Annotated in this window: 52 protein-coding genes and 1 tRNA gene; 30 read left to right on the top strand and 23 right to left on the bottom strand. The window is 70.5% G+C overall.

What is annotated here, in order from left to right:
• Nucleotides 1-121 precede the first annotated feature (121 nt).
• Nucleotides 122-1177, top strand: a complete 1056-nt coding sequence (gene fni, locus V5F61_RS18320) for a type 2 isopentenyl-diphosphate Delta-isomerase (RefSeq protein WP_393989204.1) — start codon at nucleotides 122-124, stop codon at nucleotides 1175-1177.
• Between the two features lie 210 nt (nucleotides 1178-1387).
• Here fni and V5F61_RS18315 read toward each other — a convergent pair whose 3' ends face one another.
• Together V5F61_RS18315 and ribB are read right to left on the bottom strand one after the other, a co-directional pair.
• A complete protein-coding gene (locus V5F61_RS18315; protein ID WP_393989203.1) occupies nucleotides 1388-2209 on the bottom strand; it encodes a DUF1194 domain-containing protein in 822 nt (273 codons plus the stop codon).
• A 223-nt stretch (nucleotides 2210-2432) separates the two neighbouring features.
• On the bottom strand, nucleotides 2433-3527 hold the full coding sequence (ribB, locus tag V5F61_RS18310; protein ID WP_393989202.1) for a 3,4-dihydroxy-2-butanone-4-phosphate synthase: 1095 nt from the start codon (nucleotides 3525-3527) through the stop codon (nucleotides 2433-2435).
• A 43-nt stretch (nucleotides 3528-3570) separates the two neighbouring features.
• On the opposite strand from ribB, the gene V5F61_RS18305 reads away from it, so the two are divergent.
• Together V5F61_RS18305 and V5F61_RS18300 are read left to right on the top strand one after the other, a co-directional pair.
• On the top strand, nucleotides 3571-3756 hold the full coding sequence (locus V5F61_RS18305) for a hypothetical protein (protein WP_393989201.1): 186 nt from the start codon (nucleotides 3571-3573) through the stop codon (nucleotides 3754-3756).
• A 127-nt stretch (nucleotides 3757-3883) separates the two neighbouring features.
• Nucleotides 3884-4453 carry an HXXEE domain-containing protein gene (locus V5F61_RS18300; RefSeq protein ID WP_393989200.1) on the top strand — a complete coding sequence of 190 codons (570 nt, stop codon included), beginning with the start codon at nucleotides 3884-3886 and terminating at the stop codon, nucleotides 4451-4453.
• Here V5F61_RS18300 and aroC read toward each other — a convergent pair.
• The gene (gene aroC, locus V5F61_RS18295; protein ID WP_393989199.1) at nucleotides 4443-5555 is read right to left on the bottom strand and encodes a chorismate synthase; all 1113 of its coding nucleotides are present in this window, start codon (nucleotides 5553-5555) and stop codon (nucleotides 4443-4445) included. The genes V5F61_RS18300 and aroC overlap by 11 nt on opposite strands.
• A 158-nt stretch (nucleotides 5556-5713) precedes the next feature.
• Between aroC and V5F61_RS18290 the strand changes: the two genes are divergently transcribed.
• Both V5F61_RS18290 and V5F61_RS18285 read left to right on the top strand, forming a co-directional pair.
• The gene (locus V5F61_RS18290) at nucleotides 5714-7027 is read left to right on the top strand and encodes a hemolysin family protein (RefSeq protein WP_393989198.1); all 1314 of its coding nucleotides are present in this window, start codon (nucleotides 5714-5716) and stop codon (nucleotides 7025-7027) included.
• A 201-nt stretch (nucleotides 7028-7228) separates the two neighbouring features.
• Complete coding sequence (locus V5F61_RS18285) at nucleotides 7229-7750, top strand: hypothetical protein (protein WP_393989197.1); 522 nt, start codon at nucleotides 7229-7231, stop codon at nucleotides 7748-7750.
• A 1196-nt stretch (nucleotides 7751-8946) separates the two neighbouring features.
• Here V5F61_RS18285 and V5F61_RS18280 read toward each other — a convergent pair.
• Genes V5F61_RS18280 through crtY form a run of 4 tightly spaced genes read right to left on the bottom strand, consistent with a single transcriptional unit; the run spans nucleotide 8947 to nucleotide 13848 of the window.
• The gene (locus tag V5F61_RS18280; protein ID WP_393990244.1) at nucleotides 8947-10191 is read right to left on the bottom strand and encodes a glycosyltransferase; all 1245 of its coding nucleotides are present in this window, start codon (nucleotides 10189-10191) and stop codon (nucleotides 8947-8949) included.
• The gene (locus tag V5F61_RS18275; protein WP_393990245.1) at nucleotides 10188-11168 is read right to left on the bottom strand and encodes a phytoene/squalene synthase family protein; all 981 of its coding nucleotides are present in this window, start codon (nucleotides 11166-11168) and stop codon (nucleotides 10188-10190) included. Before V5F61_RS18275 ends, V5F61_RS18280 begins: the two co-directional genes overlap by 4 nt.
• The gene (locus V5F61_RS18270) at nucleotides 11165-12691 is read right to left on the bottom strand and encodes a phytoene desaturase (protein ID WP_393990246.1); all 1527 of its coding nucleotides are present in this window, start codon (nucleotides 12689-12691) and stop codon (nucleotides 11165-11167) included. The genes V5F61_RS18275 and V5F61_RS18270 overlap by 4 nt, the downstream gene beginning before the upstream one ends.
• Complete coding sequence (crtY, locus tag V5F61_RS18265; protein WP_393990247.1) at nucleotides 12691-13848, bottom strand: lycopene beta-cyclase CrtY; 1158 nt, start codon at nucleotides 13846-13848, stop codon at nucleotides 12691-12693. The genes V5F61_RS18270 and crtY overlap by 1 nt, the downstream gene beginning before the upstream one ends.
• Before the next feature lie 237 nt (nucleotides 13849-14085).
• Here crtY and V5F61_RS18260 point away from each other — a divergent pair, with 237 nt between their 5' ends.
• Nucleotides 14086-15261 carry a GGDEF domain-containing protein gene (locus tag V5F61_RS18260; protein ID WP_393990248.1) on the top strand — a complete coding sequence of 392 codons (1176 nt, stop codon included), beginning with the start codon at nucleotides 14086-14088 and terminating at the stop codon, nucleotides 15259-15261.
• A gap of 130 nt (nucleotides 15262-15391) precedes the next feature.
• Here V5F61_RS18260 and V5F61_RS18255 read toward each other — a convergent pair whose 3' ends face one another.
• The 4 genes from V5F61_RS18255 to fabI form a co-directional block, all read right to left on the bottom strand.
• Nucleotides 15392-16144, bottom strand: coding sequence for a hypothetical protein (locus tag V5F61_RS18255; protein ID WP_393990249.1), 753 nt, complete (start codon nucleotides 16142-16144; stop codon nucleotides 15392-15394).
• A 163-nt stretch (nucleotides 16145-16307) separates the two neighbouring features.
• Nucleotides 16308-16931, bottom strand: a complete 624-nt coding sequence (locus V5F61_RS18250; protein ID WP_393990250.1) for a histidine phosphatase family protein — start codon at nucleotides 16929-16931, stop codon at nucleotides 16308-16310.
• 94 nt (nucleotides 16932-17025) lie between these two features.
• Nucleotides 17026-17526, bottom strand: coding sequence for a hypothetical protein (locus tag V5F61_RS18245; protein ID WP_393990251.1), 501 nt, complete (start codon nucleotides 17524-17526; stop codon nucleotides 17026-17028).
• Between the two features lie 40 nt (nucleotides 17527-17566).
• On the bottom strand, nucleotides 17567-18394 hold the full coding sequence (fabI, locus tag V5F61_RS18240; RefSeq protein WP_393990252.1) for an enoyl-ACP reductase FabI: 828 nt from the start codon (nucleotides 18392-18394) through the stop codon (nucleotides 17567-17569).
• A 176-nt stretch (nucleotides 18395-18570) separates the two neighbouring features.
• On the opposite strand from fabI, the gene V5F61_RS18235 reads away from it, so the two are divergent.
• Nucleotides 18571-18647: transfer RNA gene (locus tag V5F61_RS18235), tRNA-Pro, on the top strand.
• A gap of 301 nt (nucleotides 18648-18948) precedes the next feature.
• Here V5F61_RS18235 and V5F61_RS18230 read toward each other — a convergent pair.
• The 6 genes from V5F61_RS18230 to V5F61_RS18205 all read right to left on the bottom strand — a co-directional run bounded on the left by V5F61_RS18230 (nucleotide 18949) and on the right by V5F61_RS18205 (nucleotide 24573).
• A complete protein-coding gene (locus V5F61_RS18230) occupies nucleotides 18949-19116 on the bottom strand; it encodes a hypothetical protein (protein ID WP_393990253.1) in 168 nt (55 codons plus the stop codon).
• Between the two features lie 196 nt (nucleotides 19117-19312).
• On the bottom strand, nucleotides 19313-19783 hold the full coding sequence (locus V5F61_RS18225) for a hypothetical protein (protein WP_393990254.1): 471 nt from the start codon (nucleotides 19781-19783) through the stop codon (nucleotides 19313-19315).
• Nucleotides 19784-19805: 22 nt separating this feature from the next.
• Complete coding sequence (locus V5F61_RS18220; RefSeq protein ID WP_393990255.1) at nucleotides 19806-20987, bottom strand: MFS transporter; 1182 nt, start codon at nucleotides 20985-20987, stop codon at nucleotides 19806-19808.
• Nucleotides 20984-22333: an HdeD family acid-resistance protein gene (locus V5F61_RS18215; protein ID WP_393990256.1), complete on the bottom strand. Its 1350-nt coding sequence runs from the start codon at nucleotides 22331-22333 to the stop codon at nucleotides 20984-20986. Before V5F61_RS18215 ends, V5F61_RS18220 begins: the two co-directional genes overlap by 4 nt.
• 97 nt (nucleotides 22334-22430) lie before the next feature.
• Nucleotides 22431-23810 (bottom strand): magnesium transporter, encoded by a 1380-nt coding sequence (mgtE, locus tag V5F61_RS18210; protein WP_393990257.1) that lies wholly within the window; start codon nucleotides 23808-23810, stop codon nucleotides 22431-22433.
• Nucleotides 23811-23961: 151 nt separating this feature from the next.
• Nucleotides 23962-24573: a carbonic anhydrase gene (locus tag V5F61_RS18205; protein WP_393990258.1), complete on the bottom strand. Its 612-nt coding sequence runs from the start codon at nucleotides 24571-24573 to the stop codon at nucleotides 23962-23964.
• Between the two features lie 383 nt (nucleotides 24574-24956).
• Between V5F61_RS18205 and urtA the strand changes: the two genes are divergently transcribed.
• The 13 genes from urtA (at nucleotide 24957) to V5F61_RS18140 (ending at nucleotide 39138) form a co-directional block, all read left to right on the top strand.
• The gene (gene urtA, locus V5F61_RS18200; RefSeq protein WP_393990259.1) at nucleotides 24957-26282 is read left to right on the top strand and encodes an urea ABC transporter substrate-binding protein; all 1326 of its coding nucleotides are present in this window, start codon (nucleotides 24957-24959) and stop codon (nucleotides 26280-26282) included.
• Nucleotides 26283-26686: 404 nt separating this feature from the next.
• The gene (gene urtB / locus V5F61_RS18195; RefSeq protein ID WP_393990260.1) at nucleotides 26687-28279 is read left to right on the top strand and encodes an urea ABC transporter permease subunit UrtB; all 1593 of its coding nucleotides are present in this window, start codon (nucleotides 26687-26689) and stop codon (nucleotides 28277-28279) included.
• Nucleotides 28276-29394 (top strand): urea ABC transporter permease subunit UrtC, encoded by a 1119-nt coding sequence (gene urtC, locus V5F61_RS18190; protein WP_393990261.1) that lies wholly within the window; start codon nucleotides 28276-28278, stop codon nucleotides 29392-29394. Before urtB ends, urtC begins: the two co-directional genes overlap by 4 nt.
• Nucleotides 29395-29399: 5 nt before the next feature.
• Complete coding sequence (urtD, locus tag V5F61_RS18185) at nucleotides 29400-30317, top strand: urea ABC transporter ATP-binding protein UrtD (RefSeq protein ID WP_393990262.1); 918 nt, start codon at nucleotides 29400-29402, stop codon at nucleotides 30315-30317.
• 6 nt (nucleotides 30318-30323) lie between these two features.
• Nucleotides 30324-31019, top strand: a complete 696-nt coding sequence (urtE, locus tag V5F61_RS18180) for an urea ABC transporter ATP-binding subunit UrtE (RefSeq protein ID WP_393990263.1) — start codon at nucleotides 30324-30326, stop codon at nucleotides 31017-31019.
• Between the two features lie 67 nt (nucleotides 31020-31086).
• Complete coding sequence (locus V5F61_RS18175; protein WP_393990264.1) at nucleotides 31087-31875, top strand: urease accessory protein UreD; 789 nt, start codon at nucleotides 31087-31089, stop codon at nucleotides 31873-31875.
• A gap of 143 nt (nucleotides 31876-32018) precedes the next feature.
• A complete protein-coding gene (locus V5F61_RS18170) occupies nucleotides 32019-32639 on the top strand; it encodes an urease subunit gamma (protein WP_393990265.1) in 621 nt (206 codons plus the stop codon).
• 1 nt (nucleotide 32640) lies between these two features.
• Nucleotides 32641-32997: a GFA family protein gene (locus V5F61_RS18165; protein ID WP_393990266.1), complete on the top strand. Its 357-nt coding sequence runs from the start codon at nucleotides 32641-32643 to the stop codon at nucleotides 32995-32997.
• Between the two features lie 10 nt (nucleotides 32998-33007).
• Nucleotides 33008-34717 carry an urease subunit alpha gene (gene ureC, locus V5F61_RS18160; protein ID WP_393990267.1) on the top strand — a complete coding sequence of 570 codons (1710 nt, stop codon included), beginning with the start codon at nucleotides 33008-33010 and terminating at the stop codon, nucleotides 34715-34717.
• Nucleotides 34718-34824: 107 nt separating this feature from the next.
• Nucleotides 34825-35646, top strand: a complete 822-nt coding sequence (ureE, locus tag V5F61_RS18155; RefSeq protein ID WP_393990268.1) for an urease accessory protein UreE — start codon at nucleotides 34825-34827, stop codon at nucleotides 35644-35646.
• On the top strand, nucleotides 35639-36370 hold the full coding sequence (locus V5F61_RS18150; protein WP_393990269.1) for an urease accessory protein UreF: 732 nt from the start codon (nucleotides 35639-35641) through the stop codon (nucleotides 36368-36370). Before ureE ends, V5F61_RS18150 begins: the two co-directional genes overlap by 8 nt.
• A complete protein-coding gene (ureG, locus tag V5F61_RS18145) occupies nucleotides 36367-36987 on the top strand; it encodes an urease accessory protein UreG (RefSeq protein ID WP_393990270.1) in 621 nt (206 codons plus the stop codon). The genes V5F61_RS18150 and ureG overlap by 4 nt, the downstream gene beginning before the upstream one ends.
• A gap of 81 nt (nucleotides 36988-37068) precedes the next feature.
• Nucleotides 37069-39138, top strand: coding sequence for a methyl-accepting chemotaxis protein (locus V5F61_RS18140; protein WP_393990271.1), 2070 nt, complete (start codon nucleotides 37069-37071; stop codon nucleotides 39136-39138).
• A gap of 654 nt (nucleotides 39139-39792) precedes the next feature.
• Here the strand turns inward: V5F61_RS18140 and V5F61_RS18135 are convergent.
• On the bottom strand, nucleotides 39793-40260 hold the full coding sequence (locus V5F61_RS18135; RefSeq protein WP_393990272.1) for a hypothetical protein: 468 nt from the start codon (nucleotides 40258-40260) through the stop codon (nucleotides 39793-39795).
• Between the two features lie 104 nt (nucleotides 40261-40364).
• A complete protein-coding gene (locus tag V5F61_RS18130; RefSeq protein ID WP_393990273.1) occupies nucleotides 40365-40922 on the bottom strand; it encodes a hypothetical protein in 558 nt (185 codons plus the stop codon).
• Between the two features lie 316 nt (nucleotides 40923-41238).
• On the opposite strand from V5F61_RS18130, the gene V5F61_RS18125 reads away from it, so the two are divergent.
• The 5 genes from V5F61_RS18125 (at nucleotide 41239) to V5F61_RS18105 (ending at nucleotide 47096) form a co-directional block, all read left to right on the top strand.
• On the top strand, nucleotides 41239-41958 hold the full coding sequence (locus V5F61_RS18125) for a TlyA family RNA methyltransferase (RefSeq protein ID WP_393990274.1): 720 nt from the start codon (nucleotides 41239-41241) through the stop codon (nucleotides 41956-41958).
• An 8-nt stretch (nucleotides 41959-41966) separates the two neighbouring features.
• Nucleotides 41967-43187 (top strand): class I SAM-dependent RNA methyltransferase, encoded by a 1221-nt coding sequence (locus tag V5F61_RS18120; protein WP_393990286.1) that lies wholly within the window; start codon nucleotides 41967-41969, stop codon nucleotides 43185-43187.
• A 148-nt stretch (nucleotides 43188-43335) separates the two neighbouring features.
• Nucleotides 43336-44244: a sulfate adenylyltransferase subunit CysD gene (gene cysD / locus V5F61_RS18115; RefSeq protein WP_393990275.1), complete on the top strand. Its 909-nt coding sequence runs from the start codon at nucleotides 43336-43338 to the stop codon at nucleotides 44242-44244.
• Complete coding sequence (gene cysN, locus V5F61_RS18110; RefSeq protein WP_393990276.1) at nucleotides 44244-46139, top strand: sulfate adenylyltransferase subunit CysN; 1896 nt, start codon at nucleotides 44244-44246, stop codon at nucleotides 46137-46139. The genes cysD and cysN overlap by 1 nt, the downstream gene beginning before the upstream one ends.
• 411 nt (nucleotides 46140-46550) lie before the next feature.
• Nucleotides 46551-47096 carry a YcgN family cysteine cluster protein gene (locus tag V5F61_RS18105; protein WP_393990287.1) on the top strand — a complete coding sequence of 182 codons (546 nt, stop codon included), beginning with the start codon at nucleotides 46551-46553 and terminating at the stop codon, nucleotides 47094-47096.
• Here V5F61_RS18105 and V5F61_RS18100 read toward each other — a convergent pair.
• Nucleotides 47054-47623 (bottom strand): TMEM175 family protein, encoded by a 570-nt coding sequence (locus V5F61_RS18100; protein WP_393990277.1) that lies wholly within the window; start codon nucleotides 47621-47623, stop codon nucleotides 47054-47056. The genes V5F61_RS18105 and V5F61_RS18100 overlap by 43 nt on opposite strands.
• A 430-nt stretch (nucleotides 47624-48053) precedes the next feature.
• Between V5F61_RS18100 and V5F61_RS18095 the strand changes: the two genes are divergently transcribed.
• Nucleotides 48054-48275 carry a ubiquitin family protein gene (locus V5F61_RS18095; RefSeq protein WP_393990278.1) on the top strand — a complete coding sequence of 74 codons (222 nt, stop codon included), beginning with the start codon at nucleotides 48054-48056 and terminating at the stop codon, nucleotides 48273-48275.
• Nucleotides 48276-48511: 236 nt separating this feature from the next.
• On the opposite strand, the gene V5F61_RS18090 is transcribed toward V5F61_RS18095, so the two are convergent.
• Nucleotides 48512-49762, bottom strand: coding sequence for an Hsp70 family protein (locus tag V5F61_RS18090; protein ID WP_393990279.1), 1251 nt, complete (start codon nucleotides 49760-49762; stop codon nucleotides 48512-48514).
• A 177-nt stretch (nucleotides 49763-49939) separates the two neighbouring features.
• On the opposite strand from V5F61_RS18090, the gene V5F61_RS18085 reads away from it, so the two are divergent.
• The 3 genes from V5F61_RS18085 to V5F61_RS18075 all read left to right on the top strand — a co-directional run bounded on the left by V5F61_RS18085 (nucleotide 49940) and on the right by V5F61_RS18075 (nucleotide 52880).
• Nucleotides 49940-50920 carry a GGDEF domain-containing protein gene (locus V5F61_RS18085; protein ID WP_393990280.1) on the top strand — a complete coding sequence of 327 codons (981 nt, stop codon included), beginning with the start codon at nucleotides 49940-49942 and terminating at the stop codon, nucleotides 50918-50920.
• A gap of 141 nt (nucleotides 50921-51061) precedes the next feature.
• Nucleotides 51062-51622, top strand: coding sequence for a hypothetical protein (locus tag V5F61_RS18080; RefSeq protein ID WP_393990281.1), 561 nt, complete (start codon nucleotides 51062-51064; stop codon nucleotides 51620-51622).
• On the top strand, nucleotides 51582-52880 hold the full coding sequence (locus V5F61_RS18075; protein ID WP_393990282.1) for a DNA-packaging protein: 1299 nt from the start codon (nucleotides 51582-51584) through the stop codon (nucleotides 52878-52880). The genes V5F61_RS18080 and V5F61_RS18075 overlap by 41 nt, the downstream gene beginning before the upstream one ends.
• 251 nt (nucleotides 52881-53131) lie before the next feature.
• Here the strand turns inward: V5F61_RS18075 and V5F61_RS18070 are convergent, their stop codons facing one another.
• Complete coding sequence (locus tag V5F61_RS18070) at nucleotides 53132-53395, bottom strand: hypothetical protein (protein ID WP_393990283.1); 264 nt, start codon at nucleotides 53393-53395, stop codon at nucleotides 53132-53134.
• Between the two features lie 111 nt (nucleotides 53396-53506).
• Between V5F61_RS18070 and V5F61_RS18065 the strand changes: the two genes are divergently transcribed.
• Nucleotides 53507-54673, top strand: coding sequence for a phage portal protein (locus V5F61_RS18065; protein WP_393990284.1), 1167 nt, complete (start codon nucleotides 53507-53509; stop codon nucleotides 54671-54673).
• A gap of 198 nt (nucleotides 54674-54871) precedes the next feature.
• On the opposite strand, the gene V5F61_RS18060 is transcribed toward V5F61_RS18065, so the two are convergent.
• A partial coding sequence (locus tag V5F61_RS18060; protein ID WP_393990285.1) for a hypothetical protein occupies nucleotides 54872-55353 on the bottom strand: 482 nt, incomplete at its 5' end.

The raw sequence follows: 55353 nt of genomic DNA, 5'->3' as shown, positions 1-55353 counted from the left end.
GCGCGGCGGCTGGATCACGCTGTGAACTCGCGCGCCACGCGTCCGCTGCGAATCGCCGTTCCGGCCGGAACGCGCGCGGCCGTTCGTGTCAGGCGCCGCAACATCGAGCCCCAAGGTCCGCATGACCTTTCCCACCGACCGCGCCGCGCCCCCGGCCGAGGACGCCGGGCGGCGCAAGAGCGACCATATCGAGGTGGTGCTCTCCGGCCGCGCCGCGAGCGGGCGCCACCCCGGCTTCGATGCCGTGCGGCTGGAGCATTGCGCCCTGCCGGAGCTGGCCCTCCACGAGGTGGACCTCGCCACCGTCTTCCTCCGCCGGCGCCTCGCCGCCCCCCTGCTGATCTCGGCGATGACGGGCGGCCCGGCGCGGGCGGAGCGCATCAACATCCATCTGGCCGAGGCGGCGCAGGAACTGGGCATCGCCCTCGGCATCGGCTCGCAGCGCATCGCGCTGGAGCGTGGCGGGGCGGCGGGCCTGGGGCCAGAGCTGCGGCGCCGCGCGCCCGACGTGTTTCTGCTTGCCAATCTCGGCGCCGCCCAGTTCGCGCGCGGCTATGGGCGCGAGGAGGCCCTGCGCGCGGTGGAGATGGTGGGGGCGGACGCCCTGGTGGTGCACCTCAACGCCCTCCAGGAGGCGGTGCAGCCCGAGGGCGACCGCGACTGGCGCGGCGTGCTCGACGCTCTCGGGCGCCTTGCGGCCGGGTTGCCGGTGCCGGTGGTGGTGAAGGAGGTGGGCTTCGGCCTCTCGCCGCCGGTGGCGCGGGCGCTGGTGGAGCGGGGCATCGCTGCCTTGGACGTGGCGGGCGCGGGCGGCACCAACTGGGCCCTGGTGGAAGGCGCGCGCGCCGGCGGGCGGGCGTCCGCCGTGGCCGCCGCCTTCGCCGACTGGGGCATTCCCACGGCCGAGGCGGTGCGGCGGGTTCGGGCAGTCTGCCCGGATATGCCGCTCATCGCCTCGGGCGGGGTGCGCCACGGGGTGGACATGGCGAAGGCCATCCGCCTCGGCGCGGACCTCGCGGGCCAGGCGGCGGCGGTGCTGCCGGCGGCGGTGGATTCGACGGGGGCGGTGGTGGAGCATTTCGCCACCATGCGCGAGCAGCTCCGCGTGGCCTGCTTCGCCTGCGGCGCGCGCGACCTCGCCGCCCTGCGCCGGGTGCCGCTGCTGGAGGGGGCCTGAAGAGCCCCGCCTCATGCCTAAGGCCATTCAGGCATCTTCACGGGAAGGAGATGCCGGTTTGCGGAAGAAGATATGTGATCTCAATAATTTAGAGCGATTGCCGCGCACCGATGCGGGCGGAGAGCGCCCTGGCCTGACGCAGAGGTTCCGGCCCGCGCGGCGCTTGAGCGGCATTCCGCCTGGCGCTGGTTCCGGCTGAAGACCCGCGCCTCAGTTCGACCAGTGGTCGAGCCACATCTTCTCGCCGATGGTGCAGGAGACGCGCGGTGCGCGCGCGGAGGCCGGCACCGCGCCGCCCGGCGCGGCGGAGGGCTCCACGCCCGCTACCTCCAGCACCAGCTTCGTCTTGATGGCGCGGGCGAACTCCGCGATGTGCTCCACCGGGATCACGAACGCGCCCGGCCCGCCGATGACGCAGTCCTCGTAGTAGACGTCGAGCTCGGGCACGTCGATGGCGGAGGTCTCTGCGCGCTTCATCACCAGCGGCAGGCCGTTCACCGTGATGCCGCGCTCCAGCACCGCGTCGCGCGCCACCTGCACCGGCGGCCCCTGGTTGTTCACCCCGTCGCCGGAAATGTCGATGACCCGGCGCAGGCCCTTGAAGCCGTTGAGGTCGAACTGATCGGCGCTGTAGAGCAGGGCGCCGGAGATGGAGGTGCGGTAGACCCGCCGCAGGGGCGCCGCCTTCAGCGTGTCGGCGAAGGCCTGGGCGCTCTCGCGCCCGTCGATGACGCGCCAGCTCACCACCATCTGCTGCTCGCTCTCGCCGGCCCATTCCACATAGGCCACCGCGATGCGCCCCTGGGGGCCGAGCCGCAGGGCGTCGAGGAACTCAGGGGAGGTGACGGCCGCGGCATAGCCGTCGCGCTGGAGCGCCTGCTCCTCAGTGTCCATGGAATAGGAGACATCCACCGCCAGGACCAGTTCGAGGTCCACCGGGGTCCCCGTGCTCCCCGCCGTCGCCGGGGCGCCCGGCGCCAGCAGCGCGAGGGCGAAAAGCCACGATCCGTGCCAGAGCCTGCGCGCCATCATCTCCCGCTCCCCTGTCCTCAGCGCCCGCGACATGTGGTCGCGATGATGCTGGCACCTTCCGGCCGGGGGCAAAAGAGCTTAGCCGCCTCTTCTTAAGGGGGGAGGACGGCGCAAATGGGCATGGATGCTGTAAAGAGGTGGGGAAAGCGCTGTCGCGTGCCCGTCACAATCAGTTGAACGCCGCCGGCGTGCGCGGCATGCGCGCGCCGGCGGAGCCCGTCGGTCACTGGTCGAGGGTCTCGGTGTCCGTGATCTCGATGCCGAAGCCGCCCAGGCCCACATAGGTGCGCGCCTTGGAGGCCAGGAGGCGGATGGAGACGATGCCCAGATCGCGCAGGATCTGCGCGCCGAGGCCCACCTCCCGCCAGTGGCGGTCGCGCTCGGCCTCGCTGGAGGTCATCTCCCCGGCGCCGAGGGCCGAGGGCGGCACGCCGGCGGTACCGTCGCGCAGGTAGACCAGCACGCCGCGGCCTTCCGCCTCGATGCGCTCCAGCGCCTTCTGGATGGACTTGCCGCCGCCGAAGGCGTCGCCGATGGGATCCGCCCGGTGCAGGCGCACCAGCACCTTCTCGCCGTCGCCGATGCGGCCTTTCACCAGCGCGAGGTGGTTCACCGTGTCGAAGGGGGTGGTGTAGGAATAGCCCTGCAGCTCGCCGACGCAGGTGGGCACCGGGAATTCGGCGGCGCGGGTCACCAGCTTCTCGCGCGCCTGACGGTAGGCAATGAGATCCGCCACCGAGATGCGGGTGAGCTTGTGGGTGTCCGCGAACTCGCTCACCTGGGCGCCGCGCTTCACGGTGCCGTCGTCATTCACCAGCTCGGAGATGACGCCCACCGGCGGCAGGCCGGCGAGGCGGCACAGGTCCACCGCCGCCTCGGTGTGGCCGGAGCGCATGAGCACGCCGCCCTCCTTGGCGATGAGCGGGAACACGTGGCCCGGCCGCACGAAATCCGCGGCGCCCATGTTGGGGTTGGCCAGCGCCCGCACGGTGTTGGTGCGCTCTTCCGCCGAAATGCCGGTGGTGGTGCCGTGCTTCACGTCGATGGAGATGGTGAAGGCGGTGCCGAGGGGGGCGTCGTTGTTGGAGACCATGGGGTCGAGCCGCAGCCGCTTCGCCTCGGAGGGCGGCAGCGGGGCGCACACGATGCCCGAGGTGTTGCGGATGATGAAGGCCATCTTCTCCGGCGTCGCCAGCGAGGCGGCGAGGATGAGGTCGCCTTCGTTCTCGCGGTCGTCGTCATCGGTGACGACGATGATCTCGCCACGGGCGAACGCCTCGATGGCGACCTGGACGCGGGACTGGGTGGTGTCGGTCACGGGGGAACCTCGCAAACTGAGCGGAGGAAGACCGAGGAAATCGTTGGGCGTCACCTCGTGGCCGGTGGCCTCTGCGATCCTCTCGGCCGTCTCGCGGGAGATCCAGGCTCTCTCGTCATTGCACAAGGCGGTGACGCTGGCGGGGGACAACCCCACCTGCCGCGCAAACGCGCTGCGCTTCGTGCCGGTGCTCGAAAGCCATTCCGCGAGCTTCATGGGGCGAGCATAGCAGTGTCGATTTCAGTGACAATGAAATTTTCCGAAATTCGGTGGGGGTGAAATTTACCGTTCGCCGCGTGGCCCCTTGCGGCCCCTGCCCGGCGGCGTCACTCTCCGGATGGGGAAGGGGGCGCACGATGAAGGACTGGCTCGCGGCTCATTGGGTCACCGGCGCGATGTTCATGTGCGGGGCGCTGCTGCTGGTGCTGCCGGTTCTGCCGGGCGGCCCAGAGCGCATCATCTACCTCGCCGGCCCGCTCTACATGCTCCACCAGGTGGAGGAGCACCTGGGCGACCGCTTCCGGAGCTTCGTGAACACCCGCGTGTTCGGGGTCGAGGCGCTCACGGTGGCCGATGTGCTGTGGGTCAACCTGCCCGGCGTGTGGGGCATCAATCTCGCGGCGCTCTATGCGGCGGCCGCGCTGGGGCCGGGCTGGGGGCTCGCGGCGGTCTATCTGATCCTGCTCAACGGCATCAGCCACATCGGCATGGCAGTGGCGCTGAAGGGCTACAATCCCGGCCTCGTGACGGGGGCCGCGCTGTTCGTGCCGTTCGGCCTGTGGGGCATCGCGACCGTGCCGGGCACCATGGCCCAGCAGGCGTTCGGCCTCGCGGTGGCGGTGGTGGTGCACGCCGCCATCATGGTCACGGTGAAGCGCAATGCGGCCCGCGCGCGGGCCGGCGCTTCCGCTGCCGTCAGCGGTTGAAGGGCCACAGGGGCGGCTCGCCCACCTGCCCGCGATGGCGCAGGCGATGGTCCGCCAGCACGCACCACACCATGGCCTCGCCCACCGGCACGGCGCGGATGCCCACGCAGGGGTCGTGCCGGCCCTTGGTGAACAGCTCCGTTTCCTCGCCGTAGCGGTCCACCGTGTGGCGGGGCGTGAGGATGGAGGAGGTGGGCTTCACCGCGAACCGCGCCACGATGGGCGCCCCGGTGGAGATGCCGCCCAGGATGCCGCCGGCGTGGTTGGAGAGGAATTGCGGATGGCCCTCGTTGCCGCGGCGCATCTCGTCGGCATTCTCCTCGCCGGTGAGGGTGGCGGCGTTGAAGCCCTCGCCGATCTCCACCGCCTTCACGGCGTTGATGCCCATGAGGGCGCTCGCCAGCTCGGCGTCGAGCTTGCCGTAGAGCGGGGCGCCGAGGCCGGGGGGCACGCCCTCCGCCACCACCTCCACCACCGCGCCCACGGAGGAGCCCTTCTTGCGGATGGCGTCGAGATAGTCGCTCCACAGGGGCACGGTGCCGGGGTCGGGGCAGAAGAAGGGGTTGTTGCCCACCTCGTTCCAGTCCCAGCGGGAACGGTCGATGGGGATGTTGCCGATCTGCACCAGCGCGCCGCGCACCGTGACGCCTGGCAGCACCTTGGCCGCGATGGCGCCGGCGGCCACCCGCATGGCGGTCTCGCGCGCCGAGGAGCGCCCGCCGCCGCGATGGTCGCGGATGCCGTACTTGATGTCGTAGGTGAAGTCCGCGTGGCCCGGCCGGTAGGCGCCGGCGATGTCGGCATAGTCCTTCGAGCGCTGGTCCACGTTCTCGATGAGGAGGGCGATGGGCGTGCCGGTGGTGACGAGCCCGCCCTGGGGATGGTCCAGCGCGCCGGAGATCACCTTCACCGCGTCCGGTTCCCGCCGCTGGGTGGTGAAGCGGGACTGGCCCGGCCGGCGCCGGTCCAGGGCGGCCTGCACCTCCTCTACCGTGAAGCGCAGGTTGGGCGGGCAGCCGTCCACCACGCAGCCGATGGCCGGCCCGTGGCTTTCGCCGAAGGTGGTGACGCGGAAGAGGTGCCCGAAGGTGTTGAACGACATGTCTCGGCCTTGATTCGCCTTCGCCCAATAGACGACATCTGCCGATTTTGGAACAGCCCGTCCCTGCGACGGTATCACTATGCGTGAATGTCACGCCGAAGCTGTCATGACACGCTAAAGATGATAAGGAGAGACTGACGGAGCCCCATTTTCCCGCCATGCCTTTCCTTGAGATTCTCATCGTGGTCGCCCTGGTGCTGCTGAATGCGGTGCTCGCGGCGGCGGAATTGTCCATTGTCTCCTCGCGCCCGGCGCGGCTGAAGCCCATGGCCGAGCGCGGCCGCTCCGGCGCCCGCGCGGCGCTGATGCTGGGGGCGGAGCCGGGGCGCTTCCTCTCCACGGTGCAGATCGGCATCACGCTCATCGGCATCGTGGCCGGCGCCTTCTCGGGCGCGGCGCTCGGCTCCCAGCTCGGCGATGCGCTGCGCGAGGCCGGCATGCCGGCGGGCGTCGCGGGGCCGGTGGGCTATACGGCGGTGGTGGCCGCCATCACCTATGTCTCGCTGGTGATCGGCGAGCTGATCCCCAAGCGGCTCGCCCTGCAGAATCCCGAGCGCCTCGCCTGCATGGTGGCGCCGCTGATGGTGAGCCTCTCCAAGGTGGCGGCGCCGGCGGTGTGGCTGCTCGATGCCTCCACCCGCCTGGTGCTGCGGCTGATGGGCGAGGGCGGCGACCGCGATTCCGCCGTCACCGACGAGGAGATCCGCGCCATCATCACCGAGGCCGAGACCGCTGGCGTCATCGATCCCGCCGAGCGGCGGATGATCTCGGGCGTGATGCGCCTCGCGGACCGTCCCGTCACCGCCATCATGACCCCGCGGCCGGACGTGGAGTGGGTGGACATCTCCAAGAGCCCGGACGACGTGCGCGCCGAGCTTCTGGAAACCCCTCATTCGCGCCTGCCCGCCTGCGAGGGCTCGCCGGAGGAGACCATCGGCGTCATCCAGGCGAAACGCGTGCTCGATGCCTACCTGAAGGGCGAAAACCCCGACCCGCGCGACTTCGTGCAGCCGGCGCCGTTCCTGGTGGAGAACGTGGGCGCGCTGGAGGCCATGCGCATCCTGCGCGGCTCCGAAGTGCCCATGGGCATCGTGGTGGACGAGTATGGCGACATGGTCGGCGTGGTCACCGGCTACGACCTGCTGGACGCCATCACCTCCACCGTGCCGGTGGACACCCAGGCCGAGCGCCATATCGTGGAGCGGCAGGATGGCTCCTACCTCGTCGCCGGCGATACGCCCATCGACGAGCTGATGGAGCTGCTGAACGTGGACCTGCCGGTGGACGAGGGCTTCCACACGGTGGCCGGCTTCGCCCTCTCGCGCATCAAGGAGCTGCCGGAGGAGGGGGCGATCTTCGACGCCTACGGCTGGCGCTTCGAGATCGTGGACATGGACGGCCGCCGCATCGACAAGCTGCTGGTCTCGCGCCCCATCTTCCTGCATCGCCAGAAGGCGCCCGGCGCCGAGTGAGTTGGGGCACGCCGCCCGGGCGTCCCATGCGATGCCCATCGGAAGGCGGCCGGGACGGCGCGGCATGGATAGAGGAAAGGCGCCGGGAATCCGAACTTCGGGCTGCGGGCTGACACGGCTTCGTCGGCTCGACGCTCTCCGGCAACACCTGGCCGACCTTTCGCGTGAGCATCCGGCTTCTTCCTCCACCGCCGCGCCGGCATGGGGGATCCGCCGCCCGGCGGGGTGCTCCCGCACGACGCGGCGGCGGCGCTCCATTGCGGCGTGAACACGGTGCTCGACACCCTCGCCGCGGGGGTGCCGCTGGTGGCCATGCCCATCGCCTTCGAGCCGCCGGCCACCGTCGCCGGCCTCGCCCATGCGGGCGCGGCGCAGGTGGCGCCCGCCGCCCGCGCGCTGGAAGAAGTGCCCTCCAGCCCCGGCCGCCGCGCCGCCGCCCGGCAGCGTCCGTGGCGCGGCATTGCGACCTTCCGGGCGACGCCTGCCGCGCTTTTTGCGCGAACACTGAGTTCTTGCCCCCGCCACGACGCTGGCCCGGGAAAGGCCCTGCCGCATGGCGCGACATGGATCGGGGAAGGGACCCCAAATCCGAGCCTCGCACGGGGCCTGCCGTACCGGGCCGCTGCGCCCGTGCGCTCTGGCCTGCCGCCGCCCGGCAGCGTCCGCGGCGCCGCATTGCGGCCTTCCGCGCCACACCTTCCGCGCTTTCTGCGCGAACACTGAGTTCTTGCCTCCGCCCCGGCACTGGTCCGGGAGAAGCCCTGCCGCATGGCTCGGCGCCCTTCGGCAGAAGGCTGGAAGGCGCCGCATGGATAAAGGCAGGGACCGAAAAACCGAGCCTCGCACGGGGCCTGCCGTACCGGGCCGCTGCTCCCGTGCGCTCTGGCCTGCCGCTGCCCGGCAGCGTCCGCGGCGCCGCATTGCGGCCTTCCGCGCCACACCATCCGCGCTTTCTGCGCGAACACTGAGTTCCTGCATCCGCTCTGTCACTGGCCCAGGAGAGGCCCCGCCGCATGGCTCGGCGCCCTTCGGCAGAAGGCTGGAAGGCGCCGCATGGATAAAGGCAGGGACCGAAAAACCGAGCCTCGCATGGGGCCTGCCGCACGGGGCCGTGGCCGGGCGTTCCCCGGCCTGCCGCTGCCCGGCAGCGTCCCCGGCGCCTGTGGCCTTCCGCACGATACCTACCCGGCTTTCTGCGCGAACACTGAGTTCCTGCATCCGCTCTGGCACTGGCCCAGGAGAAGCCCAGCCGCATGGCTCGGCGCCCTGTGGCAGAAGGCTGGAAGGCGTGGCATGAAGCGCGGAAATGGGATCCGGAATCCGAATCTCGCGCCGCGACCCGGCACCGCACCGTGGCCGGGCGTTCCCCGGTTTGCCGCCGTCCGGCGGCGTCGCCGGCGCCGCATTGTGGCCTTCCGCACGATACCTGCCCGGCTTTTCGCGCGAACACTGAGGTCCTGCCTCCGCTCTGGCACTGGCCCAGGAGAAGCCCAGCCGCATGGCTCGGCGACCTGTGGCAGAAGGCTGGAAGGCGTGGCATGAAGCGCGGAAATGGGATCCGGAATCCGAATCTCGCGCCGCGACCCGGCACCGCGCGATGCCGGGCGTTCCCCGGTTTGCCGCCGTCCGGCGGCGTCGCCGGCGCCGCATTGTGGCCTTCCGCACGATACCTGCCGCGCTTTTTGCGTGGGCGGCCGGCTCTTTCCTCCCCAGGGCGCGGGCGTGGGAGTGGCCTTCCGCGTGGCTCAATGTCTTTCGGCCGGCGGCTGGAAGGCGCGGGACGAAGCGCGGAAGCGGGGCCCAAAATCCAAGTCCCGCAGGGGCTTGCCGCACCGGGCCGCTGCGCCTGTGCGCTCCGGCCTGCCACCGCCCGGCAGCGCTCCCGGGGCGTGGAGGCCGGCTGCCGCCTGCTGACAGGCTCAGGCCAATGCCGCCTCGATGCGGTCCGCGGCTTCTGTCGCCCCGCCATGGGTCGCCATCTCGGCCGCGAGGCGGCGGGCGGCGGCGCGGGGGCCGGGGGTGGAGAGCACTTCTTCCAGCGCGCGGGCGAGGCGGCCGGTGCGCGCGCGGGCGGCGGGCACCACCTGCGCCGCGCCGGCATGGGCGAGGCGGGCGGCGGTGGCCGGCTGCTCGAAGGCGATGGGCATGGCCACCAGCGGCACCCCGGCGGCGAGGGCATCGAGCACCGTGTTCATGCCGCAATGGAGCACCGCCGCCGCGCAGTGCTGGAGCACCCTGCGCTGGGGCACGAAGGCGTGCACCTGCGCCAGCGGCGCCAGCCGTGCCGCCTCCCGCTCCGAAAGCAGGCCACCGTGGGCGATGAGGAGCCGGGCACCCGCCCGCGCCGCCGCCTGCGCCACCTTCATGAAGAGGGCGCCCCGCGCGCCCTGGAGCGTGCCCAGGGAGCAGAACACAAGGGGCCGTCCGTCGTCCGGCGGCGGCGTCCAGGGGGCGCCGGCGGCGTCGTCCGCATCGCGCCAGGGCGAGCCGTAATGGAAGGTGGCGGGCAGCGCGGCGCGGGGAAAATCCAGCCCGCGCGGCATCTGCGCCACCGTCAGCAGGGGCGAGAAGCCCTGGTCCTGCTCCGGATCGAGGCCGAAGGCCGCGCCGTGGCGCGCCAGCACCCGGCGCATAGGGGTCATCAGCAGGTCGGTCACCCCATAGCCGCCCCGGTTGCGGATGAGCCCGCGCTCGGAGGGGTCATAGGGCCAGGGCACGAAGGGCGGCGGCACCCCGATCTCGCGATCGAGCGGCAAGGCGGTGGCGGTGGAGACCACGGGCAGCCCCAGGTGCCGCGCCACCAGCGCGCCGGCGGCCTCGGTCTGGTCCGCGATCACCGCCTCGGCGCCGATGGCCGCGAGCGCACGGGGCAGCTCGCGGCAGAGCATGTCGGTGAGGGCGGCGGTGGCGCGCAGCATGGCGATGAGATTGAACAGGCCGTTCGGCCGCGCCAGCCGGCGCAGATAGGCGGCGAGCGCGCCGGGCGGGTGGCTCTCCCGCCCCACCGCGGCGAAGCCGGCGCCGCGCCCCGCCACCAGGGCCTCCGCGTCCGCCATGTGCAGGAAGGTGACGCGGTGGCCGCGCCGGCCCAGCTCCCGCGCCAGCACCAGCAACGGGTTGTAATGGCCCGGTAGGGGTGGGGCAACCACCGCGAAATGGGTCATCGCGGCCGGGTCCAGAGCTGCGCGGGCCGTGCCGGGGCGGGGCCGGCCAGACGGGTGCCCACCGCCTCCGCGATGCCGCGCGCCAGCAACGCCAGCTTCTCGCCCGTGCCGGTGGAGACACGATCATCCCAGGCCGCAGCCCCCCGCCGGCGCACCTTGCGGCCGATGGCGCGATAGACCCCGCGCGCGGCGGAGATGGCGCAGGCCGAGCGCCAGGGCAGGGCGCGGATGCCCATGCGCGCCTCGTCGTAATAGGGCTCCGCCGTATCGAGCAGCCGGGCCACCGCGCGGGCGAGGGCAGGGCGGTATTCGGCCTCCGCCAGCGCCTCCGCGGGCACGCCTTCCGCCGCCAGCAGCTCCGCCGGCACGTAGACGCGGCCGATGGCGGCATCCTCCACCACGTCGCGCGCGATGTTGGTGAGCTGGAAGGCGAGGCCGAGGTCGCAGGCGCGGTCGAGCACGCTTTCCTCCCGCGCGCCCATGACGAGGGCCATCATCACCCCCACCACCCCGGCCACGTGGTAGCAATAGAGCAGCGTGTCGCCCATGGTCTCGTAGCGCCGGCCTTCCACGTCCATGCGGAAGCCCTGGAGCAGATCGAGCGGGTAGCGCTCGGGAATGGCATTGCGCCGCACCACCTCGGCGAAGGCGGCGAAGGCCGGGTGGGCCGAGGGCGCGCCGCGATAGGCCCGCGCCGTCTCCTCGCACAGGGCATCGAGCCGCGCCTGCGGGGAAAGCGCCTGCGCCACCCGCCCATGGCCCAGCACCTGCCCGTCCACCACGTCGTCGCAATGGCGGCACCAGGCGTAGAGCATCACGGCATCGGCGCGGGTGCGGGAATCGAACAGGCGGGCGGCGGCGGCGAAGCTCTTCGAGCCCTGGGCGATGGCTGCCTCGCTCGCCCCGAGCACGCTGGCCGCCGGCGCGCGCGTATCGTGCGGCGGCTCCGGGGCCGGGCGTTCTCCCGGCGCGCTCATGTCCGGCGCGGCCGCACGCGGCCGGTGGTGAAATCGGCGAGGATGAGCCCGGCCGTCGCCTTGGCCGAGCCCACCACCCCCGGCACCCCCGCCCCCGGATGGGTGCCGGCGCCGACGAAATAGAGGTTGGCGATCTTGCTGTCGCGATTGTGGGGACGGAACCAGGCGGACTGGGTGAGGATGGGCTCCACCGAGAAGGCCGAGCCCAGGTGCGCGTTCAGCTCGTCGCGGAAGCCGAGCGGCGTGAGCATGCGGGTGGTGACGATGTTCTCGCGCAGCCCTGGCAGCAGCCTCAGCTCCAGGTTGGAGAGGATGCGCTCGCGATAGGCGGGGCCCACCTTGTCCCAGTCGATGGGGGCCGTGCCCAGGTGGGGCACCGGCGAGAGCGCGTAGAAGCCGGTGCAGCCCTCCGGCGCGAGGGCGGGATCGGTGACGCTCGGCGCGTGGAGATAGAGTGAGAAGTCTTCCGCGAGGCCGGGGCGGTTGAAGATGTCGCTGACGAGGCCGCGATAGCGCGGGCCGAACAGCACGGTGTGCTGGGTCAGGTGGTCCCAGGTGCGCTTCACGCCGAAATAGGTGACGAACAGCGACATGGAGTGGCGCTTGCCCGCCAGCCGCTGCCCCTCGTGCCGGCCGCGCGGGGTGCCCTTGAGCAGGCTGGAATAGGTGTGCACCACATCCGCGTTGGAGGCGACGATGTCGCACGGCACGCTCTCGCCGCCCTTCAGGCGCACGCCGGTGGCGCGCCCGCCCTCCACGATGATGTCCTCCACCGGGGTGGAAAGGCGGATCTCGCCGCCCAGGTCCTCGAACACGCTGGCGAGCGCGCGCACCAGCGCGCCGGTGCCCCCGCGCGGAAAGAACACGCCCCATTTGCGCTCCAGCGCGTGGATGAGCGCATAGATGGAGGAGGTGGCGAACGGGTTGCCCCCCACCAGCAGCGAGTGGAAGGAAAATGCCTCGCGCAGATGCTCCTCGGTGATGAACTTCGCCACCATGGAATAGACCGAGCGCCACGCCTGCAGGCGCAGCAGCTGCGGGGCGGCGCGCAGCATGTCGGAGAAGTGCAGGAAAGGCACCGCCCCGAGCTTCAGGTAGCCTTCCTCGAACACCCGCTGGGAATAGGCGAGGAAGTTGCGGTAGCCCTCCACATCCTCCGGCGCGAAGCTGCGGATCTGCGCGTCGAGCGTGTCCTGGTCGTTCACGTAGTCGAACGAGCGCCCGTCCGGCCACATCAGCCGGTAGAAGGGCGAGACCGGCAGCAGCTCCACATAGTCCGACATCCGGCGGCCGGCGGTGGCGAAGACCTCCTCCAGGCAGGAGGGATCGGTGATGACGGTTGGCCCGCCGTCGAAGGTGAAGCCCTCGTCCTGGTAGACATAGGCGCGCCCGCCGGGCTTGTCGCGCCGCTCGTAGATGGTGGTGGCCACCCCCGCCGCCTGAAGGCGGATCGCGAGGGCGAGGCCGCCGAAGCCGGAACCGATGACGGCGGCGGTGCGGAAGGGGCGGATCTTGTCGAGCATCAGCGGGGAGCCACGGCGCGTTTGGTCTCCGGAAGGCAGCGCGCGGCGCGCAGGAGCGGGACCGGGGGCCGCCCGGTCAGGATGCGCGCCTTGTCGGCGAGGGTGAGGCGGTCTCCATAGAAGCGCGCGATCAGCCCCTCCGGCAAGCCGTAGAAACGTTGCAGGACCGCATAGCGCCGCTCGGGCGCGGCGGCGCGGAACAGCATGCGGTTGAGCAGGCGGAAGAAGCCGCGCCGCTCCCAGGTGGAAATGGCGTGGCGGCGGATCGCTTCCGCCAGCGCGGGCCCGGAGAGATCGGGCAGGGTGCTCACCAGCTCCGCCAGGGCCACCGCGTCGGGCAGGGAATAGCCGGTGGTGGGATGGAACAGCGCGGCCCTAAGGCCGGTGCGCGCCACCTGCGGCAACCCCTCCGCCAGATGGGCGCGGATGTCGCCGCCGAGGGCGATGGGCAGCACGCCGGCTTCCTCGCGCACCACATAGTCGGCCACGAGGCCCTGGGCGGCGAGATAATCGGCGATGCGCGCGCGCACCGCGTCGATGGGCAGTTCCGGCCCGTCGCTGTAGCAGGTGTCCTCCACCAGCAGGGTGTCGGCATCGAGGGGCAGCAGGTAGACGAAGCGATAGCCGTCGAGCTGCGGCACCCGCGCATCCATGATGACGGGCCGCCGGAGCCCGTGCGGGCGGGCAAGGCGCACCTCCTGCCCCAGGAATTTCTGCCAGCCGAGGTCCAGGTGGGGCGAGGGCGCGGCGCCCCGCCCGTCCACCACCGCGTCGGCCGTGATGCGGGTGCCGTCCGCCAGGGTGACGTGGAACGGCGCCACCTCCACCACCTCGGCCCCGGTGCGGATGCGCGCGCACACGCGCTCCGCCAGCACTGTGGCGAGCTGCTCGGAGGTGACCGAGCCGTAATGGCCCGAGAGGGTGCGGGAGAAGGCGGGAAAGCGCACCTCGTGGCCGATCCAGGCCAGGGCCCGGAAGGGGGCGATGAAGGCGGCGCCGGCGGCGTCGAGGTCGGAGGCATGGAACGACCAGGTGTGGTTGCCGCCCACGCTCTCACCCGCCTCCAGCAACGTGAAGCGCACCTGCGGCCGCCGCTCGAACAGGCGCGCGGCGATGAGGCTGTTGGCGAGGCCCGCGCCGACGAAAAGGATCTCCATACGCCGGCCCTCCACGCCCTGGCATCCGGTCGGCCGTCCTTCTCGCATAGCCCGTTCCCGCCGCCACGGCCAGCCCTTGGGGCAAAGAGTGGTGTATTGCCCGGCGCGAATGCAACCTTGGGTGCGTATTCCGGTCCCGCGCGGCTTTCTTTCGCGGCGGCATCGTGTAACCTGCGTCCGCCGAGCGCCGCCGTCCGGCGCGCGGGCTCCGCGCAGGTTCAATTCCTGGAAGCGACGATGCGGCTGGACTTTCAGACGCTCTATCTGATCATCCTGCTCAACTCGCTCTGCTATTGCGTGATCTGGGCGGGCTTTGCCTATATGCACCGGGACATTCCCGGCGCGCGGTGGTGGCTCGGCGCGGCGGTGATGACGACCCTCGGCGGGCTGCTCATGTCCGGCGATGGCACCCCTTGGGGCCGCGCCTTCATGATTCTCGGAAACGCGGTGGTGGTCGCGGGCTTCGTGCTGGTGTGGCAGGGCATCCGCGAGTTCTACGGCCGTGGCCCGCGCCTGCGCATCGGCGCGGTCATCGTGGCCGTGGCGGTGGCGGCGGGCTTCCTCGCGGGCGACACGCGGGCGGGGCAGAACGTGGCCTATGCCGGCACCCAGCTGGTGCCGTTGGCGCTGTCGTTCCTCGCGCTCTGCCGGTGGGGGCGCGGCGCGCTGGGCGCGAAGGTGGCTGCGGCCGGCATCCTCATCGCCATCGCGGGCCAGGCCACCGAGGCCGGCTTGAACATCCTGCGCCTTCTCGGGCGGCTTTCGACCGAGGGCTACTACACCGTCGCGGCTTACCTGCTGGTGACCGTCATCGTGGGCGCGGGCCTGTGGTATCTCGGCTTCCTGCTGATGGCAGTGGACCGGCTGCGCCTGAAGCTGGCCCGGCTCGCGACCTCCGACCACCTCACCGGCCTGCCCAACCGCCGCCACTTCCTGGAAGCCGCGCAGGAGGCCTTCGTCCGCACGCGGGCGGAGCAGCAGACGCTGGCGATGCTGCTGATCGACCTCGACAATTTCAAGGGCATCAACGACCAGCTCGGCCACGCCGCGGGAGATGCCTGCCTGCGCCACTTTTCCGCTTTGTGCGCCGTCTGCGCCGGGCCGCGGGGCCTGCCCGCCCGCTTCGGCGGCGACGAGTTCGCCATGCTGATCGAAGGCCCGCACCCCGGCGAGGCGGCGGAGGTGGCGGGACGGCTGGTGCGCGTGGTGGCGGAGGCGCCGCTGCAATGGCGCGGGCACGCCATCTGCCTCACCACCAGTGTCGGGGTGGCGATGGCTGACGGCACCGGGCCCGGCACTCTGGACCTGCTGATCGAGGCCGCGGACCGCGCCCTCTACGCGACCAAGCGCTCCGGGCGCAACGGTTTCACGCTCGCCAGCGGAGCCCTCGCCGCCGCACCGGCGGGGGCCTGAGCGCACCTCCGGCGGGCTCGGCCGGCTTATACTGTCTTCCACGGTCCTCGACCCGGGGCCGGGACGGCTTCGCGCGAATGCCAGATGGGCTTGCCCGACGCTCGGGAGGCGAGGCCGGGGGCCCTTGGCTCTAGTCCCGCCGGGCGAGGGAGCGCAGGAAGCCCTGGTATTCGTCGGTCAGTTCCATGTCCACCGCCGGGGCCATCTTCAGCAGCATGTTGGCGATGAAGGCCTGATCGTTGCGCGGGTCCTCCAGCAGCTCGCGCAGCAGGGGCACGTTGTCCTCGATATGGGCCATGAAGGCGATGCCCTTCTCCTGGGTCTCGGTCCACCGCTCCCGCGTCCACCGGGCGAGCGGGAACATGATCTCGCTCACGAAATTGGACTTGCGGGCCTTCTCGAAGAAGCGCAGCCCCGCGTTCCAGTTCTCCTTGGCGCGCATGGGGGGCGGGGGAATGTCGCCGGCCAGCATCTTCTTGCCGGCCTGGCCCACGAAGTCCTCCAGGGTCTGCGGCGCGTCGATCTGGGAGCGGAAGTGCCAGAGCGCGAAGTTGCCCGGATATTCCTTGCCCATGGCTTCGACGAGTGCGCTCTCCACCTTCTCCACGGCGGCCTTGTCGCCTTTCAGCGCAGCGGTCATGCAGAAGGCGAACACGGTGTCGTTGCCCACGTTGTGCACGCCGCCGGTGGCGAGCTGCGCCGGCGTCAGCGCGGGCGTGCGGCCATCCACCGGGGCCGCGGCCTCGCCCGCGCGCTGGGCCATGATGTAGGCGGTGATCTCCAGCCACGGCACGTAATTGGCGATGAAGGCGTCCGGGTCCACGTGCACGATGGCGAGGTTGAGGGGCATCTTGCGCTTCTGCAGCTCGGCCATGTCGGTCATGGAAATCCCCTGAAATGCGAGAATGAACGGTTCGACAAAACGCGCGCGGGCGCGGGACGCCCGCCGCCGCGCGTCGCCTTCGCGACAGCGCGCGGCCCAACGATTTGTCGCAGCAAGAAGAATGCCAGGAAGAGAGCGGTCGGGAGGGGCAGGTGAAACCGGCTCAGTCGGCGACCGCGAAGCGCCCGCCGGCCACCACGTAAACCGCGCCCTGGCGCACGGGCAGCACCGCCGCTTCGGCGGAGGGCATGCCCGCCAGCACATGCAGCGCCGCGCGGATGACGCCGCCGTGGGTGACGATCACCGCGTCGCCCGGCAGCGCATCGATGGCCGCGAGCACCCGGCGCGAGAGGTCCACATAGCTTTCGCCCTCGGGGGGCACGAAGGTCCACGGCTCGCGGTCGCGCCGGCGCACGGCGTCGAAGTCCCGCCGCCGCAGCTCGGGCCAGGTCTGCCCCTCCCAGCGGCCGAAGGAGAGCTCCGCGAGGCGGATGTCGGTGGCGAAGTCGTGGGCCGGCAAATCGAGGCTGGTGCGCAGGATGCGCATGGTCTCGGTGGCGCGCACCAGCGGGCTCGATATGAAGGTGAGCTGTTCCGCCGGGCCGGCGAGCTGGTGCAGCACGCGGCCCACGCGCCCGGCCTGGATGCGGCCGAGGGCATTGAGGGGCACGTCGCGCCGGCCCTGCAGGCGGCCCGCCACGTTCCAGTCGGTCTCGCCGTGGCGCACCAGGAAGAAGCGGCGCATTCCCTCGCCACTGGCGGGCGGGGGCGATTCGGCAGAGGTCATGGCCGATGCTCCGCGGGCAGCGCCGTGGCGCACGCGCACCGCACGGGTGCTGCTCCGGTGCCGCGCGCCGCCGTCACGCCTCCGCAGGCGCCCATCAGCGGGCGGGCACCGGCACGACGTGGTCGTACCACGCGCCGAGGGAGGGGTAGGTCACGCGCAGGGTCACGCTCTGTCCGGGCGTGCGCCGGCCCTTGAAGAACACTACGGCGCCCTTGGTGGGCCGCCCCAGGCAGGGCGTGGTGGCGCCGCCATCGGTGCCGGTGATGGTGAAGGGCGCATAGGCCACGCTCACCTTGGCGCCGGGCGGGGCGGAAACCACCTTGATGTCGGGCACCTGGCTCTGCTGGCAGTTGTAGTCCACCGTGCCGGCGGCGAAGATGGCGCCCCGGGGCAGGCGTGCGCCGGGGCCAATGCCCGTATTGAAGGAGTAGCCGGAATAGCTCGGCGTCACGTAATCGGGGAAGAAGGCGCCGCCGGGGCCGAGGATGCGCTCGCGCAGCGGGTATTGCTGGAGCGTCGGCAGGCTCTGCGCCCCGGCGCCGGTCGCGAGCGGCAGCACGAGGGCGGCGAGGGCGAGGCGCAGGGCGGTCCGCATGTCAGGTCTCCTGTCGGCGCTGGCCGCGGGGGGGGGCGGCTCAGTCGCGCACCAGCGCCAGGTCCGGCGCATCGGGATGCTTCATGCCGACGATATGATATCCGGCGTCCACATGGTGCACCTCTCCGGTCACACCTCGCGACAAATCCGACAGCAGGTACACGCCCGTGTCGCCCACCTCGTCGGTGGTGACGGTGCGGCGCAGCGGCGAGTTCAGCTCGTTCCACTTCAGGATGTAGCGGAAATCGCCGATGCCGGAGGCGGCCAGGGTCTTGATGGGGCCGGCCGAGATGGCGTTCACGCGGATGGCCTTGGGGCCGAGGTCGGCGGCGAGGTAGCGCACCGAGGCCTCCAGCGCCGCCTTGGCCACGCCCATCACGTTGTAATGGGGCATCCACTTCTCGGCGCCGTAATAGGTGAGGGTGAGGAGCGAACCGCCGTCCTTCATCAGCTTTTCCGCCCGCTGCGCGATGGCGGTGAAGGAATAGCAGGAGATGAACATGGTCTTGGTGAAGTTGTCGGCGGTCGTGTCCACATAGCGGCCGTCGAGCTCGTCCTTGTTGGAGAAGGCGATGGCGTGGACCAGGAAGTCCAGCTTGCCGAACAGCCTCTCCGTCTCGGCGAAGACCGCGTCGATGGTCTCCGGCTCGGTCACGTCGCAATGGCCCACGAGGTGGCCGCCCAGCTCGGCGGCGAGGGGCTCCACGCGCTTCCGCAGCGCTTCGCCCTGGTAGGTGAGGGCGATCTCGGCGCCGGCGGCGCGCGCCGCCTTGGCGATTCCGTAGCCGATGGAGCGATTGTTGGCGACGCCCAGAATCAGCCCGCGCTTGCCCTTCAGGAGACCGCTCGCGAAACCGTCCGTCGCCATTTGCCCATACTCCACATTCTCAAGCCGTTGATGCCGCACGGGCAGCCGCCGTTTGCGCGGGGCGCCCCTGTGGCCGGCTTCCTATGGCATGGGGCCATCCACCGTTCAAGCGAACAGGGCCGAACTTGGCACTTGCATCCCGGAGAAAGAGCATGCTAGGAGCAGCGCCCTGGGCACGGAGTGTAGCGCAGTCTGGTAGCGCACCACGTTCGGGACGTGGGGGTCGCAGGTTCAAATCCTGCCACTCCGACCAGTGCCTCAGAGTTCGGCATGCCAGGGCCGGACATTGAAGAGATCGCCGCACTGTCCAGTGTCGTGCGTACCAGGGCCGGAAAGGCCCCGCCTTCTGTGGGCAGGCATGTCAGCCTCTTGTTTTCCTCAACGCTCCAAACACGTCGTTTGCATGCGGCGGCGCCATTGCCGATGTGCTGGCGATTCACGCGTGACGCTGGCGGCCGAAAACGATGATTCGCTTCAGATGATTCGAAACGGGCGCGCGCAGCCCGTCCCCTCCGAAGCGCCGATTCGCATGCGCCCAGGGTGGTCGCGGGGCCTTAGAAGCTCTTGAGGCGTTCCTGAAGCGCTTCGGCCGCGCTCTCTTCGGCCTGTTCCTGCCGGTCCAGGCGGTCGAGGCGATCGAAGATTTCCCGAAGGCGTGCTTCCACGCGCATCATCCACAGCAGCGCGACGACGGTGACGATGGCGAAAAATGCGGTCGTCATGGCCACATCCTCATGTTCCGGAGCGCGCGGGGCGGCGGCTCCAACGGTCCACGAAAACAATGCTGCGCCAAGTACGCCGGCGAATGAGGGCAAGGTTGCAACAAGTGGCGCCTGCCATCAATCGCCTTTTGGGCGGTGGTGGCTGCGTCCTTCTTTCGCGCGTGGCCACTCGCCCTCTGCGCCGTTTCGCGGGGGCTCAGGCGATCTCCAGGCTCCAGCCGGAGGAGAGGCTGTAGCGCATGGGCGCGAAGCGCTGCCACAGGCGGGTCATGTCCGCGATGGAAAGCGCTTCGGCCGCGAGGCGCCCATGGAGGCCGGCCGGCGCGGGCTCCGGCAGGTGCAGGCGGGTGGCCGCCGCCGCCATGTCGTCGGCCTCGATGCGGGGGCGGGCGAGAAGCGCAGCGCTCGCGTGGCCCATCAGGCGGTGCACGTCGAGGTCGGTGGCGGCGAAGGCGCCGATCAGCAGCCTTAGGCGCCAGCGCGGCTCGGCGGTGGCGGCCGGGTCGCGGCCGGCGATGTCGTGCAGGTGGACGAACAGGCCGTGCTCCGGCCCCTGCCAGGGGGAGCTGACGCGCACCGCCGGCTCACCGGGCAGGCGCTCCATGGCATCTTCCAGAAGGCCGCGCAGCGCCTCCAGGGCGATGGCGGGGAGATCGGGCTGGGCCATGGCGATGTCCTTTCCCTAAGGGTCAGCAGCTGGAGCGCAGGCGCCAGGCGGCGAGGGCGAACAGGCCGCAGGCCGCCGCCGCGAAGAAGGCGAGCCCATGCGCGTGCACCTGCATGGAAATGCCAGCCCCGAGCGGCCCCACCAGGGCGCCGAAGCCCCAGAACAGCCCGCTCACCGCATAGATGCCCACGAGGTCGCCGCCCTTGAAGCGGGCGCCGACGATGGTGATCATGATGGTGTAGATGCCCACGAAGGCACCGCCCCAGGCGAACAGCAGGGCATAGGTGGCGAGCGTATGGCCGAGCGCCAGCGGCCACACCGCCGCTCCCAGCGCGGAGGCCGCCGCGAGCGCGATCACCAGCCGCCGCCGGTCCATGGTGTCGCCCAGCCAGCCGATGGGGAGCTGCAGCAGAATGGCGCCCACCATCATCACCGACATCAGCCGCGTCGCCTCCACCTCGCCCCAGCCAAGGCCGATGGCGTAGAGCGCCAGGAAGGAGAGGCCGGCGGTCTCGATGGCGGCATTCAGCGCGGTGGCGCCCAGTGCCAGCGGGGCGAGGCGCAGGTAGTGCACGGGCGAGCCCACGCTCGGCTCCTCGAAATGCGGTGCCGGCACCCGCGGCGAGGCCACGAACGCGGCCGCCGCGAGGCAGATCGCCGCCCCGAGCGCATAGGGCAGCACGCCACCTGAGCCCACCAGGGAGAGAATGAGCGGCCCGAGCGCGAGGCCGATGGAGAGGGCCGCGGTGTAGGCCGCCATGGCACGGGCGCGGGTGCTGTCCGTGGAGAGGGCGTTGATCCAGGTTTCCGAGGTGACGAACAGGGCCTCTGCCGCCATGCCCAGCACCAGGCGCAGCGGAAACCACAGCCACACCGTGGGCATGGCCGGGAACGCCATGAGCGCGACCGCCGAAATCGCCACCGCGCCGATGATGACGCGGCGCGCTCCGAGCCGCGCCACGATGCGCGGCAGCAGCATGGCGATGATGAGCACGCCCACCGCATGCATGGCGGCATTGACGCCGATGAGCGTTTCCGAGAGCCCATGCTGGGCGAGGCCCAGCGCCAGCAGCGGCGCGCTGAGCGAATAGGTGAGCCCGAACACCGCCGCGGTGGCGATCACCGCGCCGCGCGCCAGAAGGTGGCCTTCCCCTCCGCCGGGAAGGAGCGGGGCGGTGTCGGCGGCGGTGTCCGGCGTGGTCATGGCAGGCTTCCCTCGGGGGCGGCGGCGCGGCGGGGGCGCAGGCGGCGCAGGAAATCGGCGAGCCGGGCAAGGAAGGAGCGCTCGCCCGGCTCCACGATGCGCTTCAGGGTGCGGGCGTAGTCGAGCACCAGGCCGGGGGTCCAGCTCATGCTCTGGGCGCGCGAGCGGATGTAGGCGGCGGCCCACAGGTCCGGGTTCAGCAGCAGCATGGCAAGGCGCAGCCACGGCATGCGGGTGGCGAGCGCCCCCTCCAGCGCCGAATCGAGCGCCGCCGCCACCGCCACCGAGCAGTTGCGGTTGGTGAGGTTGTAGGTGTCGTCCTGCCGGTAGCCGGCCCAGTAGGCGCGCAGGCGGCGGGTGTCGTAGGTGTGGAAATCCACCCTCTGGTCCGCCTCGCACCAATTGGCGGATTCCTGGGCATAGGAGGGCTGGAAGCGGCCGCGCACGTTGTTCTCGGCGGAGGCGCGCAGCCGGCGGGTGAACTCCGAGGCGCCGGTCTCGATCTCCTGCGCCGGATAGTGGCTGATGTAGAGGTCCGGCCCCAGCTCCAGCGCCGAATGGCCGGTGGAGATGGAGCCCTCGGTGTCCACGGCGGCGATGTAGCGATCGATCAGCGGGCGACGCCCGCGCACGTCGGCTGAGCCCACGGGGGTCCACACCCGCACCGTCATGGGCTCGGCGTGGCGCTGCGGGCGCGAGGGCGGGGCGCTGCCGTCGTCCACCAGCACCGGGGCGTTGTCGTACCAGTCGCGGGCGCCGAACACCGGCAGCGCCAGGATGGCCACTTCATCGAGGTGGGTGCGCAGCATCAGGGCGGTGCGCAGCACCACCCAGCCGCTCACGATGAGCAGCAGGCTCATGCACACCGGCACGTTGTAGCGGTGCGGCATAGGCCAGTCGGAAACCACCAGCGCGGCGAACACCACCTCTGCGGCGCCCACCGCCGCCATGATGCGCCAGCGCGGGAAGCGCACCACCCAGGAGGACAGGATGCGCGCCGCCCCGTCGACGACGAAGGCGATGCCGAACAGGATCGCCACCGCGGTGTCGTTGCGCAGGGGCAGGTCGATGATGAGGATGCCGAGCGCCGCCAGCACCACGGAGCGGGCGACTGTGAACACCCGCCCTGCGCGGCTGGGGCTGGCGATGCCGATGAACAGGCCCAGCAGGCCCTCGAACAGGAGCACATAGCCGAACAGCTCGGCGGCAATGCTGACGGTGCCGTCGAGAAGGTCGGCAACGATGAGGCCGGCGAGCGCGAACAGCGCCAGCGCGACGATGAGGAGAACCCACCACCGCCGGCGCAGCGCCCGCGCGCCGACGAGGATGAACGCGAGCTGCACCATGGGGCCGCTTCCAGGAAGAATCTTGAACGAGGCCGCAGAAGATGCTCCGGGGTGCCGGCCGGGCGCAATGGTGAAATTGGCCCGGCCGTCCCTCAGATCAGAGCACGGTGCCGTGCAGGAACAGCCAGGCCACCGAGAAGTAGATGACGATGCCGGTGACGTCCACCAGCGTGGCGATGAAGGGCGCCGAGGCGGTGGCCGGATCGAAGCCCAGGCGCTTCAGCGCGAACGGCAGCAGCGAGCCGGCCATGGAGCCGAACGTCACGATGCCGATGAGCGAGGCGCCGATGGTGACGGCCAGCAGCTTCCAGTACTCGCCGTAATCGAAGATGCCGGCTTCCTGCCAGACGACGATGCGGATGATGCCGATGATACCGAGAATGGTGCCGAGCACGATGCCCGTGGGCAGTTCGCGGATGGCGACCCGCCACCAGTCCTTCAGGGTCACGTCGCGCAGCGCCAGGGCGCGGATGATGAGCGAGGTGGCCTGCGAGCCGGAGTTGCCGCCCGAGCTCATGACCAGCGGGATGAAGAGGGCGAGCACGATCGCCTTCTCGAGCTCGTCCGAAAACACCTGCATGGCGGAGGTGGTGAGCATTTCCGAAAGGAACAGCACGCACAGCCAGCCGGCGCGCTTGTGGATCATCTTGAAGAAGGAGATGTCGAGGTAGGGCTCGTCGATGGCCTCCATGCCGCCCATGCGCTGGACGTCCTCGGTCTGCTCCTCGATCATGGCGTCGATGACGTCGTCCACCGTCACGATGCCGATGATGTGGCCGGTGGAGTCCACCACCGGAATCGCCAGGAAGTCGTACTTGGAGATGGTGCGCGCCACTTCCTCGCGGGACAGGGCGGGGGAGACCGTGATGGGCGCGTAGGGCTGCGCCACGGTGAGGATGTTGGCCTCCGGCGCGCCGGAGATGAGGCGGCGCAGGGTCACCGTGTTGATGAGCCGGCGGGTGGCCGGGTCGAGCACGTAGATGGCGTAGACCGTCTCGCGCGAGCTCTCGACGGCGCGCACGTGGTCGAGCACCTGCTGCACGGTCCAGTCGGCGGGCACGCTGACGAACTCCGTCGTCATCAGCGAGCCGGCCGTGCCCTCCGGATAGGTGAGCAGGTGGTCGATGGCACTGCGGATCTCGGGGTTCAGGCCATTGCGCAGGCGGGCGCGGGCCTCCTCCTCCACCCAGCGCAGGACATCGGCCGCCCGGTCGGCGGACATGCCCTCAAGGATGGAGACGGCCTTCTCCTGGGGCAGGGCCTCGATCACCTCGCAGGCGTCGTGGAACTGCGGCTGGTCGAGCACTTCCACCGCCCAGGCGAGCGGCATGGCCGCGACCACGTCGGTCGCTTCCTCTACCTTCTTGGCGTTCAGGAACTCGACGATGTCGGCGACGTGCTCATGGCCGAGGCGGCCGACCAGCGCGTTGGACGCGGAGCCAGCAATGGCATCGGCGTTGATCTTGCCCACGTTCATCCCATTTCTCCCCCGTAGAACGCCACTCTGGACCGGCTCGGGACCTCGCCTTCGGCACCGGAGCCTGCCGCGGCGCGAATGCCCGCGCGGCAAGGCCCCGATACTCTCTAATCTGCCGTTGATGACAGTATGAAATCACCACCGCCGTCGTTCAGGCGGCGTGGAAGTCCCCGTCCTCCCGGAGCACCTCAAGCCGGCCGGTGGCTACGCCGAAATAGGCGCCGTGCAGGGCAAGGTCGCCGCCGGCGACACGCTCGCGCACCCACGGGAAGGAGCCGAGGTTGGACAGGGAGAGCTTCACGCAGCACTGCTCGCAGAAGCGCGCCCGCTCGGGCGCCGGCAGGTCGGCCTCCATCGCCATGCGGCGGGCGGGCTCGGCGATCTTCATCCAGTTCGCGACGAAGTCCTGCGCGGCGGGCGGGGCGCCCTCCAGCAGGGCGTGCACGCCGCCGCACTGGGCATGGCCCATCACCACCACGTGCTTCACCTGCAGCACCCGCACCGCGAACTCGATGGCGGCCGAGGTGCCGTGGTAATTGGCGTCGGGCTGGTAGGGCGGCACCAGGTTTGCGACATTGCGCACAATGAACATCTCGCCGGGGCCGGCGTTGAAGATCATCTGCGGATCCACCCGGCTGTCGGAGCAGGCCACCACCAGCGTCTCCGGCTTCTGCCCCTTGGCAGCGAGCTGCTCGAACACCTGCTTGCGCTCCGGCCAGGCCACTTCCCGGAACCGCTTGTAGCCCGCGATCAGGTCATCCACCGCGTTTCTCCTCACGTCTTCGTTCTTCGCGCACGGAAGGCCGGCGCGGCGCGCGCGTCAAGGCCCGGCGCCACAAGTTTTTCCTTTCCCGAGAGGGAGGATGGACGCGGGCGGCACGCTCTTGCTCAGCCTCGGCGAGGACCCGTGACGGCCTCCGGCGGGGCCGCTCCGCCGGGGATAGTCATGGCGATGATTTGCGCAACTGCCCATGCAGCAGGCAGAACGAAGGTATTGTAATATACTTCGCCATATGAGGCCCCATCTTTGGCCGCGATTCCCCCAGCCTCCCCTTCTGCTCCCGCCGCTTGGCATGGCCCTTGCTGTTTTGGGCGCGTCCGGACCGTCGAGCGGCCGGGCAGGGAATGGCCAGAGGGGAGACGGGCATGCGCCGTTTGTTCGAGAGGGCGGGCAGGGGACTGAGGCGGCTCGCCGCCGGGGCGGCGCTCGCGGGCGCCACGGCCGGCGCCCTGGCGGGCGCAGGCGGCGCCGCGCAGGCCGAGGACACCATCAAGGTCGGCATCCTGCATTCCCTGTCCGGCACCATGGCCATCAGCGAGACCACGCTGAAGGACGTGATGCTCATGCTCATCGAGGAGCAGAACAAGAAGGGCGGCGTGCTCGGCAAGAAGCTGGAGCCGGTGGTGGTGGACCCCGCCTCCAACTGGCCGCTGTTCGCCGAGAAGGCGCGTGAGCTCATCACCAAGGACAAGGTTTCCGCGGTGTTCGGCTGCTGGACATCGGTGTCGCGCAAGTCCGTGCTGCCGGTGTTCAAGGAATTGAACAATATCCTCTTCTACCCCGTGCAGTACGAGGGCGAGGAGAGCGAGCGCAACGTGTTCTACACCGGCGCCGCGCCCAACCAGCAGGCCATTCCGGCGGTGGACTACCTCGCCAACGAGGAGAAGGTCGAGCGCTGGGTGCTCGCCGGCACCGATTATGTCTATCCCCGCACCACCAACAAGATCCTCGAAGCCTACCTCAAGTCCCGTGGGGTGAAGGACGAGGACATCATGATCAACTACACGCCGTTCGGCTATTCGGACTGGCAGACGATCGTGTCCGATATCAAGAAGTTCGGCTCGCAGGGCAAGAAGACGGCGGTGGTCTCCACCATCAACGGCGACGCCAACGTGCCCTTCTACAAGGAGCTCGCCAACCAGGGCGTGAAGGCCACGGACATTCCGGTGGTGGCTTTCTCGGTGGGCGAGGAGGAGCTTGCCGGCATCGACACCAATCCGTTGGTGGGCCATCTCGCGGCGTGGAACTACTTCATGTCCATCGACACGCCGGAGAACAAGGAATTCATCGCGAAGTGGCTCGCCTTCACCAAGAACCCCAAGCGGGTGGTGAACGACCCCATGGAGGCGCACTACATCGGCTTCAACATGTGGGTGAAGGCCGTGGAGAAGGCGGGCACCACCGATCCCGACAAGGTGATCGCGGCGCTGCCGGGTATCAAGCAGGCGAACCTCACCGGCGGCATTTCCGAGATGCTCCCCAACCACCACATCACCAAGCCCGTCTTCATCGGCGAGGTGGAGGCCAACGGCCAGTTCGACGTGGTGTGGAAGACCAAGGAGCTGATCCCCGGCGAGGCCTGGTCGCGCTATCTCGAGGGCTCCAAGAACCTGGTGGCCGACTGGGTGAAGTACAATTGCGGCAACTTCGACACCGTGAAGAACGTCTGCCTCGGCTCCGCTGCCAAATGACCGGCGCCGCCTGAGCATTCGCGCGCCCGCCATGGCCTTCGCGGCCGCTGCGGGCGCGCGCGTCATTCGCCTCGGGTGATTCCGGCCGGCCTCCCGGTGGGGGCAGGCCGCGTGGAGGCGAGGGGCTCCTTCCGCAAAGCAAAGCTCTCGGCCGCGCGGAAGGGCTTCACACCCGGCCCTCTCCCCCCAGCCCGGGGAGAGGGCGCGCAACGGCCGCAAGGCCGCATCCCTCCACCCCGCAGCGGCGCCACGGCCCCGCCGCGCGGGGTGGGCCGGGCGCGGCCCCTCCGGCTCCCGCCCCCGGCCCCGTACTGGGTGATTCCGCCATGCGCCTTCCCGTTCCGCGCCTTCCGGCCTGTCCCGCCCGCCCGCTACACGCGCCGCCGGTGCGCTGGATGCGGGCCATGCTGGCGGTTGTCCTCCTGCTGTGCGCGGCGCTGGCGGTGCCCGCCGCGCGGGCCGAGACGACGGATCTCTCGGTCACCGTGGCGCGGTTCGCCAACGACAGCTATTCCGACACGGCCGACGCCCTTGCCGCGCTCTCCGCCACCGGCAGCACGCGGGCAGCGGCCATCGTGGCCGCGCTGGCGGACGGGCGGCTCCTGTTCGATCCCGCCACCAAGGCGGTGTTCATCCGCACCCCGGCCGGCGCCCTGGAGGAGGCCGCCACCGGCGCCCCCGTGGCCGCGCCGCCGGCGGGCCTTTCCCCGGTGCGGGCCAACAACCGGGTGCGCCGCGCCATCGAGGCGGCGGCGGGCGCCCTCTCCCTGCTCGATGCCGATCCCGCGAAGCGGCGCGAGGCGGCCGCCGCCGTGTTCAAGTCCCGCGATGCCGCGGCGCTCGCCACGGTGGAGGCCGCCCTTGCCCAGGAGAAGGTGACGGATGTGCGGGCGGCGCTGGCGGAGGCCCGCGCCGCCATCCTCATCGGCACCGCCGACGCGCCGGAGGCGGAGCGGCTGGCGGCGGTGAAGCTCATCGCCGCGCGGGGCGACCAGGAGGCCCTCGGCCTGCTGCGCACGGTGCCGGCCACGGCCCCCGCCGCGGTGACGGCCGCCGCCGCCCAGGGCATCGAGGCCATCGAGCGCAGCCTGAAGCTCTGGTCCGTGGCGCAGAACGTCTGGTACGGCCTCTCCCTGGGCTCGGTGCTGCTGCTGGCCGCCATCGGCCTCGCCATCACATTCGGCGTCATGGGCGTCATCAACATGGCCCACGGCGAAATGGTGATGCTGGGCGCCTACACCACCTTCGTGGTGCAGAACGCCATCCGCACCTCGGCGCCGCATCTGTTCGACTGGTCGCTCGCCATCGCCCTGCCGGCGGCGTTCGTGTTCACCGGCCTCGTGGGCATCCTCATCGAGCGCACGGTGATCCGCTTCCTCTACGGCCGCCCGCTGGAAACGCTGCTCGCCACCTGGGGCGTCTCGCTCATCCTGCAGCAGGCGGTGCGCTCCGTGTTCGGTCCCACCAACCAGGAGGTGGGCGCCCCCTCCTGGATGTCCGGCGCGTTCGAGCTGGGGCACCTCTCCATCACCTGGAACCGGCTCTGGATCATCGTGTTCGCGCTGCTGGTGTTCACGGCGCTGCTGGTGGTGCTGAAGCGCACGCCGCTCGGCCTCTATGTGCGGGCGGTGACGCAGAACCGGCGCATGGCGGCGGCCATGGGCATCCGCACCGGGCGCATCGATGCGCTCACCTTCGGCCTCGGCTCGGGCATCGCCGGCATCGCCGGGGTGGCGCTCTCGCAGATCGACAACGTGAGCCCCAACCTCGGCCAGGGCTACATCATCGACTCGTTCATGGTGGTGGTGTTCGGCGGGGTGGGCAATCTCTGGGGCACGCTGGTGGGCGCCTTCACGCTCGGCATCGCCAACAAGCTGCTGGAGCCCTTCGCCGGCGCCGTGCTGGGCAAGATCCTGCTGCTGGTGGCCATCATCCTCTTCATCCAGAAGCGCCCGCGCGGCCTGTTCGCGCTCAAGGGCCGGGCGGTGGAATCATGAGGGGCATCATCGACCGCACCGGCGGCATCTTCCTCGTTCTCGTGCTGGCGGCGGCGGTGCTGGTGCCCGCCTCGAACCTGCTGCTGCCCCCCGGAAATCCGCTGCATGTGCCGGATTACATGATCCCGCTCATCGGCAAGTATCTCTGCTACGCGCTGCTGGCCGTGGCGGTGGACCTGGTGTGGGGCTATTGCGGCGTGCTCTCGCTGGGGCACGGGGCGTTCTTCGCGCTGGGCGGCTACGCCATGGGCATGTACCTCATGCGCCAGATCGGCCCGCGCGGGGTCTATGGAAATCCGGTGCTGCCGGACTTCATGGTGTTCCTCAACTACAAGGAACTGCCCTGGTTCTGGCTGGGGTTCGACTGGTTTCCCTTCGCGATGCTCATGGTGCTGGTGGTGCCGGGGCTGCTGGCCTTCGTGTTCGGCTGGCTTGCCTTCCGCTCGCGGGTCACGGGCGTCTACCTCTCCATCATCACCCAGGCCATGACGTTCGCGCTGATGCTCGCCTTCTTCCGCAACGACATGGGCTTCGGCGGCAATAACGGCCTCACCGATTTCAAGGACATCCTGGGCTTCTCCATCCAGGCGCCGTCCACGCGGATCGTGCTGTTCGTGGCCTCGGCCCTGGCGCTGGCGGCGGGCTATCTCGTCTGCCGCGCCCTCGTCACCTCCAAATACGGCAAGGTGCTGGTGGCGGTGCGCGACGCGGAAAGCCGCACCCGGTTCCTGGGCTACCGGGTGGAGAACTACAAGCTCCTCGCCTGGACCCTCTCGGCCATGCTGGCGGGCGTGGCGGGCGCGCTCTACGTGCCGCAGGTGGGCATCATCAATCCCGGCGAGTTCGCCCCCGCCCAATCCATCGAGATGGTGATCTGGGTGGCGGTGGGCGGGCGCGGCACGCTGGTGGGGGCGGCGCTGGGCGCGCTCATCGTGAACGCGGGCAAGACCTGGTTCACCGGCGTGCTGCCGGAGGCGTGGCTGTTTGCCCTCGGCGCGCTGTTCGTGGTGGTCACGCTGTTCCTGCCTCGGGGCGTGCTGGGGCTGTGGTCCCAGCTTTCCGGGCGCCTGAAGCGGCCGGCGCCGGCCGCCCCTTCGCCCTCGCCCGCGGAGTGAGCATCATGGGCCTCACCCCCCTCAGCGCCCGGCCCCTCGCGGCCAAGTCCCTCGCCGGTGCGCCCCTGCCGGGCACCATCGCCGTCCCGCCGCCGGAGGTGGTGAAATCCCCCGGCGCGCTCTCGCTGGAGGCGGACGACGCCCTGTTCGCCGCCGGGCGCCCGCCGCGCGATCCGCAGGCGCTCACCTCGGCGCTGCTCTACCTCGATGCCGTCACCGTCTCCTTCGACGGCTTTCGCGCGCTCAATGCCCTCTCCCTCGTGATCGGGGAGAAGGAGATGCGGGCCATCATCGGCCCCAACGGCGCCGGCAAGACCACCATGATGGACGTCATCACCGGCAAGACCCGGCCCAATGCGGGCACCGCTCTGTTCGCCGGCGTGCACGACCTCACGCGCCTGGACGAGGCGGCCATCGCGGAGCTGGGCATCGGCCGCAAGTTCCAGACCCCCACCGTGTTCGACATGCACACGGTGGAGGACAACATCCTGCTCGCCGTGAAGGCGGACCGGCGCGCCTTCGCCAACATCTACTGGCGCCGCACCGCCCATGAAAAGGCGCGGGTGGACGAGCTGCTGGAGCGCGTGCGCCTCAAGGACCACCGCGCGCGTCGCGCCGGCGACCTCTCCCATGGGCAGAAGCAGTGGCTGGAGATCGGCATGCTGCTGGCCCAGGAGCCGCGCCTGCTGCTGGTGGACGAGCCCGCCGCCGGCATGACCGACCAGGAGACCGCCGACACCGCCGTGCTGCTGAAGGAGATCGCCAAGACCCGATCAGTGGTGGTGGTGGAGCACGACATGCAGTTCGTGCGGGACCTCGACGTGAAGGTGACGGTGCTGCACGAGGGCTCGGTGCTGGCCGAGGGGCCGCTCGACCAGGTGAGCGCAGACCCGCGCGTCATCGAAGTCTATCTGGGGAGGTGAGGGCCCATGCTGAAGGTGGAGAACCTCGACCTCTATTACGGCGCCGCCCTGACGCTGAAGAAGGTCTCCCTCACCGCCGAGGCGGGCAAGGTCACCTGCGTGCTGGGGCGCAACGGGGTGGGCAAGACCTCGCTGCTGCGCGCCATCGTGGGGCAGCGGCCCATCGCCGGCGGCGCCATCACCCTCGGCGGGGAGGACATCTCCCGCCTGCCGACGCCGGAGCGGGCGGCGCGCGGCATCGGCTTCGTGCCCCAGGGGCGGGAGGTGTTCCCGTTGCTCTCGGTGAAGGAAAATCTGGAGACCGGATACGCGCGCCTCGCGGCCAGGGACAAGTTCGTGCCCGATGAGGTGTTTGAGCTGTTCCCGGTGTTGAAATCCATGCTGAAGCGGCGTGGCGGCGACCTTTCCGGCGGGCAGCAGCAGCAGCTCGCCATCGGCCGCGCGCTGGTCACCCGCCCGCGCCTGCTGCTGCTGGACGAGCCCACCGAGGGCATCCAGCCCTCCATCATCAAGGACATCGGCCGCGCCATCTCCTACCTGCGCGGGCGGGGGGACATGGCCATCGTGCTGGTGGAGCAGTATTTCGAGTTCGCGCAGGAACTCGCCGACACGTTCATCCTCATGGACCGCGGCGAGGTGGTGGCCTCGGGCGACAGGAGCGGGCTGGATGGAGACGACGTGCGCCGCCTCATGGCCATCTGAGGAAACCCGGCCATCTGAGGCGCTTCCACCTGCCACGGCAGCGCGGCGCCAGCGCAGTGAGGGGCGGGTGCATGTGGGGGCGGCCGTGTTCGGCGGCGTCTCGCGCCTCGCCGACCTTTCCGAATCCGGCGCCCTGCGCGCGCGCCTGCCGCGTGGCGCCCAGGGGGTGGAGGCGGTTCTGGTGAACACCGCCGGCGGGGTCGCCTGCGGCGATCTCTTCCGCATTTCCGCCGCCGCCGGGGCCGGCGCCCACCTCACGTTGACAACTCCGGCCGCCGAGAAGGTCTACCGCTCCGACGGCCCGCTTGCCGAGATCGCGGTGCGCCTTTCCGCCGCCGCCGGGGCGCGGCTGGAATGGCTGCCGCAGGAGACCATCCTGTTCGATCGCGCGCGCCTCTGCCGCCGCTATGTGGTGGATCTCGACCCCGCCGCCACCTTCCTGTCGTTCGAGGGGCTGGTGCTGGGCCGGCTCGCCCATGGCGACGCGATGGGCGAGGGGCACCTTCAGGACCATTGGCGGGTGCGCCGGGGCGGGCGGCTCGCCTATGCCGATGCGCTGCGCCTGTCCGGCCCCCTCGGCGCGCTGCTGGCGCGGCCGGCGGTGGCGGCGGGCCACCGGGCGCTCGGCACGCTGCTCTATATGGCGCCCGACGCCGAGGGCCGGCTGGAGGAGGCGCGGGCGCTGCTCGACGGCGCCCGTCTCGAAGGCGCCTCCAGCGAGTGCGGGGCGAGCGCCTGGAACGGGCTTCTCGCCGTGCGCTGGCTGGCGCCCGACAGTGCGACCCTGCGCCGGGCGGCCGGTGCGTTTCTGGTGGGCTTCCGGCGCGCACCGCTGCCGCGCGTGTGGGCGACGTGATACCATCCGTTTCGGACCTCGAATTGCCACTTCCGTCTGGCACATCCGCCTGCCACTTCCACTTGCCATTTCCTTTTGCCCCCACGAGTGAGGCGCATGGGGCTCTGGCGCGAAAGCCGGGCCCCCGCACAGGGAGAGACGCCGTGCAGCTGACGCCGCGCGAGAAGGACAAGCTCTTGATCGCCATGGCCGCCGAGGTGGCCCGAAAGCGCCTTGCCCGAGGCGTGAAGCTGAACCATCCGGAGGCGGTGGCGCTCATCACCGATACCGTGGTGGAGGGCGCGCGCGACGGGCGCACCGTGGCCGAGCTGATGGAGGCGGGCGCCCGCGTGCTCACCACCGATCAGGTGATGGACGGTATCGCCGAGATTATCCACGACATCCAGGTGGAGGCGACCTTTCCGGACGGCACCAAGCTCGTCACCGTGCATCACCCCATCCGCGGCGCGCCCTCGGCCCTGGAGCCCGGCGAGATCGCGGCCGCGCCCGGGGAGATCGTCTTCAACGCCGGCGCCGCGCCGGTGGAGATCATCGTGGCCAACACCGGGGACAGGCCCATCCAGGTTGGCAGCCACTACCATTTCTACGAGACCAACCCGGCCCTGTCCTTCGACCGGGAGAAGGCGCGCGGCATGCGGCTCGATATCGCCCCCGGCACGGCGGTGCGCTTCGAGCCCGGCGCCACGCGCACGGTGATGCTGGTGCCGTTCGGCGGCCGGCGCGAGGTATACGGGTTTCGCGGGCAGGTGGCGGGGAGGCTCTGAGATGGCGGTTCAGCATTATTTCGGCGGGTGCCAGTGCGGCGCGGTGCGCTACGAGGTGGATGTGGACCTCGACCGCACGGTGACGTGCAATTGCTCGCGCTGCCGGCGGCTCGGCGGCATCTTCGCCTTCGTGCCGAAGGCCGCCTTCAGGCAGGTGTCCGGGGAGGGGGCGACCACGGAATACCTGTTCAATACCCGCCAGATCCACCACCTGTTCTGCTCCACCTGCGGCATCGAATCCTTCGCCGAGGGCGCGGCCCCGGACGGCACGGTGATGGTGGCCATCAATGCCCGCTGCCTCGACGGGGTGGACGTGAAAACCCTGAGCCCGGTCGAGCACGACGGCGCCAGCCGCTGAGGAGCCGCAGATGCCCGCCAGGATGCCCCGCGCCGCCTATGCGCAGATGTTCGGCCCCACCGTGGGCGACAAGGTGCGGCTCGCCGACACCTCGCTTTTCATTGAGGTGGAGAAGGATTTCACCATCCATGGCGAGGAAGTGAAGTTCGGCGGCGGTAAGGTGATCCGCGACGGCATGGGCCAGTCCCAGGTGGCGAACGCCGACGGCGCCATGGACACCGTCATCACCAATGCCGTCATCCTCGACCACTGGGGGGTGGTGAAGGCGGACGTGGGCCTCAAGAACGGGCGTATCGCGAAGATCGGCAAGGCCGGCAACCCGGACGTGCAGGACGGGGTGGACATCATCATCGGCCCCGGCACGGAGATCATCGCCGGGGAGGGCAAGATCCTCACCGCCGGCGGCTTCGACAGCCACATCCACTTCATCTGCCCGCAGCAGATCGAGGAGGCGCTGGCCTCCGGCGTCACCACCATGCTGGGCGGCGGCACGGGGCCTGCCACGGGCACCTTCGCCACCACCTGCACGCCGGGCCCGTGGCACCTCTCGCGCATGATCGAGGCAGCCGACGCCTTCCCCATGAACCTGGCCTTCGCCGGCAAGGGCAACGCCTCCCTGCCCGGCGCGCTGGAGGAGATGGTGCTGGCGGGCGCCGCCGCCCTGAAGCTGCACGAGGACTGGGGCACCACCCCCGCCGCCATCGACTGCTGCCTCTCGGTCGCGGATGCCATGGACGTGCAGGTGATGATCCACACCGACACGCTGAACGAGAGCGGCTTCGTGGAGGACACCATCGCCGCCTTCAAGGGCCGCACCATCCACGCCTTCCACACGGAAGGGGCGGGCGGGGGCCATGCGCCTGATATCATCAAGGTGGCGGGCCTGGCGAACGTGCTGCCCTCCTCCACCAACCCTACCCGGCCCTATACCCGCAACACCATCGACGAGCATCTCGACATGCTCATGGTGTGCCACCACCTGGACCCGGAGATCGCCGAGGACCTCGCCTTCGCCGAAAGCCGCATCCGCAAGGAGACCATCGCGGCGGAGGACATCCTGCACGATCTCGGCGCGCTCTCCATGATGAGCTCGGACTCACAGGCCATGGGCCGGGTGGGCGAGGTCATCATCCGCACCTGGCAGACGGCGGACAAGATGAAGCGCCAGCGCGGCGCCCTGCCGGGGGAGGCGGGCAACGACAATCTGCGCGCCCGCCGCTACATCGCCAAATACACCATCAATCCCGCCATCGCCCACGGCATGTCGCGGCACATCGGCTCGGTGGAGCGGGGCAAGCTGGCCGATCTCGTGCTGTGGACGCCGGCCTTCTTCGGCGTGAAGCCGGACCTCGTCATCAAGGGCGGCGCCATCGCCATGGCCCAGATGGGCGATCCCAACGCCTCCATCCCCACCCCGCAGCCGGTGCACTATCGGCCCATGTTCGGCGCCTTCGGCCGGGCGCGCGCCCACACCTCCCTCACCTTCGTCTCCAGGGCCGCCATCGAAGACGGGCTCGCCGCCCGCCTCGCGCTGACGAAGGAACTGGTGGCGGTGGAGAACACCCGCTCGGGCATCTCCAAGAAGAGCATGGTGAACAACGACGCCACCCCGGTGATCGAGGTGGACCCGGAAACCTACGACGTGCGGGCCGACGGCGAATTGCTGGTGTGCGAGCCGGCCGATGTCCTGCCCATGGCGCAGCGCTATTTCCTGTTCTGACGCGCTTTGGGCTTCCGCGCGGAGCGCGGGCGAAACTGGGCTGGCGCCGGTCGAAGGCCGGGGCCGTTGGTATAAGGTGCCATCGGGAGAGAATCCCGGAGGATGAGATGATCCGCGCCACCACTGTTGTCCGCCGCCCCGCCGTCCGCGACGAGCGGGTCGCCGACGAGCTGACCCTCGACCACCAGGCCCGGCACCGCCGCCGCTTCGCCTTCACGGCCGATGGCGGCCTTTCCTTCCTGCTCGACCTCGACAAGGCGGCCGTGCTCGACGACGGCGACGCCGTGAAGCTGGAGGACGGCCGGCTGGTGCGCATCAAGGCCGCGCCGGAGCGGCTGGTGGAGGTGCGCACCGCGAGCCCCTTGCGGCTGCTGAAGGTGGCGTGGCACCTCGGCAACCGGCACGTTCCGGCTGAGATCACGGAAGACGCCATCTATTTCGCCGAGGACCACGTGCTGGTGGAGATGGTGCGCGGGCTCGGCGCCGCCACCGCGATCGTGGAGCGCCCCTTCCGCCCCGAGAAGGGCGCCTACGCGGCCGCCGCCCATGGCGGGCACGAGCACGCCGGTCACGATCACGATCATGCTCATGCCGCCCACGGCGAGGAGCATGTGCATGGCCCTGGCTGCGGCCACGACCATGGCCACGATGACCATCATCACGGCCACGGCCATCACGCGCACGGCGAGGAGCATGTGCACGGGCCCGGTTGCGGTCACGACCATGCCAACGATGAGCATCATCACGGCCATGGGGAGCACGGCGCTGGCGCTCACGCCGAGGAGCACGTGCACGGCCCCGGCTGCGGGCACGATCACGGCCACGACGAGCACCAGCACGGCCACGGCCATCGGGAGCATGGCCCCGGCGCGCATGGCGAGGAGCACGTGCACGGTCCCGGCTGCGGCCACGACCACAAGCATGGCTGACGCCGCGCGGCCGGATGCGCCGCCTCTCGCTGTGCCGGACGGTGGCGGGGCTCTCGGCCTGCTGCCGCTGTTCGCGTGGCTCTCCCCCGCCTTCCCGGTGGGGGCCTATGCCTACTCCCACGCGCTCGAATGGGCGGTGGAGGCGGGCGACATCGCGGGCGCGGACGATCTGGCGGCGTGGCTCGACGACCTGTTCGCCTGCGGCTTCGTGCGCACCGACGCCATCCTTCTCGCCCATGCCCACGCGGCGGCCGCCGCCGGGGATGGGGACGCGCTCGGGGCTGTGAACGACCTCGCGGTGGCGCTCGCACCCTCGGCCGAGCTGCGGCTGGAGACCTGCCAGCAGGGGCGCTCCTTCCTCGATGCGGTGATGGCGGCGTGGCCGGCGCCGGGCCTGACGCGCCTCGCGCCCGCCCTGGCGCCGGAGGCGGCCTATCCGGTGGCGGTGGGGCTGGCCTGCGCCGCCCACGGCCTGCCGCTGGTGGCGGCGCTCGAAGCCTTCCTGCTGGCGATGGCGCAGAATCTCGTCTCGGCGACGGTGCGGCTCGCGCCCATCGGCCAGACCGCCGGCACGCGGGTGGTGGCGGGGCTGGCGCCCGCCGCGCGGCGGCTGGCGGCCGAGGCGCCGGGCCTCACCCTCGACGACATCGGCGCCGCCACCTTCCGGGCCGATCTCGGCAGCTTTCGCCACGAAACCCAGTACACGAGGCTGTTCCGCTCATGAGCTCGTCCAAATCTCCCCTGCGCGTCGGCATCGGCGGGCCCGTCGGCTCGGGCAAGACGGCGCTGATGGAGGCGCTCTGCAAGGCGCTGCGCGACCGCTACGACATCTGCGCCATCACCAACGACATCTACACCAAGGAGGATGCGCGCCTGCTGACCGTGGCCGGGGCGCTGCCGCCCGAGCGCATCCTGGGGGTGGAGACCGGCGGCTGCCCGCACACCGCCATCCGCGAGGATGCCTCCATCAACCTGCGCGCGGTGGCGGACATGCAGGCGCGCTTCCCCGGCCTCGACCTGGTGCTGATCGAATCGGGAGGCGACAACCTCGCCGCCACCTTCTCGCCGGAGCTCGCCGACATCACCGTCTACGTGATCGACGTGGCCGGCGGCGAGAAGATCCCGCGCAAGGGCGGGCCGGGCATCACCCGCTCGGACCTTCTGGTGGTGAACAAGACCGATCTCGCCCCGCTGGTCGGCGCCGACCTCGGCGTGATGGAGCAGGACACCATCCGCATGCGGGCGGGGCGGCCCTATGTGTTCTCGGCCATCCGCAACGGGCGCGGGGTGGCGGAGGTGGCGCGCTTCATCGAGACCGCCGGCGGCCTCGGCGCGCGCTGAGGGCGGCGCTGTCAATCCGCAGTCATGGGGCGCGGCTAGTGCTGCATGCACCGGCAAGGCCGTGTCGAGTAGGAGTGCCCCATGCGTTTGGCTGACTTGAGCATCCGCACGAAGCTCGTGCTGGCTGCGGGTGCGCTGTGCACGCTTTCCATGCTGATGGTGGCGGGCGTCAGCCTCTGGGTGACGGCGGAGGCCGCGACGCGGGACGCCCAGGCCCGCGCCCAGGCCCTGCTCGGCGAATATGCGCAGACCATCGCCAGCCGCATGGGCCGCGCCATCGTCATTGCGGAGACGGGCGGCCTCGCGGTCGAGGGGCTCGTCAACGGCGGCATGGCGGACCGCGACGCCCTCGGCGCCCTGATGCGCCGCATGGTCACCGGCAATCCCGACCTCGTGGGCATGACGCTCGCCTTCGAGCCCGACGCCCTCGACGGGCGGGACGCGGATTTCACCGGCCATCCCTTCTCCGATGCCAAGGGCCGCTTCGTGCCCTATTTCTTCCACAAGCCGGACGGCTCGGTGGATGTCGAGAAGCTGGTGATGACCAAGGAGGCCGGCACCGAGGGCTGGTACGACAAGCCGGTGCGCGAGAACCGCGCCCTCGTCACCCCGCCCTACGACTACCCGGTGGACGGCAAGAGCGTGCTGATGACCACCACCAGCGTGGTCGTGCATCGCGCGGGCAAGCCCATCGGCATCGTCACCACCGACCTGCCGCTTACCGGCATCACCCGTTTCGTGCAGAAGCTGCGCCCCTTCGGCGACGGGCGCGTGACCCTGGTGGGCACCGACGACCTCTGGATCGCCAACGACGATGCCAATCTCCTGGGCAAGGCGGTGGAAGACCCCGCCCTGCGCGCGCTGGTGACGCGCGCCAAGGCCGGCGAGGAGGCCGAGGCGGAGCTGCGCGACGGTTCCGGGCGGTGGTCGGTGCGGGCCACCGCCGTGAGCCTGCCGGGCGTCAGCGAGCGCTGGGTGCTGGTGATGAGCGTGCCCCACGCCACCTTGTTCGCCACCGTGGCCGAAACCCGCAATACGCTGCTGCTCACCGCGGTGGTGACGCTGGCGGTGGTGCTGGCGCTGGTGTTCTTCGGTGCCCAGGCGCTGGCGCGCCCCATCCAGCTGATGACGGCGCGGATGCGCCAGCTCGCCGGCGACGACACCTCCATCGCCGTGGACGGCATGGACCGCAAGGACGAGATTGGCGAGATGGCGCGCGCGGTGGACGTGTTCCGCCTCAATGCCATTGCCCGCCGGGAGCACGAAGAGGCGAGCGCCCGCGCCAACGAGGCGCGGATGGCCCGGCAGGCGCGCATCGACGCGCTCATCGGCGGCTTCCGGCAGAGCGCCACCACCGTCATCGACGAGGTGGGCCGCGCCATGGGTGACCTTGATACTGTCTCCGGCGAGCTGACCGGCGCCGCCGAGACCAGCCGCCTCGACGCCGCCTCGGCGCAGCAGAGCTCCGAGCGCGCCTCCGGCAACGTGCAGGCGGTGGCCGGTGCCGCGGAGGAGCTGAGCGCCTCCATCGCCGAGATCGCCCAGCAGATCGCCCGCACCTCCCAGATGGTGGCGCGGGCCACGCAGGGCGCCGGCGTCGCCAACGGGAAGGTGGCGGGCCTGGCCACCGCCGCCGGCCGCATTGGCGAGGTGGTGGGCCTCATCGAGGCCATCGCCCAGCAGACCAACCTGCTGGCCCTCAACGCCACCATCGAGGCCGCGCGGGCCGGGGACGCGGGGCGCGGCTTCGCGGTGGTGGCGGCGGAGGTGAAGGATCTGGCCGGCCAGACCGCCCACGCGACCCAGGAGATTTCCCAGCACGTGGCCGCCATCCAGGGCGAGACCACCGAGGCGGTGGCCGCCATCGGAGCCATCCTGGCCCAGATGGAGGAGGTGGAACATTATGCTACCGCCATCGCCGGCGCCATCGAGGAGCAGACCGTGGCCACCACCGAGATCAGCTCGAACATCGAGAGCGCGGCCTCGGGCACCGGCCAGGTGGCGCACGACATCGGCCGGCTGAACGTGGCCGTCACCGGCACCAGCACCTCGGCGGCGCGGGTGCGCGATGCCTCGCGCACCGTGGGCACGGTCACCACCCGGCTCGACACCGAGATCGACGGCTTCCTGCAGCAGGTCGCGGAAGCCTGAGGGCACCCCGGCGCGGGACGCTCCAGCCTTGCTGCATCGGCGGGCCTTCCCGCGCATGAGGGGGCTTCCACACAGTGTGAGTGGCACTTCGCGTGAACGAGAGGTGTCAAGGCGGAGCCTTGGGCGCGCGCCCTGGGCTTTGGGCAAGCCCGCAGGGGGCTTGAACGAAACCCCATCGCCGCCGGCCGAAGACCGGGGCCGATTGTGTCCATGCGCGCGAAAGTGTCCTGCGGCAGCTCCTGCCGCGCCGTGCTCGCGGCACCCGCTTCCAGGGACGCCCGCCGCCCGGCTCGGCCGTAGCGGCGCGACACGCCCGGGCCAAGGCCCAGGCCGGGCCTCGGTGCAGCCGAAGCAGGTGTGGCGGAGATCCATGCGCGCTCAGACCGCGCGGTGCGCCTGCCCGTGCGGCGGGCGGAGAAGGTGCCATAGGGCCGGCGGGGGCCCCCTCAGGAGGTGCGTTCCGTGCACCTCCGGGCAGCAGGCCGCGCGGCGTGCGCAGGCGTAAAACGGGCTCAGCGAAGGCGCGCAGAGGCCATGCCTGCGCACATGTTCACTCTCTCCCCGAAAAGGCGAAGGCGCGGCCGCGGTCCGCCGGGCCGCAACCGCCACGTGGCGGGGGCGACGTTTCCCTTCGGCCGCCGTTCAGCTCTTCCTTCAGCTCTTGGGTTTGCAGGCGGCCTCGAAGGCGGTGAGGGCCTCGCCGGCGCCGGAGAGGCTGATCTTCTGCTTGGCGCCCTTCACCTCCACGGTGAGGCTGGAGCCGCCCTTCAGCAGCGCCTTCACGTCGGCGATCCTGGCCGGGGCCTCCACGTCCACGCTGGTGCTCTCGTCACTGCCCACGGCCTTGCCGGAGAGGGTCTTCTTCACGCTGCCGGCGGAGAGGATGAGGCGGGCCGCGGCTTCCCGTTCCAGTCCCTTGGAGCCGATCTGGCTCTGGGCGGTGATGGTATCCGCGCCCGGCTTGCAGACGAAGAACAGCAGCACCTCCTCGGACTCGGGCACGCCGAAAACGAGGGCGGCGCTCTCATCGCTCTGCTGAACGTGCCACGTCATCTTCTGCTGCGCGGCGGCCGGAAGCGTGAGCGCGACGAGGGCGGAAAGGGCGAGGAGCGGACGGCGCATGGTCGTATTCCCGTTGAACCGGGCGCGATCATAGTGGTTGCAACGACAAGGTGAAGGGGCCGTGCGCGCGAAAGCTGGGGCTTGCGCTGCGGCCACTCAGCCCGCTACCGCCCGGTCTGGCAGGACTTGCGAAAATCGGCCAACTTGGCCTTCGCGCCGGCGAGCGGGAAGCTCTCGGTGGCGCCCGGCGCCCGCACGACGAGGGTCTCGCCACCGGAAAAGAGATCGAGCACGCGCCCGTCGAGGCTCACCGCTGCCTCCGCCACCACCGCACCGTCGGTGGCGCCGCGGAAGGTGGAGGCCGCCAGCTCCAGCCGCCGCTTGCCTGCGGAGAGGGACAGCGCCACCCCCTCGCCGGAGCGGATCTTGGGAGAGCTGATCTCCACCGTGAACTGGATGAGCCCGGCGCCCGCCTGGCAGGCGATGGCGAGCACCGGGTCCGCTGCCCCCGGCGGGCCGAATCTCAGCACGGTGGTGTCGCCGGCGCGGGCGAGCGCCCAGGCGCGGTTGTCCTTGGGCGGCTCCGCGTGCTTCGCGCCCTTGGCCTTGCCCGGGTCCGCCGCGTGCGCCGCGGCGCCGGCGCCGAGCACCAGGGCGGCGGCGAGAAGGAGGGGCAGGGCGGCGAAGGCGCGTGCGCTGTCAGGCTGGGTGTCGTGCTGCATGTGTCCGGATTCCGTCGCACGCCGAGAAAGGCCGGCGGCGGCTCCGCACCGCGCCGGGTGGCATCCGATCGCAGATTTGCTTCCCCCGCGCCGTTGGCATATCACGACGCCCGTTCGTCCGCGACCGCCCAAGCTATGGCTTTGCGTCGCGGGCCGGCAGCAAGGCTCCGCCAAAGGCCTTTAATTACCGTGAAGCCGGTTCAAGGCATTTTCGAGCGCGGTGGTTTCCGGTTCGCGCGAAGAAAATGGCTAATCTCAACCACCTGGAGCGATTGCCGCGCGCGGTGGACACTCCAGCCGGAGCAGGGCGCCGGGCATGCGCATCGATCGACTTCTGGTGGAGCGCGGGCTGTTCGAGAGCCGCGCGCGGGCCCAGGCGGCGGTGGCCGCGGGGCTGGTGCGGGTGGAGGGGGTGGTCGTGCCCAAGCCGTCCGCGGAAGTGGCGGAGGATGCCCGCATCGAGGCCGCCGACGTGCACGATTACGTCTCTCGCGGCGGGCTCAAGCTGGAGGCGGGCCTCCAGGCCTTCGGCATCGATCCGGCGGCGCTGACGGCGATGGATGTGGGAGCTTCCACCGGAGGCTTCACCGATGTGCTCCTGCGCCACCGCGTGGCCCATGTCTATGCGGTGGATGTGGGGCGGGGCCAGTTCCACGAGAGCCTGCGCGGCCACCCCCAGATCACCCTGCTGGAGGAAACGGACATCCGCGCCCTCGATCGCGCCGCGGTGCCGGACCCGGTGGATGTGGTGGTGGTGGATGTGAGCTTCATCTCGCTCAGGCAGGTGCTGCCTTCGGCCCTGGCCTTCGCAGCGCCCCGCGCGCGCCTCGTGGCGCTGGTGAAGCCGCAGTTCGAGGCCGGGCGCGAGGCGGTGAAGAAGGGCATCGTGCGCGATGCCGCCGTGCGGCAGGAGGTGTGCACGGCGGCGGAGGACCTGGTGACGAGCCTCGGCTGGCGGGTGCTGGGCATCGTGCCCTCGCCCATCACCGGCGGCGACGGCAATGTGGAATATCTTCTGGGAGCGGAGCGCGCGTGACGGTGGCGATGGTGGACGTGACGGTGCGCCGCATGGGCGCCCAGGGCGACGGCGTCGCCGAGGGGCCGTCGGGCCCGGTGTTCGTGCCTTTTGCGCTGCCCGGCGAGCGGGTGCGCGGCACGCTCGAGGGCGAGCGCATCACCCTTGCCGAGATCCTGGAGCCGAGCCCTGAGCGGGTGGCGCCGGGCTGCGCCCATTTCGGCCGCTGCGGCGGCTGCCTGCTCCAGAACTGGCGGCCCGAGCCCTATCTCGCCTGGAAGCGCGCCCTGGTGGCCGAGGCGCTTGCGCGCGAGGGGCTGGAGACCGAGGTGGCGCCGGTGGTGGACGCCCACGGGGCCGGCCGCCGGCGCGTCATTTTCCATGCGCGCCAATATGGCGCGCGTACGGTGGTGGGCTTCGCGGAGCGCAAGTCCCACGCCATGGTGGCGCTCGATGGCTGCCCGGTGCTGGCGCCGGGCCTCGCCCAGGCGCTGCCGGCCTCGCGCGCGGTGGCCGAGGCGCTGGCGCCGCTGAAGAAGCCGCTCGACCTGCAGGTGATCGCCACCGACACCGGGCTGGACATGGATGTGCGCGGCTCCGGCCCGCTGCCGCCGGCGCTGCTGATGGACCTTGCCGCCCTGGCGGAGCGCTTCGGCCTCGCGCGGCTCACCCGCCACGGCGAGCTGGTGCTCCAGCGCACCGCCCCCGCGCTCGTGATGGGCGCGGCGCGGGTGGAACTGCCGCCCGCCGCCTTCCTCCAGGCCACCGCCGAGGGAGAGGCGGTGCTCTCCGGCGCCGTGCTGGCGGCCACGCAGGGGGCAAAGCGCGTGGCGGACCTGTTCGCCGGGGTGGGCACGTTCGCGCTGCGCCTCGCGGCCGGGGCGCGGGTGTTCGCGGCCGAGAGCAGCGCACCGGCCCTCGCCGCGCTCATGAAGGCGGCCCACACGCCGGGGCTGAAGGCGGTGGGCGGCGAGGCGCGGGACCTGTTCCGCCGCCCGCTGTTGCCGCAGGAGCTTTCCGCCTTCGACGCGGTGGTGATGGACCCGCCGCGCCAGGGGGCAGAGGCGCAGGCGCGCGAGCTTGCGGCCGCCAAGGTGGGCCGGCTCGTTTACGTCTCCTGCAACGCCGCCACCTTCGCGCGTGACGCGCGCATCCTGGCGGAGGGGGGCTGGCGGCTTGGGGGCGTGACGCCCGTGGACCAGTTCCGCTACTCGCCCCATGTGGAGCTGGTGGCGACCTTCGACCGGTGATGCAGTAAATGCGAAAATGAGATGTGAATTATTTCACATATCATTATTGTATGGATTATATTTCTAAGAACGACTAAACCCGGTGAAATGAGCGCCGCGGACGAAAGGGCAGGGGCCCGCGGCGGGGCATGAAGGAGCAGCCGGGTCGATGTCGTCTGAACGCATGACGCATTTGAAGCGTCTGGAGGCCGAATCCATCTTCATCATGCGGGAGGTGGCGTCCGAGTTCCGCAACCCGGTGATGCTCTATTCCATCGGCAAGGATTCCGCGGTGATGCTGCATCTCGCGGTGAAGGCCTTCTACCCCTCGAAGCCGCCTTTCCCGCTGATGCACATCGACACCACCTGGAAGTTCCGGGAGATGATCGCCTTCCGCGACCGCATGGCGCGGGAGCTGGGCTTCGAGCTGATCACCTACACCAATCCCGAGGGGCTGGCCCAGGGCATCAACCCCTTCGACCACGGCTCCAGCCTCTACACCCACGTGATGAAGACCGAGGCGCTGAAGCAGGCGCTGACCCTGCACGGCTTCGATGCGGCCTTCGGCGGCGCCCGCCGCGACGAGGAGAAGAGCCGCGCCAAGGAGCGCGTGTTCTCCTTCCGCACCGCCAACCACGGCTGGGATCCCAAGACCCAGCGCCCGGAGCTTTGGAACCTCTACAACACGCGGGTGAAGGGGGGCGAGAGCATCCGCGTGTTCCCGCTCTCCAACTGGACCGAGCTGGACATCTGGCAATACATCCTCGCCGAGCGCATCCCCATCGTGCCGCTCTATTTCGCGGCGGACCGGCCGGTGGTGGAGCGGGGCGGCCAGCTCATCATGGTGGATGACGACCGCCTGCCGCTCGCTCCCGGCGAGGTGCCGCAGGTGAAGCGCATCCGCTTCCGCACCCTGGGCTGCTACCCGCTCACCGCCGCCGTGGAGAGCGACGCCGACACGCTGGAGGCCATCGTCGCCGAGATGCTCACCGCCCGCACCTCCGAGCGCGCCGGCCGGCTCATCGACCATGACGAAGCCGCCTCCATGGAGAAGAAGAAGCGGGAGGGCTATTTCTGATGTCCGTTCAGCCCGAAATTTCCAGCTTCACCGATTATCTCGCCGCCCAGGAGAGCAAGAGCCTGCTGCGCTTCCTCACCTGCGGCAGCGTGGACGACGGCAAGAGCACCCTCATCGGCCGCCTGCTCTACGACACCAAGCTGCTGTTCGAGGACCAGCTCGCCTCCCTCTCCGCCGACAGCCGCAAGCACGGCACCGCCGGCGCCGACCTCGATTTCGCCCTTCTGGTGGACGGGCTCGCCGCCGAGCGCGAGCAGGGCATCACCATCGACGTGGCCTATCGCTTCTTCGCCACCGACAAGCGCAAGTTCATCGTCGCCGACACGCCCGGCCACGAGCAGTACACGCGCAACATGGCGACGGGCGCCTCCAACTCCGATCTCGCGGTGATCCTGGTGGACGCCCGCCAGGGCATCCTCACCCAGACCCGGCGCCATTCCTACATCGTCAAGCTGCTCGGCCTGAAGCACGTGGTGCTGGCGGTGAACAAGATCGACCTGGTGGACTTCTCCCAGGCGCGGTTCGACGAGATCGTGCGGACCTATTCCGATTTCGCGGCCGACTTCGGCTTCGAGACCCTGGTGCCGATTCCGCTCTCCGCCCGCTTCGGCGACAATGTCATCGAGAAGAGCGCCCACACCCCCTGGTACACCGGCCCGACCCTGCTGGAGCACCTGGAGCATGTGGAGGTGGCGAGCAATGCCCTCGCCCGTCCGTTCCGCATGCCCGTGCAGTGGGTGAACCGGCCGAACCTGGATTTCCGCGGCTTCTCCGGCACCATCGCCTCGGGCCTCGTGCGGCCGGGCGATGCGGTGGTGGTGGCCGGTTCCGGCGCCACCAGCCGCATCCGCGCCATCGTCACCAAGGACGGGGAGCTGGAGGAGGCGGGCGCCGGCGAGGCCGTCACCCTCACCCTGACCGACGAGGTGGACGTCTCCCGCGGGGATGTGCTGGCCGCCGCCGCCGACCGGCCGGAGGTGTCGGACCAGTTCGCCGCCCACCTCATCTGGATGAACGAGGAGCCGCTGCTGCCAGGCCGGCCCTATCTCATCAAGATGGGCACCCGCACGGTGGGGGCGCAGGTCACCGACATCAAGCACAAGCTGGACGTGAACACCTTCCAGCGCCTCGCGGCCAAGACGCTTCAGCTCAATGAGGTGGCGGTGGTGAATTTCGCCACCCATGAGGCGATCGCCTTCGATCCCTTCGCGGAGGTGCCGGAGACCGGCGCCTTCATCGTCATCGACCGCATGAGCAACCTCACGGTCGGCGCCGGCATGGTGGATTTCGGCCTCCGGCGCGCCACCAACGTACACTGGCAGCAGCTCAACGTCTCCAAGGAGAGCCGGGCGGCCATGAAGGGCCAGCGGCCGGTGGTGCTGTGGTTCACCGGGCTTTCCGGCGCCGGCAAGTCCACGGTGGCGAACCTCGTGGAAAAGAAGCTCAACGCGGAAGGCCGCCACACCTACATGCTCGACGGCGACAACGTGCGCCACGGCCTCAACAAGGATCTCGGCTTCACCGAGGCCGACCGGGTGGAGAACATCCGCCGCGTGGCGGAGGTGGCCCGGCTGTTCGTGGATGCGGGGCTCGTGACGCTCGTGTCCTTCATCTCCCCCTTCCGCGCCGAGCGGCGCATGGCGCGCGAGCTGATGGGCGAGGGTGAGTTCATCGAGATCTTTGTGGATACCCCGCTCGAAGTGGCGGAAAGTCGCGACGTGAAGGGCCTCTACAAGCGCGCGCGGGCCGGGCAGATCAAGAACTTCACCGGCATCGACAGCCCCTATGAGCCGCCCGAGGCGCCGGAGATCCGCCTTGAGGCCGGTGTTTCCGCGCCGGAGCAGATGGCGGACCAGATCGTGGCTCACCTGCGGGAGCAGGGCTACCTGGGCTGAGGACGCGCCGGGGCGTACGCTCGCGAGGAGTTCCTCGCGGCGGGCGCGGGCGCGCAGTGCCGCACGACGCGGCCCTCTCGTCTTCGCCCCGAGCGGCGTGCGTGGGAGGCGATGCGCCGCCGGCGCGCCCATCGCCTGCCGGCCTCGCGCCGTGCTAAGGCAGTTCCGGCGCAGATGCGCAGCGCTGCTGTGCCTGCCGTCGCGAACGACGAGGAGTTGGGGCGCAGCGGCGCGGTGCGCCGGGTGCGCCTCAGAGGAAAGGTCATGAGCCCGCCCGCCAAGCCCAGGAACGCCGCCACGCCGTCCGCTGCCCATCTCGCCCCCGTCGCGACGGATCCGGCGTCCACACCGGCCGTCGAGGACGCGGCACAGGCGCAGGGTACGCCAGAAGCCGCCGTGCCCGCTGCCCCGATCCCGTCCCTTGACGCCCCCGCTTCGACGGCGGAGCCCTTCTGGCGCACCACGCCGCTCGCCGCCATGAGCGCCGCGCAGTGGGAAAGCCTGTGCGACGGCTGCGGGCGCTGCTGCCTCGTCAAGCTGGAGGACGAGGACACGGGGCAGATCGCCTATACGGACGTCGCCTGCCGCCTGTTCGATTCCGAAAGCTGCCGCTGCTCCGATTATGCGCACCGCTCCGAGCAGGTGAGCGACTGCGTGCGCCTCACGCCGGAGGCGGTGGCCACCCTCTCCTGGCTGCCGCCCACCTGCGCCTACCGCCTGCTGCAGGAGGGCAAGGATCTGCCCTTCTGGCATCCGCTGGTCTCGGGCGACCCGGCGAGCGTACGCGCGGCCGGCATTTCCGTGGCGGGTCGGGTCGCCGGGCTGGAAGATGCCTTCGGCGTGTTCGAGCTGGTGGAGCACCTCGTGGACTGGCCGGTGCGTTGGCCCAGGGGCGCGAAGGGCGCCCGCCGCCGTCAGCGGAACGGCGGCACGCGGGACAGCGCATTGAGCAAATAGGCATACATGGCATAGTGCGGCGCCCACAGGCTCACCAGCACGGACGCCAGCGCCGAGCCGATGAACAGCACCATGCGCCGCTCCCCCACGCGAGTGCGGGCGCGCATCTCCTGGGGCACCTCGAGCCGGTGCAGGGGCAGGGAGAGCAGGCCGAGGGCGGCCATGTTGCCGGCATAGACCCAAACAGCCGGCGGAAAATGCCCGTAGCGTCCCACCACGGCCGAGGAGAACGGCACCATGGTGACGAACAGCAGGTAGCAGAGCCAGATCTGCAGCGTGCCACGCGCCACCCCTTCGGTGTCGTGGCGCATGGCGATCACGTTGCGCCAGAGGGCGGCCAGCACGAAGAAGGAGATGACATAGGCCACCGCCTGCGGCGCCAGCGCCACGAGCCGGTGGGACAGGTCCGCGGCGTTTGCCACCTCCAGCCCGTCGGGAATGCGGATGTCCACCACCAGCAATGTCATGGCGAAGGCGAAGATGCCGTCGGTGAGGGCATCGACGCGGGCTTTGGGAAACGGGCGCATGTCTGGCCTTCGCGTGTGGGAGTGCGCCGATGCTAGAGCGTTTTCGCGCGTCGTGTGAACCGCCCCGCGCGGGGAAGCGTGGCGGCCCGATACGCTGGAGCGTTATTCAGCGAGGGGCGCGCCCCCGGCCGGGGAGGCTGGGGCCTGATTTCCGAATCCCGGTCCGTCAGTGGCGGGCGGGCTTGGCCGGCGGCGCGGTGCGCATCTTTCAGGCATGACCTGCATCGCACCAGGAGCCGGGCTGAAAAAGGCGTCTCGGCGCCGCCTGTGGGCATCCGAATGCGCTGTTTTTGATCGTGATCAAGGTTTGGTCATCGCCCCTGGCCCTACCTTGTGTGCGAGGGGTTTGCCGCGGGCCGCGAGGCGGCGGGGCCTCTTTGAAACCTCCTTCGCCTTTTTGGCGATCCTCGCATTGATCCCGGAGCATTCCATGTCCGACGTTGCCCAGACCGCCGAAGAAGTCCTCATCCACGTGCGCTTCCAGCCCAACGCTGAGGTGTGGACCATCGACAACTGCCCCGAGGGCATGAGCCCGAAGGCTTGGTACGAGCGTCTGCTCGCCGGCGCCGCCTCTTCTTATCAGGCCCTGGCCAACGGCCGCGGCTTCTTCCGCATTCCCGCCGCCACCTTCGCCGGCATCGCCGCGAAGTGATCCGGCGCCGGCCGTTTGGCCGGCAGGCGCATGAAAGGGCACCCCGGCGCGGCGCGGCGGGGTGCCCTTCGCTTTTCGGGGTAGGGGATCTGCGCGGGGCGCGCGGGACTCTCATGCCGGAGGCCCAGCCTCTTGACCGGTGCCGCTTGAGCTTCGCTCACCCGCCATGCGGGTTTTCAGTTTCGCTCACGCGCCGCGCGGGCCTGGTGCCCGGCCCGCGCTGCACGCTCCCGGCATCAGCCGCCGAAGCGGCGTCCCGCAGCGATGGTGAGGCCGATGCCCACCGAGCCGAAGGTGTCGCCCTCCACCACCTTGGCCGTGGGCAGGGCGGCGGTAATGGCCGCGCGCACATGGGCGAGGCGGGTGGAGCCGCCGGTGAGGAACAAGGCGTCGATCCGCTCAGGCCCCACGCCCGCCCGCGCCAGCACGGTTTCGATGCGGCGGGCGATGCGGGTGGCGAGGTCGTCCGTGGTCTCCCTCAGCTCCTGGCCGGTGATGCCGAGGGTGAGCCCGGCCTCGATCCAATCCAAGGGGATATGCGCGCGCGGGGCGCCCGCGAGGTCGATCTTCGCCGCCTCCACCGCGCCCGCCAGCGCGTGCCCGCGCCGTTCCTCGATCACCTGCTCCAGGCGCTCCAGGCGCTCCGGCGCCATGGCGTCGCGCTTCACCTCGCGGATCTCCCGCGCCACCTTGGGCTCGTAGACGCGGTTGATCGAATGCCAGCTCGCGAGGTCGTGGTAATAGGCCGAGGGCACGTCGATGGCCTTGGAGCGCATGGGGCTGCCGTAGCCCAGCAGCGGCATGAGGGTGGACAGGCTCAGCACGCGGTCGAAGTCCGTGCCGCCGATGCGCACGCCGTCATTGGCCAGGATGTCGCCGGCGCGGTCCGCGCGGGTCCGCCGCTCGGGGCTGATGCGGACGATGGAGAAGTCCGAGGTGCCGCCGCCGATGTCGGCGATGAGCGCCAGCTCCTCGTGGGTGATCTGCTGCTCGTAGTCCAGGGCGGCGGCGATGGGCTCGTACTGGAACACCACCTCGCGGAAGCCGATCTCAGCGGCGATGGCGCGCAGCGTCTCCTCGGCCTTGCGGTCGCCCTCCGGGTCGCCGTCCACGAAATGGACGGGGCGGCCGTGCACCACCGCCTCCAGCGGGGCGCCGGCGGCGGCTTCCGCCCGGCGCTTCACCTCCGCAAGGAAGCGTGCGATGACCACCCGGAACGGCGCGCGCTCGCGGCCGATGCGGGTCGCTTCCTCGATGAGGGCGCTGCCCAGCACGGACTTCAGCCCGCGCATGAGGCGCCCCTCCACCCCCTCCACATAGGCGTCGATGGCGGCGCGGCCGATGCGGTAGGTGCCGTCGGTACCGAAGAACACCGCGCTGGGCACCGTCACATTCCTGTCTTCGAGTGCGCATAGGCGCGGCAGTCCCTCCGCGAGGATGCCGAGGGTGGTGTTGGATGTGCCGAAATCGAGGCCGCAGGCGCGCATGTCAGTCTCCGGGAGTGGGCGTTCCACCAGAGTTGCGAGGCCATTTCAAGGTGCGCCTTGGCTGGCAGCCATGCGCTTTTTGCGGGCGGGTAAAATGTGCCATGCGAAAGGCGCAGTTGGCGGGTTCCTGCAACCGTCTCCCGTCCGCTACGTTTCTCGGCTATCTTCGGTACTATCATGATTGATCCGGCGGCCCATCTGCTTCGACTTCAGGAAGAGAACCCGGCGCTCCTCGCCGCCTTCGACGCGAGCGGGCGCCTGCGGCACGCCAATGCGGCCTACCGCGCCGCCTACGGCCTCGCCGGGGATGGCGCGCTTGCCGAAGGCGCGCCGGAGGAGGCGCCCGCCTGGGCGGACCTCATGCGCGCCAGCGCCGCCCTCAATGCCGGCACTGTGATCGAGGGGGAGGGCGTGGCCGCCTGGGTGGATGCCGTGGTCGCGGGTCGCGAGGCGCGCCCGCGCACGCTGGAGGCCCGGCTGGCGGACGGGCGCTGGCTGCTGCTGAACGAGAACGTTTCCGCCGATGGCTGGAGCTTCTGCGTGGGCTGCGACATCACCCGCCTGCGCGCCGACGTGCGCGCCGTGCGGCGCGATCGCGACGAGGCCCTGCGCGCCGCCCACACCGACGACCTCACGGGAGTCGCCAACCGCCGCTTCGTCATCGCCCGCATCGAGGAGATGCTGACCCATTCCGCCCCGGCCGAAGGCCCGCACGCGCCGGGCACGTTGTGCGTGCTCGACCTCGACAACTTCAAGTACATCAACGACCGCTACGGCCATCAGGTGGGAGACGCCATCCTGCGCGATTTCGCCGGCTGCATCAGCGGGCAGGTGCGGCGCACCGACTGCTTCGGCCGAATCGGCGGAGAGGAATTCGTGCTCGTGCTGCCGGATACCGCCCGCGACGAAGCGGTGGGTATCGTGGAGCGCATGCTGGGGCTGGTGCGCGCCTCCCGCCCGCTCAAGGAGTTGCCGGACTTCTCCTATACCTTCTCCTGCGGGGTGGCGGGCGTGCGGGCGGGAGACGATTTCGCTTCCATCTACCGCCGCGCCGACAAGGCGCTCTACGCCGCCAAGATGGCGGGCCGCAACCAGGTGCTGCTCGAGGAAGACGATGCCCCGGGGGGCGACGAGGCGAAGGGCGTTCTGGGTATTTGATCCTATTTTTCGAGACGCAGGATTTTAATCCTTGACAGCGGTGCGCTGTCGGGGTAACGTTTTGCCATGTTCAAGAGTTGCGCCCGCTCGCCGCCGGCGCCTCTCTGTCTCCGGCTTCGGCCCCCAGCTTCGGACATCCCCATGGCATCACCACCGCCGCGTCGGCAGACGCCCGCGACGGCGGGGCTCGCGCGCCGGCTTTACGCCGCGGGCGTGCCCATCGCCGAGATCTGCGCGCGCACCGGCCTTTCCACAGGGGCCGCCTATCACTGGATCGACCGCGAGGTGGCGGCGGATGGCAGCATCGCCGTGAGGCCTATCGGTCGGCGCGCAGAGAAGACCTTCGCGATCCGGCCTGCGGAGACGCCCCGCGCCCGCCTGCTCGCCCGGCTGTGGCGGGCGGCGGAGCGGCAGGTGGCGGAGATCGAGGCCCGCATTCCCCGCCCCGAGGGGGCCGACGCGGGCCCGCCCCGTCCCGCCGCCGATGCCGAGAAGGACGCCCGCGCCCTCGCCCTGCTCGCCCGCACCCTGCGCGAGCTCGCCGCCGCCGAGGGCGAGGCGGACAAGCCAGGGAAGGATGCCGATGACCCAGCCCGCGACCTCGACGCCTTCCGTCGCGAGCTTGCGCGCCGCCTTGAGGGACTGCGCGCGGACGAGCCCGATGCTGGCGCGCCGCTTCCTCCTGAGCCTCTCGGAGACTGAGCTGCGCGCCTTCCTCGCCGATTGGGCCTTCTGGGCGCGGGCGGACCAGCTTCCCCCCGCTTCGGCCCAGGGTGGGGGCCCCTGGAGCACCTGGCTGGTGCTGGGCGGGCGTGGCGCCGGCAAGACCCGCGCGGGCGCCGAATGGGTGCGCGGCCTGGCCCTCGGGCGCCTGCCCTTCGCCACCCGCCCCGCCGGGCGCATTGCACTGGTGGCGGAAAGCATGGCCGACATGCGGGAGGTGATGGTGGAGGGGGTTTCGGGCCTCCTCTCCGTCCACGCGCCCGCCGAACGCCCGCGCTGGGAGCCCTCCCGGCGCCGGCTGGAATGGCCCAACGGCGCGGTGGCGCTCGGCTTCTCCGCCGATGACCCGGAAAGTCTGCGCGGCCCGCAGTTCGACGCCGCCTGGTGCGACGAGCTGGCCAAGTGGCGGCGGGCCGAGGCGGCGTTCGACATGCTGCAGTTCGGCCTGCGCCTGGGGGAGAGGCCGCGCCAGATGGTGACCACCACCCCGCGCCCCACCCGGCTGCTGCGCCGCCTGCTGGACGACCCGGCCACGGCGGTGACGCGCGCGCGCACGGCTGACAACGCCTTCCACCTCGCCCCGGGCTTCGTCGCCCGCGTGGTGGCGCGCTACGGCGGCACGCGGCTGGGCCGGCAGGAGCTGGACGGCGAGATTATCGAGGACCGGCCGGATGCCCTCTGGAGCCGCCCGGCTCTGGAGGCCGCGCGCGTTGCCGTCGCCCCGCCGCTCGCGCGGATCGCGGTGGCGGTGGACCCGCCGGCCTCCTCCCGCGCGGGGGCGGATGCGTGCGGCATCGTCTGCGCCGGCATCGATGCCGGCGGCACCGTGCATGTGCTGGCGGATGAGAGCGCCTCCGGCCTGCGCCCGGCCCAATGGGCGGCGCGGGCGGTGGCGCTGTTCCACCGCTTCGCGGCCGACGTGGTGGTGGCGGAGGTGAACCAGGGCGGCGAGATGGTGCGCGCCGTCCTCGCCGAGGTGGATGCCGGCGTGCCGGTGGAGGCGGTGCGCGCCACGCGGGGAAAATACCTGCGCGCGCAGCCGGTGGCCGCGCTCTACGAGCAGGGCCGGGTGCGCCATGCCGGCGCCTTCCCGGCGCTGGAGGACGAGCTTTGCGATTTCGGCCCGGACGGGCTCTCCTCCGGCCGCTCGCCGGATCGGCTGGATGCGCTGGTGTGGGCGGTCACCGCCCTGGCCCTCGGCCCTCGCATGGCACCGCCGCGCGTGCGCGGGCTGTGAGAGAGCCGGGCCCGCTCGCGCTTTGGGGAGCAGGCGGCAGCAGCGCCCGTCCGCCGGGCGCGCTGGCTTGCCGGTCCTGCGCGCCGACGCCCGCTCAGAGCCTGATTGGGAAATCGGCGGCTGAGTGCAGCCGGGGGGTGCTCCGACACGAGAAAACGCAGGCGCGATGCCGGGCATCGGGCCGCGTTTTTGACGCACCGGACACCGAGGCGGCCCGCCGGGCCGAGCCGTCCGATTTTACGAACTGGCCTTCAGCGCCCCGGCGCCATGGGCTGTGCCGGTACGGGAATGCAGGTCGCGCGGATGCGCTGGCCCTCGGCCTGCCGCGGCCAGGCGCGCGTGGGCCGGCGGCTCGCGCGCCAGCAGGCCTGCTCGGTGTCATAATAGCCGATGAGCTGCTGGTTCTCGATGGTCGCGAGGTAGCTCGATCCCACCTGCACCGGCCAGTCCGGCCCCGGCGTGTACTGATCGATCCGTGTGGTGGTCGAGATGATGAGTACCAGCGCGTACAGCATGCGCCCTCCCGATGCTGCCTGAGCCTGATCTTACGCTCTTTTCCTTACGTCCTGAACCTTGCCGGGGCCTGCCGTGCGCGGCGCCCGGCGCGCCTTGCCGTGGAGCCCTTCATGCTCGCTTCGCTTCTCGCCCCGTTTCGCCCCTGGCCCGCCCCGCCGGAGGCCAAGGCCAGCCGCACGGCGGCGCTGGTGGCGCTGTTTTCCGGCGGCCGGGCGCGCTGGAGCCCGCGCGACTATACCTCGCTCGCCCGCGAGGGCTTCTCGCGCAATGCCATCGCCTACCGCGCCGTGCGGCTCATCGGCGAGACGGCGGCCACCGTGCCCCTGGTGCTGATGGACGGCGGGCGCGAGATCGACACCCACCCCATGCTCGATCTTCTGGCGCGGCCCAACCCGCGCCTCACCGGCTCCTCGCTCATGGAGGCGCTGGCGAGCCACCTGATGGTGGCCGGCAACGTCTATTTGGAAGCGGTGGCGGTGGAAGGCCGCGTGCGCGAGCTGCACGTGCTGCGGCCGGACCGCATGCGCGTGGTGCCGGGGCCGGACGGCTGGGCCGAGGCCTATGACTACACCCTGGCCGGCCGCACCGTGCGCATCTCCCAGGCGAGCGTGACGGAGGTGGGTGAGGTGCCGGCCATCCTGCACCTCACCGCCTTCAACCCGCTCGACGACCATTACGGCTTTCCCCCGCTGGAGGCCGCCGGCCAGGCGCTGGACCTGCACAATGCCGCCAGCGCCTGGAACAAGGCGCTGATCGACAATGCCGCCCGGCCTTCTGGCGCGCTGGTCTACGGCGGCGGCGGGGCGCTGAGCGAGGAGCAGTTCGAGCGGCTGAAGGGAGAGCTGGAGGCCTCCTTCCAGGGCGCGGGCAATGCCGGGCGCCCGCTGCTGCTGGAAGGGGGGCTGGACTGGCGCCCCCTCTCCCTCTCGCCCAAGGACATGGATTTCGAGGCCGCCCGCAACGGCGCGGCGCGGGAGATCGCGCTGGCGGTGGGCGTGCCGCCCATGCTGCTGGGCATTCCCGGCGACAACACCTACGCCAACTACGCCGAGGCCAACCGCGCTTTGTGGCGCCAGAGCGTGGTGCCCCTGGTGCGGCGCATCGCGGAAGGCCTCTCCAACTGGCTCTCCCCCGCCTACGGCACCCCCCTGCGCCTGGTGCCCGACCTCGACCAGGTGGAAGCCCTGGCCCCCGAACGCGCCGACCTCTGGACCCGCATCGGCGCCGCGGACTTCCTCACGAATGAGGAGAAAAGGGCGGCGGTGGGGTATGGGTGAGGTGGGAGAAGTCGTCTTGTCGTGCGATAGCTAACGCTAGACTTCGCGCCCCATATCGGCCTTCCCATCCGCAGGGAATGTCCACGAAAGCGGGTATTGTGGATGCAGCGAGGCAAGGTCCTCATATCCGCATCGCTCGATATCGGAGATAGATCAATCAAGGGATCGGTGGACAGTCCCTCATAGCCATTTTTTCGGTTAAGAATATGAATTTTCATCTGCAATATAATTTACGTCATGAGGCTCCACTGTGGCGGGTTCTTCCAAGAGCACTCTAGTTGCCTTGGTAACAAAGGCGTCAAGGTGAGCTGTGTCGAAGGCGCGATCTGATGCACTTTCGGCGAATTGGCTTTTTAAAAAATCTGGAACCCCGCGTGCGTAGAACCAGTCTGCACTACCCGGTTGAGCAGAAACCAACTCATTATAAATTTTTTGACCAACAGATGGCCAATAATCTCCATTGATCTGCGCCTTCCAATCCCCAATGTCCAGTGCCCTTGCCGTGCTTACCAATTCAAGGCACAGCGCCGCCGCAGGCTCCACAGGGTACATAAATTCCGCAGTGAAGAAAGCTTGTTCAGTCTTGATGGAGCGTCGTTTTAAAAATAAATTGAAATCAGCAGTTCGATCCAAGACGCAGACAAATGTGTTATCGCCATAGGGCGTCGGCTCCGGGCTAG

It is taken from the genome of Xanthobacter sediminis, assembly GCF_043195015.1.
Classification (GTDB): domain Bacteria; phylum Pseudomonadota; class Alphaproteobacteria; order Rhizobiales; family Xanthobacteraceae; genus Xanthobacter.
This window is presented reverse-complemented; position numbering and strand designations above follow the sequence as displayed.

What these genes read in the sequence shown, in the direction of transcription:
- fni (WP_393989204.1), top strand. Translation starts at nt 122, where the DNA reads ATGACCTTTCCCACCGACCGCGCCGCGCCCCCGGCCGAGGACGCCGGG.
- V5F61_RS18315 (WP_393989203.1), bottom strand. Translation starts at nt 2,209, where the DNA reads ATGATGGCGCGCAGGCTCTGGCACGGATCGTGGCTTTTCGCCCTCGCG.
- V5F61_RS18300 (WP_393989200.1), top strand. Translation starts at nt 3,884, where the DNA reads ATGAAGGACTGGCTCGCGGCTCATTGGGTCACCGGCGCGATGTTCATG.
- aroC (WP_393989199.1), bottom strand. Translation starts at nt 5,555, where the DNA reads ATGTCGTTCAACACCTTCGGGCACCTCTTCCGCGTCACCACCTTCGGC.
- V5F61_RS18290 (WP_393989198.1), top strand. Translation starts at nt 5,714, where the DNA reads ATGCCTTTCCTTGAGATTCTCATCGTGGTCGCCCTGGTGCTGCTGAAT.
- V5F61_RS18285 (WP_393989197.1), top strand. Translation starts at nt 7,229, where the DNA reads ATGGGGGATCCGCCGCCCGGCGGGGTGCTCCCGCACGACGCGGCGGCG.
- V5F61_RS18280 (WP_393990244.1), bottom strand. Translation starts at nt 10,191, where the DNA reads ATGACCCATTTCGCGGTGGTTGCCCCACCCCTACCGGGCCATTACAAC.
- V5F61_RS18275 (WP_393990245.1), bottom strand. Translation starts at nt 11,168, where the DNA reads ATGAGCGCGCCGGGAGAACGCCCGGCCCCGGAGCCGCCGCACGATACG.
- V5F61_RS18270 (WP_393990246.1), bottom strand. Translation starts at nt 12,691, where the DNA reads ATGCTCGACAAGATCCGCCCCTTCCGCACCGCCGCCGTCATCGGTTCC.
- crtY (WP_393990247.1), bottom strand. Translation starts at nt 13,848, where the DNA reads ATGGAGATCCTTTTCGTCGGCGCGGGCCTCGCCAACAGCCTCATCGCC.
- V5F61_RS18260 (WP_393990248.1), top strand. Translation starts at nt 14,086, where the DNA reads ATGCGGCTGGACTTTCAGACGCTCTATCTGATCATCCTGCTCAACTCG.
- V5F61_RS18255 (WP_393990249.1), bottom strand. Translation starts at nt 16,144, where the DNA reads ATGACCGACATGGCCGAGCTGCAGAAGCGCAAGATGCCCCTCAACCTC.
- V5F61_RS18250 (WP_393990250.1), bottom strand. Translation starts at nt 16,931, where the DNA reads ATGACCTCTGCCGAATCGCCCCCGCCCGCCAGTGGCGAGGGAATGCGC.
- V5F61_RS18245 (WP_393990251.1), bottom strand. Translation starts at nt 17,526, where the DNA reads ATGCGGACCGCCCTGCGCCTCGCCCTCGCCGCCCTCGTGCTGCCGCTC.
- fabI (WP_393990252.1), bottom strand. Translation starts at nt 18,394, where the DNA reads ATGGCGACGGACGGTTTCGCGAGCGGTCTCCTGAAGGGCAAGCGCGGG.
- V5F61_RS18230 (WP_393990253.1), bottom strand. Translation starts at nt 19,116, where the DNA reads ATGACGACCGCATTTTTCGCCATCGTCACCGTCGTCGCGCTGCTGTGG.
- V5F61_RS18225 (WP_393990254.1), bottom strand. Translation starts at nt 19,783, where the DNA reads ATGGCCCAGCCCGATCTCCCCGCCATCGCCCTGGAGGCGCTGCGCGGC.
- V5F61_RS18220 (WP_393990255.1), bottom strand. Translation starts at nt 20,987, where the DNA reads ATGACCACGCCGGACACCGCCGCCGACACCGCCCCGCTCCTTCCCGGC.
- V5F61_RS18215 (WP_393990256.1), bottom strand. Translation starts at nt 22,333, where the DNA reads ATGGTGCAGCTCGCGTTCATCCTCGTCGGCGCGCGGGCGCTGCGCCGG.
- mgtE (WP_393990257.1), bottom strand. Translation starts at nt 23,810, where the DNA reads ATGAACGTGGGCAAGATCAACGCCGATGCCATTGCTGGCTCCGCGTCC.
- urtA (WP_393990259.1), top strand. Translation starts at nt 24,957, where the DNA reads ATGCGCCGTTTGTTCGAGAGGGCGGGCAGGGGACTGAGGCGGCTCGCC.
- urtB (WP_393990260.1), top strand. Translation starts at nt 26,687, where the DNA reads ATGCTGGCGGTTGTCCTCCTGCTGTGCGCGGCGCTGGCGGTGCCCGCC.
- urtC (WP_393990261.1), top strand. Translation starts at nt 28,276, where the DNA reads ATGAGGGGCATCATCGACCGCACCGGCGGCATCTTCCTCGTTCTCGTG.
- urtD (WP_393990262.1), top strand. Translation starts at nt 29,400, where the DNA reads ATGGGCCTCACCCCCCTCAGCGCCCGGCCCCTCGCGGCCAAGTCCCTC.
- urtE (WP_393990263.1), top strand. Translation starts at nt 30,324, where the DNA reads ATGCTGAAGGTGGAGAACCTCGACCTCTATTACGGCGCCGCCCTGACG.
- V5F61_RS18165 (WP_393990266.1), top strand. Translation starts at nt 32,641, where the DNA reads ATGGCGGTTCAGCATTATTTCGGCGGGTGCCAGTGCGGCGCGGTGCGC.
- ureC (WP_393990267.1), top strand. Translation starts at nt 33,008, where the DNA reads ATGCCCGCCAGGATGCCCCGCGCCGCCTATGCGCAGATGTTCGGCCCC.
- ureE (WP_393990268.1), top strand. Translation starts at nt 34,825, where the DNA reads ATGATCCGCGCCACCACTGTTGTCCGCCGCCCCGCCGTCCGCGACGAG.
- V5F61_RS18150 (WP_393990269.1), top strand. Translation starts at nt 35,639, where the DNA reads ATGGCTGACGCCGCGCGGCCGGATGCGCCGCCTCTCGCTGTGCCGGAC.
- ureG (WP_393990270.1), top strand. Translation starts at nt 36,367, where the DNA reads ATGAGCTCGTCCAAATCTCCCCTGCGCGTCGGCATCGGCGGGCCCGTC.
- V5F61_RS18140 (WP_393990271.1), top strand. Translation starts at nt 37,069, where the DNA reads ATGCGTTTGGCTGACTTGAGCATCCGCACGAAGCTCGTGCTGGCTGCG.
- V5F61_RS18135 (WP_393990272.1), bottom strand. Translation starts at nt 40,260, where the DNA reads ATGCGCCGTCCGCTCCTCGCCCTTTCCGCCCTCGTCGCGCTCACGCTT.
- V5F61_RS18130 (WP_393990273.1), bottom strand. Translation starts at nt 40,922, where the DNA reads ATGCAGCACGACACCCAGCCTGACAGCGCACGCGCCTTCGCCGCCCTG.
- V5F61_RS18125 (WP_393990274.1), top strand. Translation starts at nt 41,239, where the DNA reads ATGCGCATCGATCGACTTCTGGTGGAGCGCGGGCTGTTCGAGAGCCGC.
- V5F61_RS18120 (WP_393990286.1), top strand. Translation starts at nt 41,967, where the DNA reads ATGGTGGACGTGACGGTGCGCCGCATGGGCGCCCAGGGCGACGGCGTC.
- cysD (WP_393990275.1), top strand. Translation starts at nt 43,336, where the DNA reads ATGTCGTCTGAACGCATGACGCATTTGAAGCGTCTGGAGGCCGAATCC.
- cysN (WP_393990276.1), top strand. Translation starts at nt 44,244, where the DNA reads ATGTCCGTTCAGCCCGAAATTTCCAGCTTCACCGATTATCTCGCCGCC.
- V5F61_RS18100 (WP_393990277.1), bottom strand. Translation starts at nt 47,623, where the DNA reads ATGCGCCCGTTTCCCAAAGCCCGCGTCGATGCCCTCACCGACGGCATC.
- V5F61_RS18095 (WP_393990278.1), top strand. Translation starts at nt 48,054, where the DNA reads ATGTCCGACGTTGCCCAGACCGCCGAAGAAGTCCTCATCCACGTGCGC.
- V5F61_RS18090 (WP_393990279.1), bottom strand. Translation starts at nt 49,762, where the DNA reads ATGCGCGCCTGCGGCCTCGATTTCGGCACATCCAACACCACCCTCGGC.
- V5F61_RS18085 (WP_393990280.1), top strand. Translation starts at nt 49,940, where the DNA reads ATGATTGATCCGGCGGCCCATCTGCTTCGACTTCAGGAAGAGAACCCG.
- V5F61_RS18080 (WP_393990281.1), top strand. Translation starts at nt 51,062, where the DNA reads ATGGCATCACCACCGCCGCGTCGGCAGACGCCCGCGACGGCGGGGCTC.
- V5F61_RS18075 (WP_393990282.1), top strand. Translation starts at nt 51,582, where the DNA reads ATGCTGGCGCGCCGCTTCCTCCTGAGCCTCTCGGAGACTGAGCTGCGC.
- V5F61_RS18070 (WP_393990283.1), bottom strand. Translation starts at nt 53,395, where the DNA reads ATGCTGTACGCGCTGGTACTCATCATCTCGACCACCACACGGATCGAT.
- V5F61_RS18065 (WP_393990284.1), top strand. Translation starts at nt 53,507, where the DNA reads ATGCTCGCTTCGCTTCTCGCCCCGTTTCGCCCCTGGCCCGCCCCGCCG.